Genomic DNA, 57,671 nt, shown 5'->3' on the forward strand with positions numbered 1-57,671 from the left:
TTTGAAATTCTTCAGTTTTTCACTCTTCTTATCTGGACTGGCTAGGCCATTTTTTAAATCCAGATTCCAGCGAATCGCTTGTCCTAATTCAGTACTTCGCGATGCTAAGCGTATGGTCTGAGCTTTGTGTACGATCATGTCCAAGCTATCAGCGTAATCACGATTGAGACGTAAACGTTTAATATGAATCGCCAGCACATCGCCTACATCTGCATCCGCAATATAGAAGGGCCCAGTTTGTGGATTCCCATACAACGCTACCGTCACACCGTGCTCATCGACCCCGCCAGAGTCGACAGTTTTAGTTTGCACCGTGTCGCCCGACCATATCGTTAATACGGGCTGTCGATCGGGTGAAAAGGTGTTGGAGTAGGAAGTCGGTAGGTAGCGAAAGGTGCGGGGAATATTACCGACGCGATCCGGAATTTTGTTGGCGCTAAATGTATGTTGAGCCCGCGCTTGTGGGTGATTGCTATCGGGGAAATCGGCGATGCCGTTCAAACCATCAGCGGTGATTTTTGCACGGTAAGTGTAAGTTGTCTTGTCTGCTGCGGTCGCCGTGAAGGTATAAGTGTCGTTCGTGCGAATACCAACAAAAGGATCACGATCAATATTCCCACTGATCTTACCGTCCTGCTCGTCAAGTTCCAGGCTTTGATAAGCCGTATTGCCCCAGCGATCAAGTTTCATAACGTAGGAGTGGTGCGCTGTCGTCTTCACTTGGGCATGTAAATTCAAGCAGCTCGATGTGCTTGTTACAAGCAGTATGGAAATGGCAGTGGATAGGCGCATAAATCAAATTCCTGTTTTCTATAAAGGCATGAATTGATATCGAATCATGTGGTTTTTTAGATTTGAAGTCGCAGTTCACACTCTGCGCAAAATCAATGATCGAAGCTTAGTCAGAAAGTATGGAGGAAATATGGAGGAATCTACGATGACAATGGGACAGAGATTTCAGATGCTATAAAGAATAATTGGCACTTGAGGAAGATTGATTGCTGCACTTGTAGATAGTGATAGTCCGGACCAATTCTCCGGACTATCGTGCCTATTTATAGCGATATAAAGTTTTTCTCGATTACCACTTCATCTCACCTTTATTAACCTTAGCACCGATATCGAGGGATAGTCCACCCTCGCTCAGTTGCGAATAAGACTGCTTCATAGCGTTGATCAGTGCTGCGCTGTCTTTGCTAGTTGCGAGATTTTTTTCAAACGTCAGCAAGTAATTCTTGGTAAAACTGATCGCACTCGCATCGACAGTCGTGCCTGCGCTCATGTGACCAGGAACAACCAGTTCCGGCTGCAAGGCTGCCATTTCATCTAATTGTGCTACCCACGCTGCGCGTTCGGCGCTGCTTTGCGTATCTGCCGTCCATACATGCATATTGCCGAATACTGCGATATTGCCGACAATAGCCTTAATCGATGGAATCCACGCGTAAGGACGGTGAGCCAATATGCCAGTAGTACCACGAATTTCTATCGTTTGGCCTTCGAGTGCAATGGTGTTACTGGTTAATGCTTTTGGTGTGACTGGCGTGCGTGGTGCATTCACGCCCATTTTTGGTCCCCAGAACGCGACCTTGCCTGCCATCTTCGCACTCAGTTTTTCAAGTACCGCCGGCGTGGTGACGACTTGCGCTTGCGGGAAGAATTCTTTTAAGACTTCGACACCGAAGTAGTAATCAGGATCGGCTTGGCTCACATAGATGATACTCAGTTGCTTGCCACTGTCGAGTACGTTAGCGGCAATACGTAAGGCGTCTGCGCGGGTAAAGCCGGCATCAATCACCATCGCCTCTTTTTCTCCGTAGATGAGGGTGGAATTCACATTGAAGCTGCTACTCCCAGCGTTGAGAATTCTCACTGTCAATGGGGCGGGTTGGGCTGCGTGTGCATTGCTAGATGCGATGACCGATGTGATAGCAAACGTGGCGGCGATTGTGCTGGTAATTGCGTTAGTGCGAATCATACTGAGCTCCTGTGGTCTGATAAAAAGTACGCATCATTGCGTTGGATAGCACTATAGTTGCTAATATCGCGCAGATAAACCGCATAAAATGCGCATAACTATTTCTTAAATCGAGCAAATTATGGATAGATTAACTGCGATGCAAGTATTTGTTGAAGTCGCGACCAGTGGTAGCTTTAGTGCGACGGCAGATAAATTGGACATGTCGCGCGCCATGGTGACGCGTTATGTGGGCGAGATGGAGCGGTGGTTAGCAGCGCGCTTGTTACAACGTACTACGCGTAGTGTGACGCTGACCGATGCAGGCGAAAATTGCTTGCGTCGTTGTCAGCAAATGTTAGCGCTCATGGAAAACGTGGAGGAGGAAACGAGTGAGCACGGCGGTGAATTGCGTGGGCAACTTCGCATCACCTGTAGTGTGTCACTTTGCTATGCGCAATTGGCGGCGGCGATTGTGGATTTTTTGCGCTTGCATCCGCAGCTCAAAATTGATTTGAACGCCAGCGAAGGGGCTTTGAATCTGGTCGAAGCACGAATTGATCTGGCAATACGAATTAGTGCAGCTCCCGATCCCACCTTAATCGGTCGTATTCTGGCGCCTTGTCATTCGGTATTGGTTGCATCGCCTGCCTATTTGGCTGTGCACGGAGTCCCGCAAACACCTGGTGATTTAACCGCACATCGATGTGTCAGTTATGCGAATTTTGGCAAGAGCGTTTGGAAGCTGAGTCGCGACGAAAATGACGCGCAAGTCAGCATAGGCAGTTACTTCAGTGCGAATGAGGCAACCACGCTATTACAAGCGTGTTTGGCAGGCGGTGGTATCGCTTTGCAACCGACTTTCTTGGCCAACCCGTACATACGTGACGGCCGTTTGCAGCAAATTTTGCCTGAATGGCGTCTGCCAGAAATGTCGATTTACGCGCTATATCCCTCGCGCAAACATTTGTCGCCAGCGGTAAGAGCCTTGCTTGATTTCTTGGTAGAGTGGTTTGCTGCCGTTCCTTGGCAAGATTCGGAATCAAAAAACTAAAACACAAAATCATGCTTCAAGGCTTAAAACACCAGTGCCAAGGCTCATATTGAAATCCAAAAGAATTGTCACGTGGATAGGACATGGAGAAACCAAATTGAGCCGCATGCTCTGTGAGCCACTGAAAAGTCGGGGTAAGCTCAAAGCGAATTTCTAAATGTGGATCGTCAATTGATGCAATATCGATCGCTCGTCCCGTGTGGTGCTCACTATAGCCGGGTGGTGCGCAGACTTCGAGTATGGCGTTGACCTCACATCCCTCAGCAAGTTTGTCGCGAATGATGCTTGCCTGTCTTTCGACACTGCGAAAGGCAGAAATCATCACTAGGTCTATGCCGTCTATCGATGCTTGGTGTTTCATGGCATGCCAGGCTTGGGCGGTGGCTGGTGTTAACAAAAACGTGCGACCATCTTGCTGCGTTTCTACCACGATCAAGTCGCTTTCCTCGGCATGCAGCGGTAAGCCACGTCGCTGTATGAGTTCCTCAGCTATTCCTAGTTCTTCTAAAATTATCATGCTCATATTGTCACGCTTATGGAAGTTTTTTCTTGCTCGTAATGACTTCTAACAAGGCCGCAGATTCTGCATCTGGTATGCCGTCAAATGTGTGTTGTCGGTAGCGGCATTGAAAAGCGATTAAGACGTTTTTGCTCTCTTGATCCCAAATGCCAGTTTTGGGTGTTGCATAGCCAATCTCAGCTAGTTTTGTTTGAAACCAAACAACGTCGGGCAAGGCTTGTTGAAAGATCAGTAGTTGAGCTGCTACCGCGTCCGCATTTGGCCACTCGATCAAACCTGCGTCTGCAAGTTGTTTCCAAGGGAAGAGAGGCCCCGGATCTGGCTTGCGTTGGGGCGCTATTTCTCCATGACCCAAGATGTTTTCTGGTTTGATGCCATGCCGCGCCACGATGTCCTTGATGAGGGTAATCACCGTATCAATTTGTTGTTGCGGAAAGGCTTGGTATTGCCGTCCCGTCGGCGTCTCAACATAGCCTAAATTAACGATCTCTATGCCTATCGAACTGGCATTGAGTTGCGCATGTGTTTTCCAACTACTGACGCCCGCGTGGATCGCCATGCGCGATTCATCGACTAATCGGTAGACCGTGTTGGGTTGATCGTTGCCAACCAAATAGTGACTACTAACAGCTTGTTCTGTCAGCACGTGCAAGGAGAGGGCTTGATCTAAAGCGGTGTAGTGCAGTATCAAAAATCGGGCGCGACTCGCCTGACTTTTCGCCGTGATCGAGGTATTGAGTTGATCCATCGTAAAAGGTCGCGTTGTTGAACAAGCACTGAGTAGACCTAAGCTGAGGAATAAGACTAGTAGAGATTTCATGTCGATGGTCGATTCTATGAGTATTTATGTGCGATTGATTTGTTCGGTGCGAACAGCGTTGCGTTCAGGACCTTGTGGGATGCGCGATGCCGCGATACGGGCCGCACTATGATGACCTAGATTCTCGCAGAGTCGGAGGTCGCTGGTATCGTGCAGGTGCTTTTTCATAGTTTCGGCAATGATCGGATGAAGTTCTTGTACGCGCCCGGATAAGGCGATAGGCTTTTGGCCAAACCTGTGACACAAGGCACGCGCCAGACGCGCCAATTCGATACCCGCATTTTCTAAAATGGTGTAAGCAGTTCTATCCATGTCGGCGGTTGTGCCAAGTGCTAAAGCCAATTTACCCACTTCGCCGCGCGATCGTTGATAAATAAATTCACGCGTATGCTTCCACTCCGCGCCACCAATTAGGGCAAACATTGCTGTCGCCATGGGGGATGAGCGCCACGCGCCAGGGTGAAAATCCTCTTCTCGCCAAATGCGCTTGAGTGCCTCGCGGGCGATCCAATACCCGCTGCCAGCATCGTCCAACACATAGCCATGACCGCCTGCACGATGAAAATTGCCTGCCTGATCGATGTAGGCCGCAATCGATCCTGTCCCTGCATAAACAAGGTAACCTTCGCCGGGTTGAAAGGTATCGAGGTAAGCAATTTCAATATCGTTACTGATGTGGATAGCGCTCTCAGGGAGCGCAAATAGTGAACCCAACATCTGCTTTGCTGCAGTCGCATCACCACTATAGCCAGTCAGTCCTGCTTGTAGTGAGAAAATCTGGTGGCGCAGATCCGTCGCACGCTGTAACTGTTGAGCAATTGAAGAAAACAAAGCTTGTAGCGCTGCCTGCCCTGCCAGATTGCCTAGTTGTAAAGCGGTCGCACCATCGACTGCACCTTCCGACAAGATAGTGCCAGCTTGATCTGCTAAGGCCCAACGGGTTTGCGTGCCGCCCATGTCTATCCCTAAACCAGTCGCGCTGATCGCTTGTGGGCGATGCTGACTAGGCAAGGTGCCTGTTGTCGATTCCATAAATACGATAGCTTCCTAGAAAACAATGTCGAAGTTACTTGGTTAGATGAGACACTCAACGAATTCTATCTTGCCTCTATCACCGCCAAAGCGCAATCATCGGGTGAGATGCGTTTAGTCTAAGTGCGAAGAGCTTTGCGTAACAATGAAAAGAAGCGTTAGTGCCATAACCTTAATGTATGGATAGCCGAGGAAAAGTGACTCGCGGTGTCTGCTTTTTTCTGGGAAAATGCTTCCAGCACATCAACAATATCTACCAGAGGTTTAGGTGCGTGGATCAGCAATAGATTTAGCGCGATGCGAGCAGCGCTTGTGATGATTGCGTGCCTTATTTCAGAGAGAGCTTTATGACATCAACACAATCAGAGCTAGGCGGCGAGCAAAGCCCATCCTTGCATTTTCAAAGTCACAATTTCACTTCACCACAAGGTGGGGTGCGGATGTTGATCACTGGCGCAGTGCATGGTAATGAAATTTGTGGCACCGAAGCGATACGGCGCGTGATGGCGCAACTGGAATCTGGAGAGCTTTTACTCCAGCGCGGCAGTGTGACGTTTGTGCCAGTTGCCAATCCACTTGCCTATCAGCGCCAGCAACGTGAAGGTGATCGCAACTTAAACCGGCGCTTACGTCCGACATCGACGCCGCAAGAATTTGAAGATCATGTCGCCAATTGGCTATGCCCCTTAATGCAGCAACATGAAGTCCTGTTGGATTTGCATTCGTTTCGCGGTGAAGGACAGGCTTTTGTTATGGTCGGCCCTGAAAATAATCAAGGTGAAATCGAAGCCTTTAGTTTCTCCGCGCAAGAAGAAAAATTAGCGCAAGCTTTGGGTGTACAGCGTTTTGTTGATGGTTGGTTGACGACGTATGCGAAAGGCGTAGCGAGGCGGCGTGATCAAATCACTGTTGAAGATGGCGATCCGAATTGCGCTATCGATGCCGCATTTGGTATGGGAACCACCGAGTATATGCGCAGCGTTGGCGGCTATGCACTGACCTTAGAATGTGGCCAACATCAAGACCCAAAGTCTAAGGAGTTGGCTTATCAGGCGATCATCAATGCGATGACTTGCTTGCAATTGATCGCTGCGCCGATGAATGAAGGATCGACGAATGAAGCACCTATGAGTCAAGCACTTGGTGACATGGAGACTTTACGAATTTATGAAGTCGTCGATAAACAGCATGATGATGATCGCTTTGTCCGTGCTTGGGCGAGTTTTGATATTCTCAATCAAGGTGACGTTATCGGTGTACGTCACGACGGGACTGAAGTACGAGCCGAGATGGATGCCAGAATTATTTTCCCCGATGCCAATGCCAAAAAAAATGATGAATGGTTTTATCTGGCGAAATCCAGTCAACGCTTGCAGAGGGGATAGTCGGTAGCTGGTGCCTGAGTCATACCTTGATGTTATGGCGACTATGATTATTTTCATTTGTCGGGCATATCCACCGCCTTTATTCTATTTCTGAAGAGCCCTATTAGCTCAAGCAAACCAACGCCACCAATGAGGAAAACCTAGATGTTGTGTGAAGACATAAAAGATCACGCTGAATTTAAATGCCTTGATGACATCGCTGGCATTGTCATCGATCTGCGTTACGTAGGAGATAATAATTTTGTTGGACGCGATCTTTATGGCAGTTTAGATTGTCGTTGGCTGCATAAGGAAGCTGCACAGGGACTGGTCGATGCGGTCGCGATCTTGCGCACCAAACAACCGACTTATCGATTGCTGGTACTCGATGCTTTGCGTCCGCATCGGGTACAGGAAATGTTATGGAAGCATTTAGAGGGAACCTCTTTGCGCTCTTATGTCGCCGATCCTGCGCGCGGTTCGATACATTCTTTTGGCATGGCCTTGGACGTTACTATACTCGATGAACACGGGCAAGAGCTCGATATGGGAACTGCGTTTGATGCATTGGTAGAGAAATCGCACCCCAAGCAGGAACCAGAATTTTTGGCCAATGGCACGCTCACACCTAGTCAATTCGAAAATCGTCAGTTATTGCGCGAGGCCATGTTTGGTGCTGGGTTTCGTGGCATCAATAGTGAATGGTGGCATTTTAATTTTGGTGATCCCGATGTGGTTCGGCAAACTTACTTAAGAATCGATTAATCGTATGTCTACGCTACTCAGCCTGAACGATACCCACAAAAAAAGTGCAGCCATGCTGCTGTTTTCTTTTTTTGCCCTGACTTGTAACGAGCCGACATATGCGATGTCGCCGCCACAAAGGAGTACGCCCATGACGCAAAACACCGATCAAGTTCTACAGCAAACTGTCAATCACCCAAGCCAAGCTCTGGCTAGTCTTTCCGTGATCGCTATCAAGCAGGGCAAAGTGGTGTACGAAAATCAATTTGGTCGTCGTTATATTCATCCTGAGGATGCTTCACAAGACATGCTGGCCAATGATCAGACCTTATACCGCATGGCCTCGGTGTCAAAGATGGTGGCAGCCGTTGGTGCGATGATTTTGGTTGAACAAGGTAAGCTCGATCTGGATGCAGACATTAGTCGCTATCTCGGTTTTCAGATCCGCAATCCTCATTTCCCTACTGCGCCGATTACTACCCGTATGTTGTTGAGCCATACCTCGTCATTGCGCGATGATGCTGGTTACAATTTTCCAATCAACGTCAATTTGAAGAGTTTCTTGGTGCCGGGCGGAGCGCATTACGGCGACGGGTCGCAATGGGATAAGGTCAGTCAGGAATCGTCGCACGCCCCCGGACATTTTTTTCGCTACGTTAATTTGAATTGGGGCATCCTCGGCTCGGTGATGGAAGCCGTGAGTGGTCAACGTTTTGATCATTTCATGCGCGATCAGTTGTTGCGTCCTTTGGGTATGGCCGGTGGCTACAATCCAGAGGAATTGAGTGTGGAAGAACTCGCCAATGTCGCCGTCCTTTATCGCAAGAAAAAAGAACATGACACGGTGTGGAATCCAAGTGGGCCGTGGATCGTTCAAGTCGATGACTATCGCGGCAAAGCACCGCTCAAGCGAGCTGGGATAGACAGCTATGTGTTAGGCGCAAATGCGAGCCTCTTTAGTCCGCAAGGTGGACTTCGCACCAGTGTGCGCGGCTTGGCGCGCTTAATGCAAATGTTGATGAATCAAGGTGAGCTCGATGGCGTGCGTATTTTGCAGCCTGCCAGTGTCGCACAACTATTGCAGGTGCAATGGCGTTACGATGCAGCATGCAAGAACGGCGATAATGATCGCGGCATGTTTTTATCTTGGAGTTTGGGCTTTCAACATTTTACCGACGTTAGCGCGGCACATTATGGTGATCGCTTAGTCAAGCAGACGCCGTCGTTCACTGGTTTTGGACATTTGGGTGAAGCCTATGGTTTGAATTCCGGTTTTATGTTTGACCCTGTCACACGAAACGGCATGATCTTTGCCTTAGGTGGTTTGTCGGCCGATTCCGAAGCTTTGTTTGGTGAATATTCTAGTCTGAGCCCATGGGAAGAACGCATACTCAGTGCCTTGTACGCTGAGATTATCAAAGACTGAGTGACTAGGGTCTTGCGCGGTTGTAAGAACGTAATCTCAGCACCTTGTACGCTGAGATTATCAAAGACTAAATGATTAGGATCTAGCGCCGTTAGTTTTGGCTATGCAGTCAGCGGCGACGTCGCGCAGATTTTGCACAAAGGCCAAAGCCGAGCGCGATAGAGGAATTGACTTCATCGTCAATAAATACAAATCAACTGGCACCACAGGAATGATCGGACGGCATTGCACGCGTTGATGATCAGCGGTGGCTGCGGTGAAGGGATCAATCACAGCCGAGCCCGCCCCGTGTTCGACCATTGTGCGCGCCAATAAATAGGTTTGCACAACGGTATGGGTATTAAACTGCAAGCCCTGTTCAGAGCAAGCGTCCATGACTCGACCCGCCAAATGATCATCCAAATCGAGCGCGATTAGATCTTTTGGCAGTTCTTTAATCGGTAGTGGCGTGTTATCAAGTGAAGCGGCCCATGTTCCTTTGGGCGCAATCGTTGTCATTCGGCCTTGCGTTAAAGATTCTGCGGCAATGCTAGGATGATTCGGATCGTACAAGGAAATCGCAAAATCCACATCACCAAGCAATAAAGCACTGACGATTTCACTTGTGTGTTGCGAGGCTAAAGAACAATGCACTTTGGGGAATTTGCTACGCCATGCTGACAAGGCAGCTGGAATGATTGTCATCGACAAAGTGGGTGTTGATGCCAATCTGACGGCTTCGTCGGGATTGTTTTTTAGATTTGATGCTAGGCGGCGAACCGCTTGTAAATCACGGTTTAATTTATCGACTTCGACAAATAATTTGCGTGCTTCTGGTGTCGGATGTAATTTCCCTTTGATGCGTTCAAATAACTTCAAACCAAGTCGCAATTCACAGTGCTGCAATACTTTGGTTGCTGCCGGTTGAGAAATACTCAGAATCTGCGCAGCACCACTGATCGTACCTGCTTGCATGATGGCGTGAAACACTTCGATATGACGTAAACGCATAGTGAATAAGATGGAAGATGATGCAGTGAAAAAGGAAAAATCATTTTACCGCATGGAAATGTATTGTCACTCTTTCTGTTGTATTGCACGGCGCACGTCGTCGTCATTTGCCAATAATCGCGCCTGCGCTGCAAGCACGCTGGACTGATTTAGAATCGCCACGATGGCGGTTTTGACATGGTACTGGCACTGGGACAAAGTGTCTTTTGCCATTGCCTCATCACAGCCAGTGGCAAACATGGTCAAGTTAATCGTGCGTCGTACTAACTTGGCATTGGTTGGTTTGACATCCACCATCAAGTTGCCATATACCTTATGCAACTGCACCATCAAAGCGCTAGAAAAGCTATTTAAGGTGATCTTTTGCGCGGTGCCCGCTTTGAGTCGCGTGCTGCCAGAAATGATCTCGTTTCCCGTCTCTAATGTGATACCGATATCAGCTTCTAGGGTAATGGGGGCATCGGCATTATTGGCGATGCCTATCGTCAGCGCACCGGCATCGCGCCCAGCCTGCAGCGCACCCAATACATACGGCGTGGCACCAGAGGCGGCTAGTAGGATGATCACATCTTGGATTTGAATATTGAGTGCGCATAAGTCGTCTGCCCCTTGTTGCGCATCATCCTCCGCGCCTTCGACGGCGGTAAACATGGCCGTGTGACCGCCCGCCAGTAAACCAATCGCCCGTTCATTCGGCCATGAAAAAGTGGGCGTGAGTTCAACCCCATCGAGTACGCCCAAACGACCAGATGTGCCAGCACCGACATAGATCAAACGACCACCATCACGAATGCGTGGCAAGGCTTGGGTGACGGCGTTCGCGATTTGTGGTGAGGCTAAACGCACCGCACGCACCGCATCAAATTGATCATCGATTAGCGCGTCAATTAGCTGCTCGGTTGGATATAAATCAAGCTCGCGGTGTTGCGTACTTGGGATTTCGGTTTGCAGTTTCAAAGGGACTCTCCTGTGTAAAACGCGCGCACTTGTGTCTTCACTTCTGCATTCACTTATATATTCACTAAGCAACTCATGCACTGACCATACCTTATCCCTCGCAGATTTGAATAACAAATGAATGCTTGTGCTCACACTATAACTTTTGGGTATGGATGCGCCATCATTGATATCGTTGATGGATGGCGAACGACGCAGTCTACTGGCGGATTTTCGTCTATGATGCTTGTGTCACCTACACGGCGCTGTTGATAGCCTTAGCTTGCTTCGATTGTCCGCCTCAATTTCCATTCATTTTCATCGATGAACTTTTTGTCCTCTCAACAATTCAATTGCAAGCAGACATTCGTCTGGGTTATTGGATGTCTTTCGTTCAAAGATATGATTGATCACTTGTGCGCTGTGGTGCCAACATCGCCTCGATTTTTAGGTCGTATGTTTCTGCTCAAATGCGCGGTTCTGCTTTGCCTGTTAGGAAGTATCGATTCATTGTTTGCGATTCAGCGTGAGGTACGTGGAACGTGGTTGACAACGACAGCTAATACGGCAATTTCCAACCCTGAAAACACAGAAAAAAGTATGCGCCGAATCAAAGAGATCGGGCTAAACACGGTCTATGTGGAAAGCTGGAAAAACGGTTATACGCAGTTTCCGTCAAAGGTATTGCAGCGTACTCTAGGAGTCACTCAACGCGCTCCATCGCGTTCGCAAGATCTAGTCGATGCGCCAGGTAACCTCAGCACGGCCAGTCGTGATCTACTCCAAGAAACACTGATAGCAGCGCATCGCCAAGGCTTAATCTACGTCGCTTGGTTTGAATATGGTTTTATGGCAGCGCATAAGTCCACCATGAATCATCTTTGGATGCAAAAGCCAGCGTGGTTGAGTCGTGATCGCGATGGCAATGAAGTCGCGAGTAACGGATTTGTTTGGCTAAATCCTTTACATCCAGAAGCGCAACAGTTCTTGCTTGATCTCGTGCTCGAAGCGATTGATGCCTATGATCTTGATGGGATTCAACTGGATGACCGTATCGTCTGGCCCGATATTCGTATGGGCTACGATGCTTATACGCTCGCGCTCTATGCGCAAGAGCATTCGGGGCAATCGCCACCAAACAATTATCTTGATCCCGAATGGATGCAGTGGCGAGCCGATAAAGTGACACAATTTGCTCAGCGCTTTGTGCGAGCAGTGCGCGCAAAAAGACCGGGCTTGATTGTTTCCCTTAGTCCCGCTGTGTATCCCTGGTCATGGGAGCATCATCTGTTAGCTTGGCCGCAGTGGAGTGCGTGGTCAGCTTCCACGTTAAAGCCCAAGGCCGATTGGGATGAATTCATTCCACAAGCGTATCGTCTTAGTTATCCTGATTTTGCGAAGACATGGCAGCAACAAATAGACGCAATGCGAGTTTATGGCGATAGTCAAGCAGCGAAACTCGTTGCTGGAATTCGTATCGTCGGGGATGGCAGAGACTCGAGTTGGGAGCAGCTACGACAATCCATAGAATTGACTCGAACAAATAGAAATGCGGGACATGTGCTGTGGTACAGCCGTGGCGTACTCGATCTCTACCCAGAGCAATTGCGCGCGTTTTATCAAGACAGCGGTGCCGCGATTTCACCGCATTTTGCGGCGAGATGGCGACAGCTATCGATTCCACTAGTCAAACAAAGCGCTACAGAAAATTCAGCGAAATTTGAGCGCTGGCAGTCGCCCAAACTGGAAGTAGGGCGCTATCACGTGATAGTCCATGACCAGCACGGGTGGCGCTACCGCGATCAAGTCGTAACGATTTCATCGGCTAACACGGACATGGTCGATGTGCTGGTTCCGTCTGGATGTTCGCGTGTCGAGTTAATCGTGGATCGACGTCAGGAAATGCAAGAATTGCAGCGTTAAGTCGACCCCGTTAAACGGTCAGGATTATTTGCTCGTATTCTTACTCAATCAGCGCCTCAAGTGCCAACAATATGACAAGCCACCAAACGACCCTCGACTTGGCGCAGGGCGGGGGCTTCGGTGTGGCATCGGCTTTGGGCATATGGACAGCGAGGTGAAAACGCGCATCCTGCTGGTGGGTGTAAGGGACTAGGAAGTTCGCCAGTAATGCGTATCCGTTCTTTGCGGTCTTGTGCGCGTATCGCTGGGGTGGCGCTGATCAATACGCGCGTATAAGGATGCAAAGGGTTTTCAAATAGCGCTTGCTTGCTGCCATATTCGACCGCGCTGCCGAGATACATCACCAAGACCTCATCTGCCACATGTTCCACCACACTCAGATTGTGTGAGATGAATACATAACTGGTGTTAAACGAGGCTTGTAAATCCATGAAGAGATTGAGAATTTGCGCTTGAATCGAGACGTCTAATGCCGAGACCGGTTCGTCGGCCACCACCACTGCCGGGTTGAGCATCATGGCGCGCGCGATCGCCACCCGTTGTCGCTGTCCACCAGAAAACATATGCGGATAACGCGAAGCAAATTCTGGACGCAAACCAACTTGTTGTAGCATCGCATCGACACGCTCACGTCGCTCGCTGGCGGTGAGTGCGGTATTGATGCGCAAAGGCTCTTGCAACGTCGCATCGATAGACTTACGCGGATTAAGTGAAGCGTAAGGGTTTTGAAACACCATTTGTAGTTGGCGTCGTAAGGCTGGATTGTTAGCGCCGCCGTTGGTGGCGACATCGACGCCATCAATCAGCAAGCGACCCGCGCTGGGTTTTTCTATCATGGTCAATTGGCGCGCCAAGGTCGATTTGCCACAGCCTGATTCACCTACCACGGCCAAGGTGCTCGCCTTTTTCAAAGTGAAAGAGACGCCGTTAAGTGCTTTTACGGTGCCCTTGTCGCGAAACAATCCTTGACTCACGCTGTAGTGCCGCGTCAATTGCTGTGCTTCTAAAACAGGAGGGGCATTGGTGATTAATTGGTCTTGCATAGAAAGATACTCAGCTTCCATAAAATCAAACGTGCTTCTTTGACGACTGCGTCATGTTTTCTGCTGGTTCTTTATAAAGTGCAGGTGTTACGACATGAATCGTTTGTGAATTTGCTTCATCCAGCATTGGCTGAACATGATGGCATCGCAAGCCCGCAGTTAAGGCAGGTCGTTGGTTCACACATAGTTGGTCAGCTAGTGCGCAACGAGGCGATAATAGGCACCCGGATGGTCGATCATCTCGCCCCGGCACCACACCAGCCAAGGCGTTCAGCCTTTGTGCGCCCTTATTGTGTTCTGGGATCGCCGCCAACAAGGAGCGGGTGTATGGATGTCTGGCTTGCTCCAAACCTTGTACCACTTGCGCGCGCTCCATCACTTGGCCGGCATACATGACATGGATCTCATCCGTCATTTCGGAGACCACGGCTAGATCATGGGTAATGAGAATTAAGCCCATCTGATGCTGCTGATGTAAGCGCAATAAGAGATCCATGATTTGTGCCTGCACCGTTACGTCTAGGGCGGTGGTCGGTTCGTCAGCGATGAGTAATTTTGGTTCGCAACTGAGTGCCATCGCAATCATGACACGTTGATTCATCCCGCCCGACAATTGATGCGGGTAGCAATCGAAGCGACGCACAGGGTCTGGTATTTCGACTAAGCTCAATAGCTCCAAGGCCCGTTCACGCAAGGCTTTTCCGCGTAAACCCAAATGTACTTTCATCCCCTCCATCAATTGAGCACCGATGGTGTACGAGGGATTTAAACTACTCAATGCATCTTGAAAAATCATGGCGATATCTTTGCCAATAATTTTGCGGCGGGCGCTGGCTGATAAACCTAGCAAATCTTGGCCGTTGAAGCTTAAGACATCGGCACTGACGCGCCCTGGCGCATCGATAAGTCCCATAATGGCCATCATGCTGACGGATTTTCCTGAACCAGATTCGCCAACGATGCCTATGCGTTGGCCTTGTGCTACGTTCAAATCAATGCCATCGACGGCGATGTTTGATTGCTTTTTTTCGCCGAATTCTACTCTGAGATTTTTGACAGTTAGTAAGCTCATGGTTTTATCCTAGACGTTTCAATTTAGGATCAAGTGCATCACGCAAACCGTCGCCCATCAGATTGATACTCAATACAGAAATCAAGATACTCAAGCCTGGCATGGTCACCACCCAAGGCGCACGATCAATGTAATCGCGTGCGGCTGCAAGCATAGTTCCCCATTCTGGTGTTGGGGCTTGTACGCCCAAGCCCAGAAAACCGAGTGCAGCGGTTTCGAGTATGGCGGCTGAAAAACTCAGGCTGGCATTCACGATTAAGGGCGGCATGCAATTCGGCAAAACCGTGTTTAACATTAAACGTAGCGTACCTGCACCGGCGACCCGACTGGCAATCACATAGTCCTTATTCACTTCTGCTAAGGCAGCGGCGCGCGTTAAACGGGTGTAAGAGGGCAGGGCACCAATCGAGATCGCGATCATCGTATTAACTAAACCTGGGCCCAACACGGTGATGATGCAAATCGCTAACAGTAAGCCAGGTAAGGCCAATAAAATATCCATTAGGCGGACGATCACTGGACCAGCAAAGCGCGTAAAGAAAGCCGCTAGCAAACCAAGGAAAACACCAGGTATCAGCGAAAAAATCACCGATAGACTTCCTATCATGAGCGACACTCTGGCGCCGTACATGAGGCGCGAAAGTATATCGCGGCCCAATTCATCGGTACCTAGCAAAAATTGCCAACTGCCCCGCGCGTCCCATACCGGCGGAACCAACATGTGATCACGAAACTGCTCAATCGGATCATAAGGTGCTAGCCAAGGCGCAAAGAGTGCGGCGAATGCGATTAACATAAACACGATGGTCGCCGCCAAGGCACCGCGATTTTGACTATATTGTTGAACAAATAGTCGCCACGCAGGCGGTGGTGATTTGAGTATCGCAACTTTGTCTTCGGCAGCGCTGAGATTCATTGTGTTTGCTGAGCTGGCTAAATTATTGAGGTGGTTTTTATTCATGATGATTGTATTGTCATTCTGAGCGCAGTCGTGGGTTGACAACGAGGTAGAGTAAATCGACCATCATGTTGACGAAGATGAAAATACTGGCTGATACTAAAATGGCAGTTTGTACGACGGGATAATCGCGCCTCGCAATTGAATCGATTAACCATTTACCGATTCCAGGCCAAGAAAAAATTGTCTCAGTGAGCACTGCGCCTGCCAATAAACTACCCGTTTGCATGCCGACCACGGTCAATACCGGAATGAGCGCGTTGCGCATTGCATGAATAATGACGATACGACTTGGCGATAACCCTTTGGCGCGCGCGGTACGCACATAGTCTTCGCGTAACACCTCCAACATCGATGAGCGCGTCATGCGGGCGATCACGGCCATGGGTATGGTGCCAAGTACGACAGTGGGTAACAGTAGGTGGCGCAGGGCAGAGCCAAAAGCACCAACTTCATCGGATAACAAGCTATCAATTAGCATAAAACCGGACCGCGGCAAAATGTCATATTCAATCGCAATCCGACCAGAAACCGGCGTCCAACCTAAATCAACAGAAAAAAACATCATCAAGATTAAGCCCCACCAAAACACCGGCATCGAATACCCGACCGTCGCTAAACCCATCACGCCTTGATCAATCAAAGAGCCACGTTTGAGCGCAGCAATCACGCCCAACACAAGACCGAATAAGCAGGCCAAAAGTAGCGCGGATAAGGCTAGTTCCATCGTGGCAGGAAACAGTGCGGCGAATTCTTTTGCCACGGGTTCGCGAGATACCAGCGAGAGACCAAAATCGCCTTGCACGAGTTTTTGTAGATATACCCAGTATTGCTCAGCGAGAGGTAAATCGAGCCCCATACGATGCATCATCTCGGCATGCTGGGCTGGGTCCATTTGACGTTCACCCATCATGACTTCGATAGGGTCACCTGGAACTAAACGAATCAGAAAAAACGCGACCAAGGTAATGCCGATAAAAGTCGGGATGACACTGAGAATTTTTTTAGTGATGAACAGCAGCATGAGCGTATCGACCTGGTTTTATTGAGTTGTACTGAATTTGGGTTACGTAGTGTGGCGCATACTATGGACGTACATACACATTTTCAAAAGACACACTGCCATTGGGCGCCATGATAAAACCTTCCAGTTTCTGTGACATGGGGATATAGACGGTGGAATGTGCCATGGTCATCCACGGGCGCTCATACTTGAAAATCACTTGGGCTTTTTCGTAATATTCGGCACGTCGTTGCGGGTCTGTGGTCGAGCGTCCCGCTTCCACTAGGGCGTCGAATTCCTTATTGCAAAACTTGACGCCAGTCTTGTTTAAAGCACAGGTCAAATTGGTCGCCAAAAAATCATCGGGATCGCCGCTATCACCTGACCATCCGCTCATATATACATCATGTTCGCCCTTGGCAGCGCGCTTGAGATATTCGCCCCATTCGTAAGTTTTGATATGAGCCTTGACCCCAATTTTCGCCCAGTCTTGTTGGATCATCTGCGCCATCAATTGTCCATTGGGATTGGTCGGACGACTCACTGGCAGGGCCCATAGGTCTAGTTCTATATTGTCCTTAAAGCCTGCGCTGGCGAGCAATTGGCGCGCTCTTGCTGGATTGTATTCATTCCGTAATTGCTTGTTGTAACCAGGTATTGAAGGCGGGAAAGCGCTGATCGCTTGCATCGCATCGCCACGTGGAAACAGCACTCGAAACAGGGCATCTCGATCCACCGCAATATCTAAGGCTTCTCGCACCAAGCGATTATTAGTAGGTGCTTTTCTTAAATTAAAGGACAGGTAAGAGATATTTAAAGCTTGAATTTTGGCGACCTTGACGCGTGGGTTGCCGTCTAAAACCGTGATGTCGACATCACGAATTGGCGCCGTGATATTGCATTCGCCCAAGCGCAATTTTTGTACGCGCACATTGGGTTCGCGGCTGATGGAGTAAATTAGTTTTTGGGTGATTTGTGGACCGCGCCAGTAATCTGGATTGGCCTCCATGCGAATCACATCGTCTTTTTTATAGCTTCGAAAACGATAGGGGCCAGTGCCTATCGGATAGTTGTTAATATCTGCAGCGCGTTTATTGAGTAGTAATTGTTGCGCATATTCAGCACTATGGATGCCGGAAAACGCCATCGCAAAATAAGACAAAAAAGCGGCATTGGCTGTCTTTAATTCAAAATCTACGGTGCGCTGATCGATCTTTTTTATCGAACTAATTTGTGCCGCCAAGCCTAAACTTTGCGGATAGATAAAAGAAGCGGGAAAGGCCTTATTAAACACATGCTGTGGGTTGGTCATGCGTTCAAATGTAAACATCACATCATCTGCATTGAGTGTTCTGGTAGGCGTGAAATACGGTGTTTTATGAAAACGCACATTGTCGCGTAGAACAAAACGCAGACTCTTTGCATCACTAGAAAATGTCCACGACTGCGCGAGTTGCGGCACTAACTCAGTGGTGCCACGCTTGAACGTCAAAAGGCCCTGAAATAGTTGATTGGTGACATTGCTGGTGCTGGCACTGTCCCATAAGCCTGGATCAAATCCTTCGGGCGACGCATCGGCGCAATAGATGATGGGCTTATTGGTCGAGAGAGATCCAGCGACTAACGTATTACCAGAAGCATCACCAGTCGCATTGGCAGTAACGCCCATCAAAAAAAATAGAGAAAAAAAAGCCAGCTGTTTGTTCATGACATTCCTGTGGACGTGCGGTTCCTGTCCGCCGATGACGACTTTGTTCTTAGATCATACCAAATTGAACGAGCAATATGCGGAATGTTCAGCCGCAAGGAGAATGACCCCGAAACCCGCTTCAGCGTCATGCTGGATCAAGTCCGGCATGACGCTGAGGATCAAGTGCAGATGCGGACTAGAACTTGTAATTCGCGCTGACTGATAAACGACGTCCAAGTGGGCTAGCGACGCGTGGATCCCAACCAGCACCGCCTGCGAAGTCCACATTGTGAGCAGTAAAGGATGGTGTGCGATTAAACAGGTCGATCAAGACAACATTGATAGACAAGTCTTTGAAGCCCGAATAGCTGGTCGCTACATTGTAGGTCGTGTACGATTTGACATCGGCAACAAAGCCCGCTGGCACTACACCATAAGGGACCTCGTCTTTATAGCCTGCTGTGTAGCGTTGGGAGAACGTGGTACTCCAATCGCCTTCAGAATATGTGACAAAGGCATTGTGTTTCCAACGTACGTACAGATCGCGTGGATACCATTCGCCCACCAGTTCGTTATACGTATCGCTCTTAAAGATACGGGATTTAAAGCTCTTGATGGCAGTACCCTCTATGCCAGCATCCCATTTTCCGCTTCCGAGCTTACCGTTCATCTTCAATGCGAGGTCGATGCCACGCAACTTGTCGCCATCGGCATTCACATAGCCAGCCTGAATGTAATCGATCTCGCCATTCGCATCACGGATCAAATTGTTCGGAAAAGTTTCTGGATGCTTGATGACGGCAGTGCCATCGAGTTCGGTGATGATGCCATCGCGCTTGATATTCCATAAGTCGATTGTCACTGCCATCCAGTCGAGCGGTTGAATCACGGTACCGATTGACCATTGTTTCGACTTCTCTGGATTTAAATTAATATTCCCACCAGATTTTTGATCCGGACGAATTCCGCAATACTGCAAATTACCTGGATTCTTCGGACATAAAACAGGGTCATCCACGTTGCCAGGTAAAGGTGAGATCGAGACGCCAGAATACAATTGGAAGAAACTCGGTGCGCGGAAACCAGAGTTCACAGAGCCACGGAACATCAAGGTTTTTTCAATTGGCTCATATCGGAACGAAATTTTTGGATTGACCGTGCTGCCAAAGTCACTGTATTTGTCACGTCGAACTGCCAGTTGTGCGTCAAAACCTTTAAATACGGGTACTGCCATCTCTGCGTAAATTGCAGTGATGTCGCGCGACACCTTATCGAACGTTGCATCAAATGGTGCGTCACGTACGGGCACCGTGGCAGTTTCACCTGAATTGAATTGATACGATTCACGACGCAAATCAAAACCGGCGGCGGCGCTCACCATACCCGCTGGGAGTGAAAATAATTCGCCAGAGATTTTGCCATCAATTTGCGCCAAGGTCGCTCTACCACCGAACAGGGAAGTGCCGGCTGCTTTTGCACCTTGAATCAGGGCTAATGCCTCAGTAGTTTGCGTCTCGCCTGGCTTCAACCAAGGATTAATTTTGCCTGAGGCTAAAGCCGCATCAAATTCTGCGCGCTTCATATAGCCTTCACCTAAGACAGAATTGGCGTAGCTCTTGGCAGTAGACGCGCCTAAGCTATAGTCCCAACCGCCGATCACGCCGTCGATGCCAGCCAAAATGCGCGATTGCTCTGACACGGTTTGGATGGTGCGACCACCGCACTCCAAACAACGCCAGCGATAGGCGATCGGTTTTGTCTTATCAAAAGTTGGAATGTAGCTTGAGAGATCCTGATAATACGGGCCGCCTACGGGATAGGCATTTTTGGCTGCGATACTGGTCGTGATTTGACTCTGCTCAAACTGCTTAGTCGCGGTAGATCGCGAACCAACCACCTCGAAATACGCCTTGGTATCGTTATTGATCTTTAAAGTGCCGCGTGTCACGAGATTCAGATTGTCCACTGGCTGAATCAACACTGCTTGTCCAGTGTAATCGTAGGCACAGGCGTTCGCGAATTGCGGATTGCCCCATAAAGTGCTCTGGTATTGCGTCATGTCAAAGCCAGAATCACATTTGCCTTGGAAACTCAATAGGTTGGCACGATTATAGGTCTGTGCGCCGGTCGATGGTAATTTGTAGCTAGAGCCAATCGCCGTTCCAGTACCACCTGTTTGGGTCGCAAACGGTGTCCCTGTGGTATCGGGTGATAAGCCTCGTTCAGGCTGAAAACCATTCACGAACGAACGTTGATGTGCATTTAAGATGGCTTGTTTATCGTAGCTCAGCGTTGCCATCAAATTGTAGCCTTGGCTGTCCATGTCGCCCATGCCGCCAACGATAGAAATGCCCTTGGTATTGCCGCCACCACCTTGAGTGACGTTGGTGCGAGCACTGACATTTACGCCATTAAAATTCTTCTTCAAAATGAAGTTGATGACGCCACCGATCGCATCGGTACCGTAAATCGCGGAGGAGCCATCGGTCAAAATTTCGACACGTTCAACAGCCGCTAATGGAATCGAGTTAAGGTTAACCGCATTGCCTTTAGCGCCATGCAAAGACACACGACGACCATTCAGAAGTACCAAGGTGCTACCCGCACCCAGACCGCGCAAGTTGGCGCTGGAGTTACCATTGTTATTGCGATCATTGGAGCCAAGCTGAATACCTGCTTGTGAGGATAAGTTATCTGCCGTGGTGCCATTGGCCGACAAGGTCGCGATTAATTGTTCGACGCTAGTGGTTCCCGAGCGGCTTATTTGCTCTGCGGTGATGACTTGAATCGGCAGTGCGCCTTCTTTTTGTACGGCTTTGATACTTGAGCCGGTGATCTCGACTTTTTGTAATTTTTCAACGGGCAAACTCTGCGCATAGGTGATGCTAGCCGCAAGATTTGAGACACCGATTAAAGCGATACAATGGGCTATGGTTGTTAGTTTCACTACATTCTCCTATTTGATTCATTCAATGAATAATTAGATTTTTTTCAGAAACATGTCTGTTCTGGACTACTCTCACAAATTAGGAGAGCTTGGTGCCGCTTCAGGTAAATCGAGACTTTTCATTAGGTTTTGAATCAATGATGGCTGCACTTTTCGATAGGATTTTGAGCTGCATGTGAAACTCATGGCGGGCCATGGACTACGAAGAAGCTCAAATCCTAATGAAAATGTCACGTCAAAGATCAAACAGCACTTCTGTTGCATCTAACGGAAAATCTCGGTTCAAAATCTGCAACGACAATCGCAGACTCAGAGCAAGAGTAGAGGCTTCTTTGATAGCGTGACAAATGAAAAAACCCATGCGCTCAATAACTAAAAGATATAGTCTGGCCAAAAGCTATTCGTTTGACGTGAAGTGCCATGCAAGATCATGAAGTTAGCGGGCAAAAGCAGGGTGCTTGCGCAATTTCAACTATATTATTTATCAAATTTGGATGCCGGATGTTTGTCGATGGTTGTCAAAAAACGACAGATAAGCAAGCCTATAGGATTGGCCTTGGCTTTTACTTAATGAAGTGCGCGCGCTGACTCTCTTGACCCACTCGATCAACCAAGCTGACGACGACTTCGGTGAGCTTGCCTAGTTGTAAGTCGTCGCTCAGATCGATGCTTAGTGCACTGGGAGCTTGCAACGAGAAAAACCATTCGCGTTTCAAGTTGTTTTCATAGCGCCGCCAGATAGCAATTAAGCGTACTGCTTGGCGATCGTCAAAGGCGACTTCGATGTGCTGCGAATCTGCTGTACGTGTCAATCGCGGTGTCGTGACGGTGCCGGTAAATAGCCATGGCGTTGCAGGAACTAACGCAGGTGTGAGATAGCGTTCTTGTCGAAGTCGCTGGGCGATGTCTTTGCGGTTTTGTAGCAGCGCCACCATACTAAAGTGGATATGTCCGGCACTCGCCTGCGTGCGCGTGATGCTGATTTGATTCAGAATCTCTTCACTTTTCCAAGACTTGTCGCTGTCATCAATTCGGCTGGTGTACAGACCCGGCCAAACGTGGCGTCCTGTGGTATTTTGAAGCTTCCAATAGTCCTGCAAGACTTGGAACGCTTGGGCGGGTTGCTCGATAGGCCAATACAATTGTGGCGCAAGATAATCGAGCCAACCACGTGCTAGCCACAACTCGACATCGGCATACAATTTATCGTATTGACTAAAGCCCGTGATTCCCGGCGGTAAACGATCTGGCCGCCCGATCCCAAATGGACTAATGCCAAATTTCACCCACGATTTTTCTTGACGTAGCTTGTGTGCGATGTTTTCGACCAGATGATTGACATGCTGGCGGCGCCAGTCGGCACGCGAGAGAGCGCCCCCTTCGTTTTGATACCGCAGCCAATTCTCTTCGTCAGGGAAATCGACTTCTTGGCCTGTCGCGTCTTTGATCGGGTAGGGATAAAAATAGTCATCAATGTGAACTCCGTCGATATCATATCGGCGTACTACATCCATGATCACATTGAGGGTTTGCGTCGCGGCGTCAGCATCAGAGGGATCCATCCATAGTAAATCGCCATATTTTTTGACAGCGGATGGTTTTTTGTTGCTGATATGTTGTGGGCTGAGCTTAGCTTTTGAAAGCGCGGTCTTGGCGCGATAGGGATTAAACCAAGCGTGTAATTCCAGACCCCGCTGATGCGCTTGGGTTATCCAAAACTGCAAAGGATCGTACCAGACTTGTGGCGCCCGACCTTGTTCACCGTTTAGATATTCGCTCCAAGGTTCCAGTGTCGAAGGATAAATAGCATCTGCGCTAGGTCGCACTTGCAAGATGATGGCATTGAGTTGAATCGCTTTGGCCTGATCGAGAATCGCGATGATCTCAGCCTGTTGTTGCTCGCTACTTAGACCAGGTCGACTTGGCCAATCGATATTGGATACCGTTGCGACCCATGCCGCGCGGAATTCTCGCGGTGCCGCTGGTGCAGCTGCTAGTGCTGTCGGCACCAAATCTTGAGGCGCGGATGCGGTTTTCGGGTTTGAGGTTTCCTGAGTCTTACTAACGGGAGCTTGCACCGCTGTGGTACAAGCACTGAGTAAGAATAGCATTACAAATAGTAGTAAGAAACCGACGAAGAGGTTGCCAATTTGCTTGACTGTCTTGCTGTTGATACGTGTAAGAACGGACGTCTTTGGAAGGTGAAAATTCATCATTTTCGCAGGTAAAAGAAAAGGGGGGAGACAGACATTACACTTTAATAAACCACGATTTTTTCCACATCAAATAGGCAATCGTCAGCATCAGTAAATTAAACAGTATGGCGAACAACAATGACGCATTGTAAGCAGAAATCGGAAGTGTCGTCAGCGGTGTGAATAAGGTTTTTTGTAAAGATATTACACTGCCATCACTTTGCCCAATCTGAACAAACCCCATCAGCTTGGCCAGCAGACTTGCTAGTGCGAACAGAAATAGCGCATTGAGTCCATACATTGTGAATGGCAAATTGAGTGTGCGCATCCTTTGTTTTAAGGTGAGTGACGTGCTGGCATCGAGCAGGTAGTAAAACACGGTGAAAGCGAGTACTGCCCAACCTGTCATCAAGACGCAGAAAGAGCTGGTCCATAAGCTCTTATTAATCGGCATTAAAAGGTGATCCATCACTTGGCCTAGCGCGATGCAAATACTACCGAACATGATGAGCGCGAAAACCTGCTGGCGTGGCGGTATCGGGCTATTTATCAAACGTCCAGTCAATACACCAAACAGCACACTCGCAGTCGCAGGCAAAGTGCTAAACATGCCTTCCGGATCCCAGGTCTTGGATTTTTTCCAGAGATGTCCCTCCATGAGGGTGCGATCCAACCAAGCACCGAAGTCTCGTCCGGGTTCTAGTATGCCTCGTCCCCAAACGCCCTCGGCGTCAGGCACCGGCACTAGTAACATCACACAAGTATAGACAGTGAGAATGGCGACGATCCACATACATTGCTGACGCCACGAGAAGAAAATAAGGATAGCGCCGGCCAGCATGATGGTTAGCGCGATGCGTTGCAATACGCCAGGAATGCGTAGACTCAAGAGATCAAAGCTAGGGATGAAGTTGAGGCTAAGACCGATTAAGAAAATAATCGCCGCACGGCGTAATAATTTCGAATAGTGTTGGCGTCGATGTTCGGGAGAAAGAGGTTTATTTGCGAGTGATAATTGCAGCGAAACGCCGACGATAAAAAGGAAGAATGGAAAGATACAATCGGTCAGAGTCCAACCTGACCAGGCGGCGTGTGCCAGTGGCGGATAGAGGTGCGCCCAGTCACCAGGATTATTCACTAAGAACATAGCGGCAATCGTCATCCCGCGAAAGGCGTCTAAGGATAGTAGTCGTGGCTTGGCAGCGTGCATTGTCGATTCTCACCAAAATTTGGAAGAAAGAGGACGTTTGCACGCCCTCTTTCTAGATTCACCAGTCTTGGGGATAAGGTGAACAGTAAAACGTCTCAAATGTGGGGAATTGAGGCGCCTATTCTTGACGTAGTACAGTTCAATTGGCATTAGCTGAATAGTCACGGAAGAATGAAGTCTATGTTTTCATCTTTTACGATTTGATGCGATTGATTTTTTGATCATGACGTATAGGTAAAAGTTATGCACTCAACTATCAAGATCGGCATTCTCCAAAAAAATCCATACACTAGCGTTATAGGCAGATGCTAAAAAACCATAGGCGATTGCTCATCCATGCCCTTAGACTACGACTTTGTAGCCTCAACATGGTTTACCCGAACACTTGAGCAAATGAGGGCACTTAGGATGATTACTGTTAGATCGATGCACCGTCAAATTTGCCTTGTATTTATCGGGTGTGGTTTGCCCTTTGTATCTGCACAAGCACAGCAGAGTTTGCCGCAAAGTGTGACCCTAGCCTTGCAGCAGGCAGGCGTACCCACTTCTGCATTGGCGGTGATGGTACAGCCTGTCGATCGTAGCGCACCCAAATTGGCGATACATGAGGACGTCCCTATGAGTCCAGCATCGACCATGAAATTGGTCACTAGCGGAGTGGCCTTGGAAGAGCTGGGGCCGACCTATAAATGGAAGACGCAATTGCTCAGCGACGTCTCATCGAAAATACCATCGAAAATGCCATCAAATAGGGGGGCGAATAAAAATACTTTGCGCGGCCCCTTGTACTTGCGTGGCGGTGGGGCACCTGACTTGAGTTGGGATCGCCTCGGTATGATGTTGAGAACACTTTACGATCAAGGTATTCATCGTATTGAGGGGGATCTGATACTCGATCGTAGCTTTTTTCAACCGAGTCGTTTTGATCTGAACTTGCCCCCATTTGATGAGACACCGGACGCGTACTACAACGTGATTCCGGATGCCTTGCTGGTGAATAGTAATTTGACGAGTTTTGAACTCGACAGTACACAGAAAAAAATGCAAACGCGCTTGTCTTCGCCGATGGCGCGAGTACGACTCAATAACCGCATGACTGTTGGAGACTTTCCTTGCGCGCAGTGGGAAGAACGTTGGATTCCGCCTACCATCAAAACCGATCGCCGACATCGCACCACAATCACCTTAAGCGGCGAATTTCCGCGCGATTGCAAGATCACAAATAGTCTCAATATCCTTGATCGCAACTTGTATATCGAGAGCCTGGTGCGCCAACTCTGGACCGAAATGGGCGGGCAATGGAAAGGGCAGGCTATCGATGGCCTTGTGCCTCCGACCGCCACCGTCTTGGTCGAAAAATCCTCGGATAGCTTGGCGGACAATCTTAGAATCATCAATAAACGCTCTGACAATGCCATGACGCGCTTATTGTATTTAAGCTTAGGTACCGAGTTGAGCGCTGGGGTGAGTACGAAGGTCACAGGTGTGACTAGCTTCGATGCGGCAGAGGAGCGCGTACGTCAATGGATGCGTCAGCAAGGGATTGATGACCAAGGTTTTGTGATCGAGAATGGCTCTGGTTTGTCTCGCAGCGAACGTATCTCTGCCAAACAAATGAGTTCATTTTTACTGCATCTAAGTCAAAGCAATTGGTTTCCTGAATTTAGCGCTAGCCTGCCGATTGTGGCGGTGGATGGCACTATGCGTAAGCGCTTAGTCGGGACAGTGGCTGCGGCGCGCGCCCGTATTAAGACCGGAACCTTGCGCGATACCGTGGCGGTGGCTGGTTATGTACGCGATCAACAAAATCGGCATTGGGTTGTCGTCGGTATGATTAATCACGAGTACGCAGCAAAAGCGCGACCTGCACTCGATGCTTTGATTGCGTGGGTGGCATCGGGTGTCGAGAGTGAAGCAGTGCAAGCTCAAGCAGCAGCGGAACCTTTGAGTCGCCAATAGTCAGTTAGCGCACCTCTACAATAGGCGTAGCGGAATTAACTAGAGAAAGAAGTGTTCTAGCGAAAGGCAAAGCCCGTCATATCAATGGCGGGTGTTTCCCCACAAATCACACTGCGCAATAAGCTCGCACTGCCGCAGGCCAAAGTCCAGCCGAGTGCGCCGTGACCGACATTTAAATACACATTGGCAATAGGCGATCTACCCACGATAGGAACACCGGTAGGCGTCGCTGGACGCAAGCCCGCCCATGGCGATAATTGCTGTGCATCGTTTAAGTTTCCGCTCTCGGGAAATAGAGTGTGAGTCGCCTTGATCAGTTCGGTAATCGCTTTTGGCTCGATGCGTAAATCGTGACCAACCAACTCGACCCGACCCGCCACGCGCAGACGATCACCAAGGCGTGCATAGACAATTTTTTGGGACAGATCGGTGATGGAAATATGTGGCGCTGATGCGCTATTCGTATCGTGAATCGGCACAGTAATGCTATAGCCCTTTAATGGGTATACCGGGAGTCGAAAGCCGAGCATGCTCGCAAAGTGCGCGCTTTCTATCCCCATGGCGACGACAAAATGATCTGCGGTATGACGCGTTGTTGTAGAGTTTGTTGCAGCCTCCGTTTGGCGTATGTTGATATGACTTATCTTACCGCCGACGAGGTGTGCCGACTCGACACGTGTGTTGGAAAAAAACTGAAAGCGCGGTGATTGCGCCATGACAGACAACAAGTGTTGGCAAAAACTTGCACAGTCTCCGACTTCTTCTGCCGGTGTGTAGACACCAGCGAGCCAGCGGTCTTGAGCGTGTGCTAAAGCGGGCTCCAATTCCATACATTGGGCGATGCCTAAGATCGACTGCTGACAACCATATTGCGCTTGAAACGCAATCTGAGCCTCCGCCGCGTCGATGGATGCTTGGTCGCTCAGCATTACTAATTTGCCAGAGGTTTGATGTTGAAAGTCAAACCCATGTTGTGAGCGAATTTGCTCGATTTGTATTTGACTGAGTTGCGCCAAGCTGAGCAGTTGACGGCTACTGATATTGGCTCTCTGATGATTGCATGCCATTAAGAATTGCCATAACCATTGCCACAAAGCTGGATCAAGCTGCGGTTTAAGGCGCAGTGGCGAATGCTGACTGAATAGATACTCAGGCCACTTTCTCCAAATCGATGCATCGGCCAATGGGGAAACATAGGAATAGCTGAGCTGCGCGCCATTGCCCAAGCTAGTCATTTGCGCGACTTGAGCCTGTTCTTCGATCAGACTAACTTCATGTCCGGCCATTAATAATTCATAAGCCGTAGTAACGCCGATAACACCGGCTCCGAGAACGCAACTATGCATACGATTCGTGTTGTAATTAGAAGAGAAGATTCAAAATAATGATCAGATAAGGTCGCTTTGCTCGGCCTTACTCATTCACACTTGCGCTCATTGTCGCTAGCTTCCACTGTGCTTTTAGCGGCTCCAACGGCGCTTCACTGACCACCACTTTCGCACCTAAGGAAATGGCATCGTAAAGTTTGACAATGTCGACAGAGCGCATACGGATACAACCAAAACTAGCTGCTGTCCCCAATAGACTTTCTTGTGGCGTGCCATGAATGTAGATAAAGCGCGGATAGGCATTGCGATTGCGTTCTTCTAGTCCACGTAACCACAAAACTCGAGTGACGATGGGGTCTCGTCCAGGCGCCTCTACCGGTACCACTTCGCCAGTCGCTACACGGTCTTTTAGGACACTACCGAGCGCCAAATTGTCACCAAATTTTTCAGCGATTTCCATCGTGCCGGCCGGCGTCATATAGCTGTCAGGCACATCGCCGATTCCTTTTTTTGCGGTGGAAATGAGAAAGGTTTCGCGTTCTTGACCATTTTCAATGAACAGCATTTTTTGCTCGGGCACAGATACGAGTAGCACTTGCTGCTGTGCTTTCGCATTGGTTTCGGATTTGGTCATTGAGGTGCATGCGGATAAGCTAGTTAATAGCAATGTAAAGCTGATCAATGCCATCAGCAAGCGAGAAAAAGTCCATCCCATAACTCCACCATATCAAGTACGTGAAATGCTAGGATAGACCGTCGAAACGCTTCTTACTAATGAGACTTTGCTAGGCGCGCATTACCGCAAGTTATGGCTGAGGGCTAGAGGGAGATCTAGTGTGGATAACGCGTGCCAAATCCGTGCATAAAGAATGCAGCGATTATGAAGGCTTAGGCGCCACTGACTTTTTTTCCAAAATCCGATTCTATCTTTAAAAAAGCGGTCAATATCAAGCCGGGCACTGTACAGAGACAAGCCCACATAAAGAAACTTCCATAGCCAAGATATTGGGATAAATCACCACTAAAAGCGCCCGGTATCATCATGCCTGCAGCCATGAAGCCGGTGCAAAGCGCATAGTGCGAGGTTTTTTTCGGACCGTCGGCAATCATCATCATGATCATTAAAAATGCGGTAAAGCCAAAGCCATATCCAAATTGCTCTATCGCCAGTGCGGTCGCGATGACCGTTAAATTTTCAGGTTGTACCAGCGCTAAGAAGACAAATGCTAGATTGGGCAAATGCATGGTCAATACCATAGGCCAAAGCATGCGCTTTAAGCCATGGCGCGAAATCAACCAACCGCCGAGCAAACCGCCTATCGTCAAGAAAGCGATTCCAATGATGCTATACACTACGCCAAACTCTTGATTGCTGAGACCTAAGCCGCCCTTGGCGCGCGGGTCTAGCATAAACAAGCTCACTACCTTTAAAGCCTGTCCTTCGCCGAGACGAAATAAGAGAATGAAAAGGATCGCAAAGATAATCTCCTTCTTTTGAAAGAATTCGCGAAAAGTCGCGGCAAATTCAGCGAGAACCTGTTGAGTAGTCAGCTTGCGCTCTGACGCTGCGAGGCTGCTTTGATCGCTCGTAGGACGCGGCAATATCGCAGCATGGTACAGCGTTAATGCGATAAAAATAGCAGCTACTACCATCAACACAATGGACCACGACTGAGCTATGTCTTGATTGTGCTGTGTCAATCGTCCAACAAAGATCACCGGTATGCCACCACCGACAATGTTTGCGATACGAAAAAATAAACTACGGACGCCGACGAAAGCGGCTTGCTCTGAGCTGTTGAGTGCCAACATGTAAAAACCATCTGCTGCAATATCATGGCTGGCGGAGGCAAATGCAATGAACCAAAACACCAGCAGGCTAATCGCGAAAAAATACGGCGTATGCAAACTTAAGGCGAGTGCGGTCAGTCCTGCACCGATTACCATTTGCAAGGCGATAATCCAAGTACGCTTGGTCTTGATAATGTCGATTAGAGGTGACCAAAGTGGTTTTATCACCCAAGGCAAGTAAAGTAAGCTAGTGTAAAAAGTAATGTCGCTATTCGAAATGCCTAAATTTTTGTACAAGACACTAGACAGTTGTTGCGCAATGACAAACGGGATAGCGCCAAGGAATGCCAAGCTCGGTATCCACCAAAGTCCGTTCTTTTGTGTCAAATTTGCTGTCATGAGAGTCCGTTCGAACGACGAGAGTGAAGGTCAACGAATTGAGTTAAATTGAGTTAGCTTCGCAAGTGTCATAGGTGGCATCGAACTACGCCAATCACTTGTTGTGCTAACGGTATGCGTTAGGCTTATACACTAGCATAGATAGCGGCGATGTAATCTCGACAGTTGTTGGGGCGATCACTTCCCAACAACGACAGGGCTGCGCAGTTTGCACCGATTTTTATTTCTGATTCTAGGGCTTAATAACACTTAAATTGGGAGTGCGAATGCGGAAAAACGGGCACAGGGCTAGGCTATCGCTGAAGGAAAGCATCTTTGAAAAGATGCTTCGTTGCGTCAGCGAGCAGCATACTGCTCGAAACCCTGACTTCACCGTCAAGGCGCACCGCAGTGAATCTTAAACTGCGGCACTGCAAGCGACTTGCAACAACGCCATGTGCCCGCGAGTTTATCCAATTCGCCCATTCCCGAAGGGTTCAAACCAAAACACCGGATGGACAGCGAGAGGTTTATTTCTGCTCTTGTCGAGACACCAGCCTCAGCGGCGAACTACGCCTTGCCATCCACCTTTTGGCTTGAACGCATCTCCCGATTTAATTGTTAACAGGCCCTAGACAGAAATGGTAGCAAGTCAGGCACGGCTTGGTTCTTAATTGAACTGTTTAAAATCCGGCTTACGTTTTCGGAAAAATGCCATCATCGCTTCGCGCGCTTCTGGCTGTGACAACATTGCACCGAAGTGGGCATTTTCTTCGCTCATCTTGTCGCGGATTGCTTTCGGCTGATTTGCTTTCATCAAACTCCCGGTCAAGTGTATGGACTTTACTCCTTGGGCTGCCATCTTAGCGCTGTGTTGCTCTAACAGTGAATCGAATCACCTTAACTCATGCCCAAATGTCAGCGAGGGCTGACGTTAATTCTGTAGAGTTAATTTGCAGAGAATAGCATTGATGCAGCTATGCCCTTGGCAAGTTCGCTTCTATCGCGGCTATCATTTCGGCCAAATTTGCGCGTTTAGAAATGCCAGGGCGGCCCCCAACAATACCGTCTAACGCTTGTACTTCACTTGGTGACACCATCGCAGTGAGATAGACAAACGGAATGGTGGCGGTGTGTACATCCGCGGCAAGTGCTGCAAGGACGGCACCTCCATCCATTTCAGGCATATCGATATCACATAGAATTAAGTCAGGCAATTCAGCCTTAGCGATTACGTGCGCGACCTGAGGTTCTGCACAAAGAATTAATTGATAATGGTTACCCAGCATACGCTGCAGATAATTGAGAACCATTTCATCATCATCAATGGCGAGAATACGAATAGTGGACATAGCTCATGTTTCCTGTAGTTTTGAGACGAAGATCAGGCGATATCGCCATCTTCGCCGAGATGTTCTTCAATGATGGGAACTTCTCTCAGATGTTTTTTCAACTCTTGTGCTTGAATATGCTTTCTCTCAAGCGTTTCAGTTTCGGTTTCGATTAGTTTACATTGTTGGGCAGCCCACGAAAAGCCATACAACGAAAAACTTCCTGACAGCTTATGCGCTATGCTGCGCACCTTTTCGCTATTGCTGTCGATGATGGCCTTTTCTAAATCGGTAACGAGCGTAAAGCGTGAACTTAAATATATTTCGATATCGACGATGAGATTGGGATGAATTTGAACTTGATCCCAATCCGAAGTTTGTTGTTCGATCGTGGGTGTAATTGCCATTAAATTCAGTAATTCTTCTACTGAAGCCGGTTTGCTAAGACAATGGTCAAAGCCTAGGTTTAAGAAACGCCTATGGCTCTCGATCCCGTCATCAGAGGAGAATGCGACAATGAAACTCGGTTGTTGCTGTCGTGCCTGTTGTAAGTTGCGGATCGCACCCAGCGCATCGATACCATTCATAACAGGCATTTCTATATCCATCAGAATGAGATCGGGTCGTTGTTGCAGGCAAGCATACCAGCCAAATTTCCCATTCAACGCAGTTTGCACGCCAACCCCAAATCGCGCTAACTGATGGTGAATGACCTTGGCATTGTAGATGTCGTCATCGACCATTAATACACACGGTTGTCCGTCACGTTGAACTTTGATGATTGCTTGGTCAGGTTCTGCCGAAACGATTCCTTGATCGTAACTGGGGGTAATCAAAGTTCCGCGATACGCTGGTAAACTTAAGGTCAATGTTGTTCCCTCAGTTTCGGATGTTCGCATCGCTAAATCACCATTTTGCACCCTCGCTAATAGGCTGGAGGAATAGGTGCCAAGTCCAGTGCCGCCTTCTTTACCTAAGGTTGCATACTTTTCAAAGAAATTAGCCCGCAAAGTTTCTGGTACTGTTGTGTCGTTGTGGATGCTGAGTTTTACCATCTCGCTTTGTTCGATAAGCAGAGAAACCACCGATTGATCGCTAGCAGCTTCAATCGCATTTTTGACTAAATTCGCGACACAAGAATAGCAAAGTGAAGTATCTGCCCAAACCCATGTCGCTTGTTCGCGCTCAATAAATTGAAATTTGAGATGTTTTGCAGTTGCATGGACACGTAAATCGTCGATCACCGTATTGATGATGGCAGTGAGATTGGTGGCCTCGGCATGAAGTTGGTATTGACCTTTTTCCATTCGATAGAGATCAAGCGATAAGTTCACCATATTCAAGGCTCGCCGTGCTGCCCCTTCAATCATTTGCAATAACTCTTCACTGCCTTCGGCATTTTGTCTCAGCAAGGCTGGTGCGGCAGCAATACTGGCGAGCGGGGTCTTGAGATCATGGCGCGCAATACGCTCTGCATCTTCACGGGCCAAAATCGCTTGTCTGAGGTCGGCATTCTTTTGATCGAGTTCAATGGCACGGGCGGCCAATTCAGCCCGTAAACGTTCAGAGCACATCATCAAGAAAGCCGTTGTACCGATGACTGGGAGAATCGAAGTGCTAATAGGGGTCAGGACATTGATGAAATGTTCATTCGATAATATAGTCTGTGCGTCGCGTAAATACATGGCGTAATACACAGCGCGAAAACCCATGAAACAGATCAACACTAAGAAGATGCCAGCAAGACAGATTCGACCTATCGCTCCGCGCGACTGTCTATGCTTGACTAGGCTATAGCTAGAAGCAGCCATAGCAGTGTTCCAAACTAACGCCGCAATACAAACTCGGACCCATAATAAGGGGGCGACGACAGTGAACCATGTTAAAGCAAAGGCACCGATTGCTGCGGGCAAAAAAATCCAAGGCGTATCGGGCAGATGGTCAAAACGACGTATCGAGCGCCAGTAGAGGGTAAATCCGAGAAAAATTGACGTATTTCCGACGGGAAGCAACAGCCAAACAGAGTCTGGGCTCTGTGCAGCTAAAAGTAAAACACCACCCGCCGCAAGTAAAGTACCGATGCGCCAATCGGTGGCTGCAGGACGAATCTGTCGCGACAAGCCACGATGCATGAGCCCTAGAATAGCGCCGTTGAGCAGGGCGAAGGCAGTGGTAAGTATGAGTGCGGTACGAGGATCCATATTTGACAAATTTCACGTCAGTTCAACATGAGGTGAAGATCGGGGAAATCGTCAAGACTGTCAAGTCGTTAGGGGTATTTTGGATGATGATTGATGTGGAGATGGCGGTTTCGACGTATTTATACGAAATTGATCGACGTGCAAGTCTTAGAATCTTGCATTCGATCAGAGCCATTTCTCCACTAAGGATTTGATCAATTTCCCCATAAGTTAACTAGTTCTTTGTTAGCGTGAGGGGAAATTCCATTTAGTTGAATTGTTTAAAGTCCGGCTTACGCTTTTGGAAAAATGCCATCATTGCTTCGCGGGCCTCGGGTTGTGACAACATTGCACCGAAGTGAGCATTTTCTTCATTCATCTTGTCACGGATCGCTTGTGGCTGATTTGCTTTCATTAAGCTCTTCGTCAGACGTATGGATTTCGCTGGCAGAGCAGCGATTTTAGCGGCTTGTTTTTCTGCATAGGGTAGCAACTCTTCGAGCGGCAACACCTTATTAATAAAGCCCATTTCAAATGCTTCTTGCGCCAAGAATGCTTCGCCAAGTAATAATTTTTCTGCAGCGCGCTGATAGCCAACGATTTGCTGAAATACCATGCTTGATGCATATTCCGGGCAAAGGCCGAGTGGTGTGAACGGCATGGAGAACTTGGCATTGTCAGCCGCATAAATCATATCGCAATGCATCAAAAGGGTGGTGCCGATTCCAACGGCATTTCCAGCCACAGCAGCGATCATCGGCTTTTGTGCATCGTTTAAAGCATGCATGAATTGATACACCGGTGGCATTTCTTCAGAAGCTAAACTACCAGCATGTTTCATGAAGTCTTCCAGATCATTCCCCGCAGTGAAAACCTCTGGTTTGCCCGTTATTAAGATCACGTTGACGTTTTTATCGTCGTTGGAGGCATTAATTGCATCCGCCATCGCTTGATACATACCGAAAGTAATCGCGTTTTTCTTTTCTGGACGGTTGAAATTGATGGTCAAAATACCGTCGTTGATGTGGGTCAGAATTTCCATGATGTCTCTTGAATTAGTTAGGTTGTGCGGATGGCCGATGTTTGTTTTGTTGGATCAACCATTGTAAAGCTTGTTGCCACAAGCTGTGTCGAAACTCCGCTCTAAAAAAGCCGAAGTGACCGATCCGTTTTGCTTGGATATCCTGCGGCTGAATATAACGACGTTCGATCGGTGCATGGCTGAAATAGTCATGTAGGCCATCGATGTTTCTGCGCCCCATCATTTCATCATCGGTAAAGCTCATGCTGAGAATCGGCGCGGTAAATTGTCGATGATAGGTGAGCATCGCCGAGCCATTTTCATCGACGAAATAGCGCTTGTCTTTGCACCAGCGAGACCATTGATAAATAACACCTTTAGGAAGGTTGCCCACTTTACGTAATTTCTTGCCTGGGAAATAACCGCAAACACTTGTGTACAAAGGAACCAGAAAATACCAGAGTAGCCATACCATCCGTTTCGTTGGAGGCGCGTTATGACGCCAGTAACCAGTGCCCGAACCGACGGTCAACATACCATCGATAAGATGATTGTCAGGCAACAGACCTGCAAGCTGTCCACCGAGTGAATGACCGATGACGAGTAACGGAACATCGCTGCGCCAAGCCCGCGCAGCCAAGAGTGCAGAGTTGTAATCTAGCTCGGCCCAATCACTGATATCAGCATCAAAACCACGCAAAGAATTGGCAAACTGCGGCGGCACAGATTCACCCATGCCGCGATAGTCAAAACTCAACACAGCAAAGCCATGTTCACACAAGAACTCAGCAAACGGCGCGTAAAACTGCTGCTTAACACCCATCGCTGCAGGCATCAATACAACGGCCCGCACAGCACCTGATGGCGAGTATTTTCGTCCAACCAGACGCGTGCCATCTTTAGCAATAACTACAGCGGTTTCAATCGTACTCATAGCGACTCCGTAAAAAAACCGCACAGTGTTAGGTGTGCGGTTTAGTTTCTTGCAAAGTATTCGATAGTAAAGCTTTGTTTGCCGCAGAAATTCCAGCTCAGGGATGCAGCGCAAGGCGCGAGGCGCAGCAATATGTCGATATTGCGAGTACCTTATTTGCAACCTCGACGCCGCGATACGCCCTGAGGTGGGATTTATGCGGTAAACAAATTACATGCGCTCAAATATCCCTGCCGCGCCCATACCCGTCCCCACACACATCGTCACCATACCGTACTTCAACTTATTACGTTGCAAAGCATGGATAGTCGTGGCGGAGCGAATCGCACCTGTTGCGCCCAGTGGGTGACCCAAGGCAATCGCGCCGCCCATAGGATTCACTTTGGCTGGGTCGAGACCAAGGTCTTGTACCACTGCCAAAGATTGTGCTGCAAACGCTTCATTCAATTCGAACCAGTCGATTTGATCTTGTGTAATGCCCGCTGCTTTACAAGCCGCTGGAATCGCTTCTTTAGGACCAATACCCATGATTTCTGGTGGAACGCCGCGTACTGCGAAGGAGGCGAAACGTGCCAATGGCGTCAGGTTGAATTGCTTCAAGATTTTTTCGCTAACCAAAATCAAAGCACCTGCGCCGTCGGAAGTTTGTGAGCTATTACCTGCAGTCACAGAACCTTTTGCCGCAAATACTGCTTTGAGTTTTGCTAGACCTTCGAGCGATGTATCTGGACGTGCACCTTCGTCGCGACTCACGGTACGTGTTTTGAGTTCGATTTCGCCTGTGAGCAAATTCGGTACACGGTCGATGATTTCGAAGGGTGTCGTTTCAGCGTCGAAGTAACCAGCTGCTTGCGCCGCCAATGCACGTTGATGGGATTGCAGTGCGAAAGCATCTTGTGCTTCACGGCTGACTTTCCATTGTGCTGCGACTTTTTCTGCTGTTAAACCCATGCCGTAAGCGATACCGGCGTTTTCATCTTTCAAGATCGCCATGTTCATCGATGGATTGCTACCCATCATAGGAACCATGGACATGGATTCCACACCTGCTGCGATCATCACATCGGCTTGGCCAACGCGAATACGATCTGCTGCCATAGCGACTGCTGTGATACCAGAAGCGCAGTAACGATTGATCGTCACACCGCCGATCGTATTTGGCATGCCAGCCAAAAGCACGCCCATACGAGCGATATTTAAGCCTTGCGCGCCTTCTGGGAAAGAACAACCAACGATGGCGTCTTCGATCAGTTTAGGGTCAAGATTTGGCACTTGCGCCAAAGCGGATTTCAATACCCCGACCAGCAAGTCATCTGGACGTGTGTTGCGGAACATACCACGGCCCGATTTACCGATAGGGGAACGAGTTGCCGCGACGATGTAAGCGTCTTGTAATTGAGTAGTCATTGTCGTGTCCTCGATTAGTTACGTACTGGTTTGCCGGTTTGCATCATGCCCATGATGCGCTCTTGCGTTTTTGGATGATTTAATAATTCCATAAACGCTTTGCGTTCCATGTCGAGCAACCATTGTTCGCTGACCATGCTGCCGTTGTCGATGTCGCCACCGGAAACGACTTCCGCAATCATTTTGCCGAGCTTAAAGTCATGCGCAGAGATGAAACCACCGTCACGCATATTGATCATTTGTGCGCCGATGGTCGCGATACCATGACGGCCAGTGACTGGTACCAGCTTGCGCATAGGTGGACGATAGCCAGCGTCAAACATCGCGCGTGCTTCGACTTTAGCAACATGCAATAATTCATACGCATTGAAAACGATGACGTCGTTTTGATCGAGGTAACCCATCTTCTGTGCTTCTAAGGCTGACTTAGATACATTCGCAGTTGCTGCATTCGTGAAGTAGTTCTTCAAGAATTGCAGGAGGTCTGTACCTTTTGCATCTTTGGCTGCGCGTACTGCGGCTTCTTTCAGACCGCCACCGCCTGGAACCAGACCTACGCCAACCTCAACTAAACCGATATACGATTCCAAAGCTGCTACACGTTTTGATGCGTGCATCATCAGTTCGCAACCGCCACCGAGTGCTAAACCAGCAACCGCAGCGACCACAGGAACATTCGCATATTTCAATGCTTGGTGCGCATTTTGCAATTGAGAGATTGCTGGCTCGATGGCTTTCACACCACCAGACATAAACAATGGCAACATTGCTTGCAAATCTGCACCGGCAGAGAAAGCACCGCCTTCAGCTGCATCAGCGTGCCAGATCACCAAACCTTTGAAATTTTTCTCAGCTTCTGCCAAGGCTTTTTCCATACCAGCGACAACGCCTGGGCCGATCACATGCATCTTCGTTTTGAAGGACAGGATCAAGACATCATCATTCTGATGCCAGATACGGACAGATTCATCTTCAAAGAATGTCACGCCTGCGGTAGCGCCAGTTGCGGCGCCTTCACCCATTACTGGTGCACGGAATGCTTGACGATCGTAGACTGCCAAACCTGAACGTGGTGCGAAGGTGTTGCGGCTGATAGACCAAGAACCTGCGGAGCTATGTACGCCAGCGTTGTCAGCGACCGGGCCTTCAAATACCCAAGCTGGCAAAGGTGTTGCGCACAACGCCTTACCTGCATCGATGTCTTCCTTGACCCAAGTGGCAACTTGCTGCCAACCGGATGCTTGCCATGTTTCGAATGGACCGACATTCCAGCCAAAGCCCCAACGCATAGCGAAGTCGATATCGCGTGCATTGTCAGCAATCGTCGCGCCATGAATCGCGATGTAGTGGAAAGCGTCGCGGAAAATAGACCACAAGAACTGTGCTTGCTTGTTAGTCGATTCACGCAAGGATTTCATCTTCTTGACAGGATCTTTTTCCTTCAAGATGCGGCCAACCAAGTCGTCAGCCTTAGCGCCACCAGCAACATAAGTGCCGCTAGCGAAATCTAAACGCTGAATATCTTTACCAACTTTCTTGTAGAAGCCTGCACCTGATTTGGAGCCGAGTGTGCCTGCTGCCACCAATTTTGCCAACACTTCTGGTGTTTTATAAACAGCGAAGAATGGATCATCTTGCAAGTTGTCTTGCATAGTTTTGATCACGTGCGCCATGGTGTCGAGACCAACCACGTCTGCAGTACGGAAAGTACCAGAAGAAGCGCGACCGAGTTTTTTACCAGTCAAATCATCGACCACGTCAACGCTCAGGCCGAATTGTTCTGCTTGATAGATGGTTGCCAACATGCCGAAAATACCAACGCGATTCGCGATGAAGTTCGGTGTGTCTTTAGCGTGAACCACGCCTTTACCCAAAGTCGTCGTCAAGAATCCTTCGAGTTGATCGAGAATATCAGAACGTGTTGCTGCAGTTGGGATCAATTCGACCAAGTGCATATAGCGTGGTGGGTTGAAGAAATGAACGCCGCAGAAACGCTCTTTCAAGCCAGCGTCGAAACCTTCAGACAAAGCAGTGATCGACAAACCGGATGTGTTAGAAGCGAAGATCGCATTTGGCGCGATATGTGGCGCTACTTTCTTGTACAGATCATGTTTCCAATCCATACGCTCTGCAATCGCTTCGATAATTAAATCGCAGCCAGCCAAGACATCGAGGTTGTCTTCGTAGTTAGCGACTTCGATCAATGCTGCATCGTCTTTGTCACCGAGTGGCGCTGGGTTGAGTTTTTTCAGATTCTCAATCGCTTTGAGAACGATGCCGTTTTTCGGACCTTCTTTAGCTGGCAGGTCGAATAAAACGACAGGAACTTTGGCATTGATACAGTGCGCAGCAATTTGCGCTCCCATCACACCTGCGCCGAGCACGGCGACTTTTTTGACGATGAAATTAGGCATTGGATTACCTTTACATTAAATTCAAACTTGGTTGGGGGTATTGCAAAACAATTGATCTACACTTTTTATTCCCCCTCTCCCGCAAGCGGGAGAGGGGTTAGGGGGGGGAGTTCAGCATACTCAACAATTATTACTAGCTGATTGCTCATTCAATTCGAGAAAAAATAAGCTTCATCTTTCTCAAGCACCCTCACCCCAACCCTCTCCCGCTTGCGGGAGAGGGGGAACTGAAAAACTATTTAGAATAAATCGGCTTCTAAGGACAATAAATTCGCAGAACCAGAACGTGCCTGACGGATGCACATTGCTGTTTCTGGGTATAAGCGTGCGAAGTAGAAACGGATCGTTGCCAATTTCGCTTTGTAGAAGGTGTCGTCAGAATCTTGTTTTGCCAAAGCGATTTTCGCCATTTGTGCAAAGAAGTAGCTGTAGACCAGATGACCAGCAACGCGCAGATACGGAACCGCAGCAGCGCCAACTTCATCAGGATTTTGGAACGCCTTCATACCGATTTCCATCGTCAGTTTGGTGACTTTGTCGCCGAGCTCTGCCAACGGTGTGACGAACTCAGACATTGCTTCATCGGTACCATTTTCTTCAACGAAAGCTTGTACTTTTGCACCGAATTTACGGAGTTTTGCGCCGTTGTCTTGCAAAATTTTACGACCCAATAAATCCAGTGATTGCACCGTATTCGTACCTTCGTAGATCATGTTGATACGGGCATCGCGTACATATTGTTCCATACCCCATTCAGCGATGTAACCGTGACCGCCGAATACTTGCAAGCATTCAGAAGTGGCTGTCCATGCGTTGTCGGTGATGAAGGCTTTAATGATCGGTGTCAATAAAGCGACTTCGTCCGCGCATTCTTTACGTACTTCTTCGTCCGGGTGATTCAGTTCTTTGTCGAGTTGTAATGCAACGTAAGAACAGAAAGCACGTCCACCTTCGGCCCAAGCTTTTGCTGTCAACAACATGCGACGTACGTCAGCGTGAACGATAATTGGATCCGCTGGTTTGTCCGGTGCTTTAACGCCTGACAAGCTACGCATTTGAATACGGTCTTTAGCGTAGATCAAGGCATTTTGATAAGCGACTTCAGTCAAGCCCAAACCTTGCATACCGACGCCTAAACGTGCCGCGTTCATGAACACGAACATCGCGTTCAAGCCTTTGTGTGGTGCGCCGATCAGCGTGCCGACTGCGCCATCCAAATTCATCTGGCAAGTGGAATTGCCATGGATACCCATTTTTTCTTCGATCGCGCCGCAGAAAATAGGATTACGTGCACCGATGCTACCATCAGCATTCGGCATGAATTTAGGTACGAGGAAGAGGGAAATACCTTTAGAACCTTCAGGTGCATCTGGCAAGCGTGCTAACACCAAGTGAATGATGTTTTCTGCGCAGTCATGTTCACCCGCGGAGATAAAGATTTTCGCACCAGTGATTTTGTAAGTGCCGTCGCCTTGTGGTTCTGCTTTAGAACGCAGCATGCCGAGATCAGTACCGCAGTGTGGCTCAGTCAAACACATGGTGCCTGTCCATTCGCCAGAAGTCAGCTTTGGTAAGTACTGTGCTTTTTGTTCAGGTGTGCCATGCTCATGCAAACATTCGTAGGCGCCGTGTGACAAACCTGGGTACATAGTCCAAGCCTGATTACCGGAGTTCATCATTTCGTACATGGAATTGTTCATCACCAGTGGCAAACCTTGACCACCGTATTCTGGGTCGCAAGAGAGTGCAGGCCAGCCCGCTTCCACGTATTGCTGATAGGCTTCTTTAAAACCTTTTGGTGTAGTCACGCTGTGCGTGGTTTTGTCATGGTGACAGCCTTCGCGATCACCGGAGTGATTGATAGGGAAAATCACTTCGGAACAAAACTTGCCACCTTCTTCCATGACTTGATTGATAATGTCCGCATCAATTTCAGCGTACTTTGGCAATTCTTTCAGTGCCGCTTCTACCCCCAACAATTCGTGTAAAACGAACTGCATATCGCGTAACGGAGCGATGTATTGACCCATGATTTATCTCCTCTGGACTAAATAAGTTTTAAATAAGTTCTAAATAAGCTTTGAAAATTTAAGTACTGAAAATCTATCTTGCCTTATGCCGCCGATTTGAGTGGTGCATAAGATTGAATCATTCGTTCAAAACCTGTTTCAGCACGATTAACACTGCCAGATTTTTTTAAAAACCGTGCGTCGTGGTGTAAAGCTAAAATCAATCCATACATTTCATAAACGATTTGTTCTGGATCAACCTCTCTCTGCAAATGTTGGAATTCTTGCGCCTGCATAGTGGCACGTAACAGTGCACCTTGCCATGCATTGACCATTCCCACTAACTCATCCCGTATTGGGCCTTGGCGGTCATCGTATTCGGTTGCACCGCTGATATAAATACAGCCAGAAGCAATTTCTCGTGTCACGCGTTGCACCCACAGTGCAAACATCGAGCGCAAACGAGGTAGGCCACGAGCTTCTTTCATACTAGGATAAAAAACTTCTTGTTCAAATAAATGGTGGTACAGCTGAAGTACTGCAATCTGTAAATCTTCGCGCGAACCGAAATGTGCAAAGACGCCTGATTTACTCATATTCATTTGTTCAGCCAGCAGGCCTATCGTGAGTCCTTCCAAGCCATGACGACTGGCCGACTCTAAGGCCGTTTCAAGTATCGCTGCGCGGGTAAGTTCACCCTTACGCATAAACTTCGATGTGATATTCATGAATACAAATATTTTTCCGGTTGTCGCTGGTCGCTGCTGATTGAAGTTGCTTGCGGGTGGTTCGATTCAAAACACGCCTCAGGCAGTCTTTCGGTCATGAATCAGATCACAATAAAACGGTACTCAATAAAATAATCGAACGACCGTACTATTCAACATGCGACTTCAAAAGTCAATCGGAAAAAAGTCATTAGAATGGAATACCTATAAGACTGTGCAAGATCGCAACGCCTTGTGAATACAGGTATTACACATATAAAAATGCCATCATCCTGTCGTCACAGAAATGATGGCATTGTGCGAATTGCGAATTTGCTTAAATCCCTGTCGTTAAAACTCTTCCCACGAGTCAGTCTTTTCCTTGGCGGGCGCAGAATCGGCTTTTTCAGCTTTCAAACGTGCGGTTGACATCAAGGGCCTTCTTGCAGGGATTTTAGCGACACTTTTGACGGTGGTTCTTCGTGTCGCGGTCGGTATGTGAGTGCTGCTAACTTGGTCGATTTTAAAGACACTGACTACGTGGACTAAGTTGGCAGCCTGTTCTTGTAGAGTGGCAGAGGCAGCCGCTGCCTCTTCAACCAGCGCGGTATTTTGTTGGGTGACACTATCCATTTGCATGATGGCTTGATTGATCTGATCAATTCCACTACTTTGCTCTTGCCCGGCAGCGGTAATTTCGCTAATGATATCGCTGACACGCCTGACGCTTTGCACGACTTCTTGCATGGTGGTGCCAGCACTGTCGACCAGACGCGTCCCTTGGCCCACTTTTTCTACAGAATCATTGATTAGCTCTTTGATTTCTTTCGCTGCGCTCGCCGAGCGTTGTGCTAAGTTACGTACCTCTGACGCAACTACAGCAAAACCACGTCCCTGCTCTCCAGCACGGGCAGCTTCAACTGCTGCATTTAAAGCCAAAATATTGGTTTGAAACGCAATTCCATCAATAACACTAATAATATCGACAATTTTTTTCGATGATTCATTAATGGATGTCATCGTCGAAACCACTTCTGAAACGACACTGCCTCCTCGTTCAGCGATAGACGTCGCTGTTTGCGAGAGGACGTTAGCTTGTTTTGCATTTTCGCTATTGTGCTTGACAGTCGCGGTAATCTCTTCCATTGATGATGCAGTCTCTTCGAGTGAACTAGCTTGTTCTTCCGTGCGACTGGATAGGTCTAGATTGCCACTCGCGATTTCAGTGGCAGCACCATTAATTTGTTCAGAACCCGCCCGCACTTCAGAAACCACGGTCAATAAACTAGTATTCATTTCTCCTAAAGCACGGATTAATTGACCTGTCTCGCAGGCACTTTCTGGTTCGACTTTGCGTGTCAGATCACCTGCAGCGATTGATTGAGCCAAGCCGACTGCGTTTTTGAGTGGTGTAGAAACAATTTTCGCCAACCAAATCGCCATGAAAAATCCAATAGCAATACTGATTAACATGGCAAGGATGATCATCTTGCGAGCGCTTTGGAATAAAGTATAGCTATTGCCCGCTGCGGCCTGTCCAGCAACAATTTGGGCATCAACAATTTTGTCCAGCATGCCGCGCATTTTTTTGTTGCTATTTGAAGATTCTGTGCGGAGGAGGTGAACCGCCTCCTGTGTTTTGGACTCTTTCGCCAGATTAGCGATCTTGCCGGAAATAAGTGTGTAGTCGTTGAACGCGCTAAGCAACTCGTCGAGCGCTTTCTTATCTTCGGGGGTATCGGCGTTTTTCACAAAAGCGGTATGATTTTTGCGAAACGCTTCGATTGCTTCGCCGGTGCGTTCTTGATATTTCTTAACTTCTTCGGCATTTTCTGCGGTGGCGAGTTGTGCCTCTTGTGACCGCATCCGGGAAACGCTTTCTTTCATGCCCATACCACTAATTGAACTGGGCATCAAATCATTCCCGATTTCATCCGTGGCATGATTAAGGCTGGTTAACTGAATGATGGAGAATATACCGAGAAAACAGGTGAGCAAAAGTACTGCGATGAATCCAAGAATAAGTTTCGTGGCAATTCTAAGGTCGTAAAATGCTTGCATTTGAATCCCCCTTGAAGTAGCACTTTTATGTGCCAACCAAATTTGATCGCTAGTTAGAAGAAAGAATATTGCAGAAGATTAATATACGCTGAATTCAAATTGAATAATTGAAAAAATTTGTAAATTTAGATATTGAGTTGCGTAAATGTTTAAAATTCTTGATTCACGCGAGAGTTTGTCGATTTTGCAGATTTTCGCATCGAGTTAATCGATCAGAATATGGCTGAGTTGCCTTCTTTGACGTTTGGTCGGGCGCTGCTGTAGTTGTGCCGCAGGTTCAGTCTGGAATCGCCGCAACTCGCTCTTTTGTTGCCGTTTTGCGATACTTTCAGCCGTTTCGGCATACATGGATTGTGCAATCGTCGCGGAACCACGAATTTCGATAATTTTTACTACTTCAATTTGCCAGAGTTGCTCCGCATGGTGAATTTCTAGCAAGTCTCCAATTTTGACTGCGTGGGCTGGCTTTACTCTGAGCTCATTTTGTAAGACACGTCCAAGTTCAACCGCATTGCTGGCCAAGCTACGTGTTTTGAAAAATCGCGCAGCCCAAAGCCACTTGTCGATTCGGGTGCTGTGTAGAGAATTTGTTTGCATGGCGTGGAAGTGCGAATTAATAGTTAACGATATTGACCTAGTGTCGCAATACGCATTATTGTGCGATAAAAAAGATAAGCCAGCCTATGCTTGACGCGGCGATACAACGATTGGTGAGTCATGCAATGTGGATCAATTTGCACAGCGTCTTGTAAGCCTTGTTGTAAATGCTGCTTTAGATTTTCAGCAAAATTTTTGTCGATGATGACAATATTCGCCTCATGATTTACAAATAGACTTAGGCCATCAAAATTGCTTGAACCGACGGTGGCCCAGTCATGATCAATCACTGCGACTTTGGCGTGTAATTTAGTCTTACGGTATTCAAAAATCTTAACACCACTGGCTAACAGCTTAGAATAATAGGATTGCGCAACCGCATCTTGCCAGTCGAATTCGCCTACACCTAATAAAAGGCTGACATCAACACCACGTTGCGCCGCCTTGATCAATCCATTCCGAATTTTGCGTCCTGGAGCAAAGTAGGGATTCGCCAAAATCGCCGTGTGACGTGCCGAACCGAGTGCTTTTAAATAGGCTTTTTGTATCGTGCTCCGATTGCGTAAATTATCGCGAATCACCAGTGCGGCCTGGCTCAAGTGATGCACCGTGGTGCTGATAGGTTTGCGCAAATTGACTGCCAGTTTAAGCCTCTGCAGCAATTGTAGTTTACCCATTTTCAGCCACTGGGCAATAATTTCTGCATGAATACTCTGTACTAAGCTACCGCGCACTTGTACCGAAAAGTCCCAACGCGGAAAAGGAAGCACCTTGTTTCGCCCATCGTCTGACAGACAATCATCAATGATATTGATGCCGCCTATGAATGCAATTTCTTGGTCGATTGCCGCCAGTTTACGATGGGTGCGCGCCAGTCCGCGTCTAAACCAAGGATTGAACAGCCGGCATTGCACACCCGCTTGTTGGAATAAAGTCTGTAATGGTTGGGTATGATTGCCGCCACCGACCCAATCAATGATTAATTGCACGCAGACACCGCGTTGTGCCGCAGCGCATAAGGCATCAGAAATTTTCTGTGCACTTGGATCAGTGGCATAAATATAGGTCTCTAATAATATTTCATGTTGGGCATGATGTATTGCCTCAATTAGTGCTGCAAAAAACTGCTCGCCTGTGTGCAGTAACTGCAATTGATTGCCATCATAAAACGCCAGCCTAGACATGATGTATCTGCAAATGATTGAGTTTGAGGTCAACACAGATGGGGACGTGATCGGACAATTGCGACCAGGGCTTACCGCTTAGTACATGAGCATGTTCAACATGAAAACCCCGTAAATACACGCGATCTAAGCTCAGCCACGGCAGCCCGGCGGGGAAGGTGCGAGCATGCGTTGATGGGGATTGAAACAGGGACTTCATTGATGTCATTGCTGTGCGTTTGATGGCGACTTCTGTATGATTCTGGTGCGCGACATCAAAGGCCTCAATCACGCCAAGTTCTTTATACAAAGTGTGACTTAGACGTTGGCTCCAGTCGTTGAAATCGCCGGCAATGATGACCGGCTGATTTTTATCGACCTGTTCATGCACCTGCGTAATTAAGGCCTGAATCTGACGTCGGCGGCTGGCAGCAAATAATCCCAGATGAATGACAAAACAATGTGCCAATACGTCGCCTAATTGCACGCGTACATGCAAAATTCCTCGCTGCTCGTAAGCATGATCTGAGACATCGTGATTGGTGGAGTGCAGAATCGGTAAGCGGCTGAGTAAGGCATTGCCATGATGCCCGTGTTCGTACACGGCGTTCATACCATAGGCTGAAGTGTGCGAATCCCCCGCTAAGAATTCGTGCTGCCCCTGTTCTGGCCAGTCACTGTGTTTTTTTGCATGATGGTCATGTTGTCCCTGAACCTCTTGCAAAAATATCAGATCGGCATCCAGCAATTTAATCGCTGCTTTGAGATCATGAATGCGTGTGGTGCGACCAAATGCACTGACACCTTTGTGAATATTGTAGGTGGCAATCCGAAGTTTCATTTGCTCGCCTTTGTTAGTGCATATCGAAAATGAGTGCTAATTGAGTGCTAGTTGAGAATAGATCCGCATTATTCTCAGTGTTTTGCAAGGCCGTGCCTGTGTGGTAGTTGCAATATTGCCTCAGCATTCGATGCTGAGAAACACAAATCAGCCGCTTCCTGCAGAGGTAACCACTGATAGCGCAAATGCTCGCGTGGAGCTAGTGTAACCGAAGTTGTACGCGGCACACAAAGGCCGAAGACGTATTCCGTATTTTGCGTGATTCCGGGTGCGTAACGATGACGCCAGGTTGGGTAAATTTCATACACATTCGATAACTGCCAATCACTTAAGGTATGCGCCTGTGTGTCTATCCCAGTCTCTTCCAGCACCTCGCGCTGGGCGGTCCATTCCAGTGCTTCATCTAGGCTATCTTTGGAACCAGTCACCGATTGCCAAAAGCCAGGCTTATCTGCGCGTTCAAGCAAAAGGACTTCCAGTTCTGGAGTAAAAATGACGACTAAAACAGATTCTGGGATTTTGTATGTGCTGCTCATAATTTATTGATAGCACAGGGTCGAGTGCGTTTGGCTGAATGTGTTATCAGTATGCCATAAATTTATTACGTAAAAAAAGTAAGCGGCTCTACTATTGTTTGCAAAACGTGACATGCCAATAAAAAACGGCAGAACAAAGTCTGCCGTTTGATTTTTGTCGCGACATATTCGGTTGGAAACCGGTGCGATTTGACGTGCGCTTAAACGACTTTAGGCTCCGCCGCACGCAAACGAATATGCAATTCTTTCAATTGCTTTTCATCGACTTCAGACGGTGCTTGCGTCAGCAAACATTGTGCACGTTGCGTTTTCGGGAACGCAATGACGTCACGGATTGATTCTGCACCGGTCATCATCGTCACGATACGATCCAAGCCGAACGCCAAACCACCGTGTGGAGGCGCGCCGTATTGCAAGGCGTCGAGCAAGAAACCGAATTTCAACTGTGCTTCGTCGTCATTGATCTTCAAAGCACGGAATACTTTGCTTTGGACATCAGCGCGGTGAATACGCACAGAACCACCACCGAGTTCCCAACCATTCAAGACCATATCGTAGGCTTTAGCGATACATTTACCCGGATCTGTTTCCATCAAATCTTCATGACCATCTTTTGGTGCGGTGAATGGATGATGCGTTGCAGTCCAACGATCATTTTCTTCATCGTGTTCGAACATCGGGAAGTCGATCACCCACAATGGACGCCATGCATCTTCAAACAGACCATTGTTTTTACCAAATTCGCTATGGCCGATTTTTACGCGCAAGGCACCAATCGCATCGTTCACGACTTTCGCTTTATCCGCACCGAAGAAAATCAAATCGCCGTCATTTGCACCAGTCAATTCCAAGATTTTTGCCAAGGCTGCATCGTGCAAGTTTTTCACGATAGGGGCTTGCAAACCATCGCGACCAGCGGCTTTGTCGTTGACTTTGATGTAAGCCAAACCTTTAGCGCCGTAGATGCGCACGAATTGATCGTAAGCGTCGATTTCAGAACGAGGCATGCTGCCGCCACCTGGTACTAACATACCGACAACGCGACCATTGTGCATGTTGGCTGCGTTGGAGAAGACTTTGAAGTCGACGTCTTTCATGACCTCGGTCAAATCGGTGAATTGCAATTTAACGCGCATGTCTGGCTTGTCGGAACCATACAGGCCCATGGCATCAGCGAAGTCCATGACTGGGAATGGATTTGGCAAATCGATGTCCAGTGTTTTCTTGAATACGCCACGGATCATGCCTTCAAACATATCGCGAATTTCTTGTTCGTTCATGAACGAAGTTTCGCAATCGATCTGGGTGAATTCTGGTTGGCGATCGGCACGCAAATCTTCATCGCGGAAGCACTTGGTGATTTGGTAGTAGCGATCAAAGTTTGCCACCATCAACAATTGTTTGAACAATTGTGGCGATTGCGGCAAGGCGAAGAAATTGCCGGCATTCACACGAGATGGTACCAAATAGTCACGTGCACCTTCAGGTGTGGATTTGGTCAACATCGGTGTTTCGATATCGATGAAGCCGTTTTCATCGAGGAATTTACGAACTTCCATCGCGACTTTATAACGCAAGCGCAAATTGTTTTGCATTTGTGGACGACGCAAGTCCAAAACGCGGTGCGTTAAACGTGTTGTTTCTGACAGATTGTCATCATCCAATTGGAACGGTGGCGTGACGGACGGATTCAGAATTTCTAAGTCGTGGCACAAGACTTCGATCTTGCCAGACTTCAAATTATTGTTGATCGTGCCATCTGGACGATTGCGTACGATACCGGTGATGCGTAAGCAAAATTCATTACGGACTGTTTCTGCGTTTTTAAAGACTTCAGCGCGATCAGGATCACATACCACTTGCACCAGACCTTCACGGTCACGTAAATCGATAAAAATCACCCCACCGTGATCACGACGGCGATGCACCCAGCCGCACAGGCTGACGGTTTGGCCGAGTAATGCTTCAGTAGTAAGGCCGCAGTAGTTGGTACGCATGGACATAATTTCTTACCTGTTTTCTTTGAAAAGTTAATAGCGATGACGTTAATTCGTTAATACTGATTCTTTGATTCTAATTCGTTGATCATGAGGCTTGCTCAGCACACAAGTTTGGCTCGATGCCCGAGTTTAATTGCACGACTTATTTTGCGCCGCCTGTTCAGCCAATTCTGGTGCTACGACACCCATAGAAACTACATATTTGAGCGCCGTATCAACACTCATATCAAGTTCAATCGCATCCTTTTTGGGGATAATCAGAAAATACCCAGATGTTGGGTTGGGAGTAGTTGGTACGTAGACGCTGATGAAGTCGCCGTCGAGATGTTTGGCAACGGCACCACCAGGTTTTCCGGTTAAAAAAGCAATAGTCCAAGAGCCTTCGCGAGGATATTGAATTAACAGGGCTTTGCTAAAAGCATTCCCAGTGGATGAAAATAGGGTGTCAGAAACTTGTTTGACACTGGAGTAGATGGAACTGACAATCGGAATATGCGTTAGCAATTTTTCCCATAAGCCGACGACATATTTACCAATGAAATTTTTCGTCAATAATCCCGTGACAAAAATAATCAATACTGTCAGCACTGCGCCAAGCCCAGGAATCTTAAAACCAATCAGTGCTTCTGGACGCCATTGTGTCGGCAATAATAACAAGGACTGATCCATGGTACTGATGACCGCATGTAGCACCCACGCAGTGATCGCAAGGGGGACAAGTATCAATAAGCCAGTAATAAAGTATTTACGCATAGATCTAAAATGATTTCGCTTCGATTTAATTAGGCTGCTTTGCTGTCGCCGCTAACAACGTCAGTTTTAGTACTGACGCTAGAACTGTTTGTGTTACTTGTACTTGCGACCGGATTCGTTTCCGTACTTGCAGTCGTACCTGCCGTCGCCTCATTAGTGGCGGATGCAGCTTTTTGTTCGTCGCTTTTGGCGGTGACGCCAGCCGCGCCAGCGCTTCCCGAATTTCCACCTCGAAAATCTGTGACGTACCAGCCAGAACCTTTTAATTGAAAGCCAGCAGCAGTGACTTGTTTCTTGAATGCTGGCTGCTGGCATTCTGGGCAAATCGTGAGCGGATCTTCCGACATTTTTTGCAAGACATCTTTAGCAAAGCCGCATTCTTCGCAGCGATAAGCATAGATAGGCATTTTTATCCTTGAGAAAACTTGTAAAACCCTGAATTATAACGGTTTATCCCCGATTTTTACAAAAATCGCTGAGCCAGATAGCCGCAGATCAGCGATTTTGCAGGTGTATTTTCTTATATTGTCTGTTGACGTTTAATTTGTGGCAACAAAGATCCTGCAAACATGCCCGCCAGACTCATTAAGATACCGACGAGTTGTGGAGGCCAAAAGTCTTCTGGTGCATTGACTTCAAATAAGATCCAGGAACTCAAGCCTAAAATAATTGACAATAATGCACCCTGTTGTGTTGCTGGTTTCCAGTACAAGCCAAACGCTAATGGCACGAAGGCAGCAACCAAGGTCACTTTGTAAGCGTTTTCGACCATTTTGTAGATACTCGCTTCCGTGTTCATGGCGAACAAGGTAACTATTGCAGTGAAAATCAACACTACAACCCGCATCATGAATAAGAATTGCTTATCCGATTGATTGGGGAAGAAGGGCTTCAAAATGTTTTCGGAGAAAGTGACAGACGGAGCAAGCAAGGTGGCGCTGGCGCAGCTCTTGATCGCTGACAACAATGCACCAAAGAACATAACTTGTGCAAATAAAGGCATCTTAGTCATGATCAGCGTCGGTAAGATCATTTGCGGATCGGTGCCGATTAATTTGGAAACCATGTCAGGATCAATTAACGTCGCGGAATAGGCCAAGAACATCGGAATGAAGGCGAATAAGAAATACAAACTACCACCTAGTACCGCTGAATTGGCTGCAGCATTTTCAGACTTGGCCGAAGCAACACGTTGAAATACGTCTTGCTGCGGGATCGAACCTAGCATCATGGTGATCCAAGCTGCAAAGAACCATAAAACTTCGCGCGTGGTTGGTGCCGGCCAAAATTCCATTTTGCCAGCATTGACGGCATGGCTGATGACAGCACCCGTACCGCCAACCATATTTGAGACTTCCCAGCCCATATACATCATGCCGATCATAATAATGATCATTTGTAAGAAATCCGTGATCGCAACTGACCACATGCCGCCCATCAAGGTGTAGATTAAGACACTACCCGCACCGATGATCATGCCAGTGTTCATGTCAATAGTGCCACCAGAAACGACACTAAATACCAAACCCAGCGCTTTGATTTGTGCAGCTACCCAACCGAGGTAAGACACCACAATACAAAGTGAGACTAAGACTTCTACCGTCCGTCCGTATTTTGCTTTGTAATAATCACCAATAGTCAATAAATTCATTTTGTACAGCGGTCGGGCGAAAAATAAGCCGACAAAAATCAGACATAGCGATGAGCCAAAAGGATCAGCGACGACGCCTTTCAATCCTTCTTTTACAAATGTTGAGGAAATCCCCAGAACTGTCTCTGAACCAAACCACGTCGCAAATACCGTGGCGGTGACTATATACATAGGCAGCGAGCGGCCTGCGACAGCAAAGTCTTTCGAGTTATTCACAAAGCGTGCGGCGTACAATCCAAGGCCAACAGAGATCACCCAATAAAGTACGACTAGCCAAAACAGAGTATTCATGGAGGTAATGAAGATAGAAAGAACAGGTAGATAAAATAAAAAATGCCCACAAAGAATTTGCGGGCATTATAAGGCAAATATAACTCAACTTAGGCTATGTGCTGCGATATCGGTCTTTCAGTGTTGGTTATCCATCGCCTCAAGTAGTCGGTCCGTCGTTTGAGTATGCGAAAGTTCTTCATGATTGCTTCGGGATAACTCTGATCAATGATGACTAGCGACAATTACTCAGTTAGCGAGGACAATAATTTGTCATAAGATTTGTTGAATTTTTTCTTTCAAGTCTTCCTTGCTAACGGGCTTGGCAATATTTCCTAAGAAATTTTGTCGCGAGAGCTGTGCGACTAGTGATGCTGAGTGTAGAACCCGTGAACCTTGACCTGACATGAGAATAACACCACCGGTGAATTTTCTCTCACCCATGGCACTCATGAATTCAAAGCCATCAATATCGGGCATTTGAATATCACACAACAGTACATCGGGTTTGATCAGTGCGCGATCAAAAGCGGCCAATCCTTTCTGTCCACCATTTGCGGCGGTGATTTTAGTGACACCTAACTCTTTGAGTAAATCTGAGACAAAATCAACCTGAAATTCGTCATCGTCAACGATAAGGATATTCAGATCTTGGTAACTCTTATTCATAGCCATTATCCTTCAAGTTAGCATTTCAAAATGCACATGTTGCTTGGGTTGCAAATACTTTTAATTGTGCCAATTCTATTGGCTGATGCTGTTCCACGGGCGAAATGACAAATGAAGCGTCACCATGAATGAAAATGCATTGTGCCAGATTTCTGCGACTTTTCAGAAGCTACGTTGCAGGTGGAGGCTGTGTCTTGGCAAAATCGAACAGCCTGCAAATAACTTTCATGAAATTCCTTTCGTATTTTTTCTTTCCCAATTTATTTTCCAATCGATAAATTGTTCAGCAGGCATAGGTTGTGCCACGAAATACCCTTGAATTTCATCACATCCTGATTCGGTAATGAGATCCCAGTCTTGTTGTGTTTCGACTCCCTCTGCGACTAAATTCAGATCAAAAATCTTCCCTAGTTGTATGCTGGAATTAAGGATTGCGTTGGATGCTTCATCGTGTGCCGCGCCATTGACAAACGCTCGATCAATTTTCAGCTCAGTAAAGGGTAGCTGCTTGAGGTTTTCCATGGTAGAAAATCCTGTACCAAAATCATCAATGGATAAACCGAAGCCCTTTAATCTTAGTCGCGTCAAAATCTCTAGACTGAAAGTGAGATTTTCCATCAAGCGGGTTTCGGTCAATTCCAGTATGAACTGAGATGGCCTGATGCCTACGGCTTGTAAGATTGATTCAAATTGTTCAGGTAAGTCGAGCTGATTCAAATTATCCATTGACACATTAACGGCTAATTTTAACTGATGTCCTTGGCTGTACCATTTGCGTAATTGGGCAGCACTTTTCTCTAGAATGGTCTTACTCATTTCATCGATCATGCCGTGCTTTTCCATCGTGGAGACAAATGCTTCTGGACCCAGTAAGCCACGACTCGGATGCTTCCAGCGTGCCAGACATTCCGCACCTACGACTCGACCATTTCTGATAGATACTTTTGGTTGATAGAATATTTCCAATGCGTCATCTGTCATTCCGGTTTGTAAGTCTTGCAAGCTCAATGCGGAAATTTTGTGTTTGTCCACTTTTCCAGTTGGGGAAACGGTCTGTCTATTCAGTACAATATAAAGCTCGTCTTCTGACGCCGGTTTTTGCAACGATCCGAGTAGATTCAAGCCGTACGCTTTTACCAAATTTTCCGCCGCTTTCATGACGCTCTTATCGACGTCAGTCAATAATATGATGCCACCTTGATAGGTATTTTCTGCCGTGATGCGCAAAAAGCTGATGCCATCCATACCGGGTAGTGTCAGATCACAAATAAGGATATCTGGTTCATAGGTACGCAATACAGCCAAACCTTGGAGACCTTCCGTGCAGGCTGAGATTTGGGATACGCCAAGCTTGCGTAAAGTGCTGCAGACTACTTCTAAATCTGCTGGGTCGTCTTCCAATACCAAGACATGCAAATTTGATTTAATTCCCAGCCTTTCTTTTTGCTCAGTCGCGAGTGTTGCAGTCCCTTCTGGTTGCCTGCCATCTGTGGTGGGTAGATTTTGGGGCTCGGGTGAGGGATGCAAGTAAGCGTCAACTTCCGTTGCTATCTGTTGAAATATTGTATGCAATTGCTCAATGATAGGATCGGCTTGTTCAAGTGTTCCTTGCTCCTTTAAGCTCTCAAGCTCATGGCAAAGTTCACCAAACTGCATTGCGCCCACAGTTCGGGCGCTCGATTTTAGTCGATGACCAAGGCCGCTCAGCCCAGTCAAGTCTCTAGCATGTCTTGCGTCTCGTATTTCAACCAGTCCTGACTTCGCTGAATCGACAAATTTTTTCGCAAATTTACCGATTTTCTCGGGGGAATTGCCAACGAGATTCGCTAATACATTCAGATCAATTGCGCGATATACCTCGGTCTCCAACGTCTGTTGGGTATTCTCCGCTCTTTGTTCTTCGGGGGCTTCTGAAGCCTCGGCGATGGACTGTCCTAGCCAACGAACGACTGTGGAAAATAGTAGATCTGGTGTGAAAGGTTTGGCGATGAAATCATTCATGCCAGCCGATAGGCATAATATGCGATCCTGGTTCATTGCATTGGCAGTGATAGCAATAATCGGGATATTGGCGAACCGGGGTATCGCACGTATATGGCGGGTGGCTTCCAGTCCGTCCATTACCGGCATTTGAATATCCATCAGGACGCAATCGATTTTCACTTGCGTTGCCGCGAGTATATCTAAAGCCTGTTGACCATGTTCAGCCAAAATAACTTTACAGCCAGCCGCTTCCAATAGCTCGTTACCCACTTGTTGATTGAATTCATTATCATCTACTAACAAAATATAGATTTCCTTTGTCTGTGCCAGTTTGCTTAAGCTGTTGAGCCCTTGCTTATGCTCTTTGATTTTTTCAATTTGCAAAGGCGGCCCTTTGATTTGCTCTAACAGCGCGGTAAACCAAAAGGTGCTGCCGTGACCGAGTTGACTTTGAACGCCCACTTCGCCGCCCATCAAATTGGCGAGTTCTTTACTAATGGTCAGACCTAGTCCTGTACCTCCATATTTACGGGTTGTTGAACTATCGGCCTGTTCAAATGAACTAAATATTTTGTTTTGCTGTTCTTCGCTAAGGCCTATGCCGGAGTCGGCCACTTCAAATTTGATCAACCAGCCACTGGGCGTATCCTTTTGTTTGCTAATACGAATTTCTATTTGACCTTGTTCCGTAAATTTGACGGCGTTGTTGGTGTAGTTGATGAGTATTTGGCTTAATCGATGCGGATCGCCATGCATTTGTCTTGGTACGTCATCACTAATCGCTATGTGCAATCTTAGTTGCCTGCCAGCTGCTTTGGTATTGACTATCACGGTCAATTTTGTCATCAATTCATTGAGACTAAAATCGATGGCATCCAGATGCATCTTGCCTGCTTCAATTTTGGAGAAATCCAGAATGTCGTCAACGATGTGTAATAAGTGCTGGCCAGAAAGGTGAATTTTTTCCAAATAGTCGCGTTGTTTTGGATCAGTCACGCCGCTGAGAGCGAGATAGGTCATACCTAATACGCCATTCATTGGTGTACGAATTTCATGACTCATGTTCGCAATGAAATTGCTCTTCGCCTGATTGGCAGCTTCAGCAAGTTGTTGCGCGATCGCGAGTTCTTTGGTGCGACTGTCGACTAATTCTTCTAGGTGATCCCGATGCCGTTCCAATTCCTCGCTGAGCTTTTTCTTTTCGTTGATGTCTTCTTGGGTGGAAACAAAATGAGAGATGCTACCGTCGGCCTGACGCAGTGGTGAAATCGTTGCATATTCGATAGAAATCGAACCGTCTTTGCGGCGGTTAATTAATTCGCCTTTCCACGTGTTTCCGGCACGTATGGTTTTCCAGAGTTGTGTAAATGTCTCATTGGGCGTTTGTCCTGAATTAAGAATATTCGGATAGTGTCCTATCACATCTTGTTTGCTAAATCCTGATTTATGAACAAAGGTGTCGTTCACATATTCGATTTTTCCGATGACATCGGTGATGATGATCGCTTCAGTACTTTGCTCAACGGCCTGTGAGAGTTGGTTTAGTTGCGCTTCCGCCAACAGACGTTGCGTAATATCTTGAATTTGGGTGACAAAGTTGACTGGATTCCCAGCGGCATCTCTTACCAATGAGGTGTTTACCTGCAGCCAGACCAAGGTTCCATCTCTGTGAAAGTAACGTTTATGAACTTCGTAGCGCTCAATGTCGCCATTGAGTAATTGCAAAATGTGTTGCTTATCCAAATTGACGTCATCTGGGTGGGTGAATTTTCTTGCTTCCTGATTTAATAGTTCGACATCGTCGTACCCAAACATCTTGCATAAAACTCGGTTCACTCGTAAGAACTTTCCTTCAATATCAATTAAAGCCATGCCAATCGGTGAGCTGCCAAAAGCTTGCTCCATCAAGGCATGATTTAGTCGGCGTTCTTCTTCCGCTTGCTTACGTTCAGTAATATCTTGTACGGTGCCAGTTTGGCGAATGATTTTTCCACGTGCATCTTTTTGCTTGCGTCCTGTTTTTGCCCATATTGTGCGCAAACTGCCATCAGGAAGAAATATTCTGTATTCAAAGGGATCGTATTCTTCTCGATCTTCAAAAGCTTCTTTGCAAGTGGCGATCACTGTCGCCTGATCATCGGGATACACGGTGTGTTTGACCATCTCAAATAAGTCACCGTCGAACTCTGCAGGATCGCGTTGCCAAATCCGCTTCATTTCGTCCGACCAGGTGATTTTGTTGGTACTTGCTTCCCAGATCCAGTGGCCGACGTGGGTGGAGTATTCCGCTTCCAATAAGTCGTGTTCACTCTGCCGTAAGGCTTCTAGCGTATTTTTTCTTTCTGTAATATCGCGAGAGATGCCGATGAAATGTGTGAGCTGGCCCAGCTCGTCAACTGCTGGCGTAATCGTCAACTCGTTCCAGAAAATGCTTTGATCTTTCCGGTAATTAAGTATTTCACCGAAGAAGGGCGAGCTGGTATTTAGTGCTTCTTTGATCGCAGCAATCGTCGCAGGATTTGTCAAAGGGCCTTGCAGTATGCGGCAAGTTTTTCCAAAGATGTCTTGTATGCTGTAGCCAGTTTGCCGAGTGAATGCGTCATTAACGGAGACAATTTTGTAGTCAGGTGTGGCGACAATCACGCCTTGAGAAATTGCTTTTAGCGCCAGGTCGCTGATTTGTAACTTAGTTTCAGCTTGGTGCTTATAGAGCGTCATCTGTATGACGGTGCGTAATTCCTGGTCTGAAAATGGCTTAGTAATATAGGTAAATGGGTTGGAATGGTGGGCCTGATCTAATGCCT

The 57,671-nt window shown here is 47.7% G+C and carries 43 protein-coding genes and 1 pseudogene (2 of these 44 running past the window's edge); 6 read left to right on the forward strand and 38 right to left on the reverse strand.

What is annotated here, in order from left to right; all coding sequences use genetic code 11:
* Together ACO0KW_RS14210 and ACO0KW_RS14215 are read right to left on the reverse strand one after the other, a co-directional pair.
* Nucleotides 1-792 carry the 5' portion of an acetamidase/formamidase family protein gene (locus ACO0KW_RS14210; protein WP_423053898.1) on the reverse strand. 534 nt of this gene lie to the left of the window's left edge, so only the first 792 of its 1,326 coding nucleotides appear in the window; its start codon is at nt 790-792; its stop codon lies beyond the left edge, outside the window.
* A 289-nt stretch (nt 793-1,081) separates the two neighbouring features.
* Nucleotides 1,082-1,978, reverse strand: a complete 897-nt coding sequence (locus ACO0KW_RS14215) for an MBL fold metallo-hydrolase (protein ID WP_423053899.1) — start codon at nt 1,976-1,978, stop codon at nt 1,082-1,084.
* Nucleotides 1,979-2,099: 121 nt separating this feature from the next.
* On the opposite strand from ACO0KW_RS14215, the gene ACO0KW_RS14220 reads away from it, so the two are divergent.
* A complete protein-coding gene (locus ACO0KW_RS14220) occupies nt 2,100-3,011 on the forward strand; it encodes a LysR family transcriptional regulator (RefSeq protein WP_423053900.1) in 912 nt (303 codons plus the stop codon).
* Nucleotides 3,012-3,027: 16 nt separating this feature from the next.
* Here the strand turns inward: ACO0KW_RS14220 and ACO0KW_RS14225 are convergent, their stop codons facing one another.
* From ACO0KW_RS14225 to ACO0KW_RS14235, 3 genes are read right to left on the reverse strand one after another with little or no spacing between them, the layout of a single operon-like run.
* The gene (locus ACO0KW_RS14225; protein ID WP_423053902.1) at nt 3,028-3,534 is read right to left on the reverse strand and encodes a M15 family metallopeptidase; all 507 of its coding nucleotides are present in this window, start codon (nt 3,532-3,534) and stop codon (nt 3,028-3,030) included.
* A 10-nt stretch (nt 3,535-3,544) separates the two neighbouring features.
* Nucleotides 3,545-4,351 (reverse strand): N-acetylmuramoyl-L-alanine amidase, encoded by an 807-nt coding sequence (locus tag ACO0KW_RS14230; protein WP_423053903.1) that lies wholly within the window; start codon nt 4,349-4,351, stop codon nt 3,545-3,547.
* A 24-nt stretch (nt 4,352-4,375) separates the two neighbouring features.
* Nucleotides 4,376-5,383, reverse strand: a complete 1,008-nt coding sequence (locus ACO0KW_RS14235) for an N-acetylglucosamine kinase (protein ID WP_423053904.1) — start codon at nt 5,381-5,383, stop codon at nt 4,376-4,378.
* A 347-nt stretch (nt 5,384-5,730) separates the two neighbouring features.
* On the opposite strand from ACO0KW_RS14235, the gene ACO0KW_RS14240 reads away from it, so the two are divergent.
* The 3 genes from ACO0KW_RS14240 to ACO0KW_RS14250 all read left to right on the forward strand — a co-directional run bounded on the left by ACO0KW_RS14240 (nt 5,731) and on the right by ACO0KW_RS14250 (nt 8,917).
* A complete protein-coding gene (locus tag ACO0KW_RS14240; protein ID WP_423053905.1) occupies nt 5,731-6,768 on the forward strand; it encodes a succinylglutamate desuccinylase in 1,038 nt (345 codons plus the stop codon).
* A 144-nt stretch (nt 6,769-6,912) separates the two neighbouring features.
* Nucleotides 6,913-7,512: a M15 family metallopeptidase gene (locus ACO0KW_RS14245; RefSeq protein ID WP_423053906.1), complete on the forward strand. Its 600-nt coding sequence runs from the start codon at nt 6,913-6,915 to the stop codon at nt 7,510-7,512.
* Between the two features lie 4 nt (nt 7,513-7,516).
* Nucleotides 7,517-8,917, forward strand: a complete 1,401-nt coding sequence (locus ACO0KW_RS14250) for a serine hydrolase domain-containing protein (RefSeq protein WP_423053907.1) — start codon at nt 7,517-7,519, stop codon at nt 8,915-8,917.
* A gap of 75 nt (nt 8,918-8,992) precedes the next feature.
* On the opposite strand, the gene ACO0KW_RS14255 is transcribed toward ACO0KW_RS14250, so the two are convergent.
* Complete coding sequence (locus ACO0KW_RS14255) at nt 8,993-9,907, reverse strand: LysR family transcriptional regulator (RefSeq protein WP_423053908.1); 915 nt, start codon at nt 9,905-9,907, stop codon at nt 8,993-8,995.
* Nucleotides 9,908-9,973: 66 nt separating this feature from the next.
* The gene (locus tag ACO0KW_RS14260; protein WP_423053910.1) at nt 9,974-10,864 is read right to left on the reverse strand and encodes an N-acetylmuramic acid 6-phosphate etherase; all 891 of its coding nucleotides are present in this window, start codon (nt 10,862-10,864) and stop codon (nt 9,974-9,976) included.
* A 435-nt stretch (nt 10,865-11,299) separates the two neighbouring features.
* On the opposite strand from ACO0KW_RS14260, the gene ACO0KW_RS14265 reads away from it, so the two are divergent.
* Nucleotides 11,300-12,766: a glycoside hydrolase family 10 protein gene (locus ACO0KW_RS14265; protein WP_423053912.1), complete on the forward strand. Its 1,467-nt coding sequence runs from the start codon at nt 11,300-11,302 to the stop codon at nt 12,764-12,766.
* Nucleotides 12,767-12,822: 56 nt separating this feature from the next.
* Here the strand turns inward: ACO0KW_RS14265 and ACO0KW_RS14270 are convergent, their stop codons facing one another.
* The 8 genes from ACO0KW_RS14270 to ACO0KW_RS14305 form a co-directional block, all read right to left on the reverse strand.
* Nucleotides 12,823-13,809, reverse strand: coding sequence for a peptide ABC transporter ATP-binding protein (locus tag ACO0KW_RS14270; protein ID WP_423053913.1), 987 nt, complete (start codon nt 13,807-13,809; stop codon nt 12,823-12,825).
* 25 nt (nt 13,810-13,834) lie between these two features.
* Entirely contained in the window at nt 13,835-14,881 is a 1,047-nt protein-coding gene (locus ACO0KW_RS14275) for an ABC transporter ATP-binding protein (protein WP_423053914.1), read from the reverse strand.
* Nucleotides 14,882-14,885: 4 nt separating this feature from the next.
* Nucleotides 14,886-15,797 (reverse strand): ABC transporter permease subunit, encoded by a 912-nt coding sequence (locus ACO0KW_RS14280; RefSeq protein WP_423053915.1) that lies wholly within the window; start codon nt 15,795-15,797, stop codon nt 14,886-14,888.
* Nucleotides 15,798-15,855: 58 nt separating this feature from the next.
* On the reverse strand, nt 15,856-16,863 hold the full coding sequence (locus tag ACO0KW_RS14285) for an ABC transporter permease (RefSeq protein ID WP_423053916.1): 1,008 nt from the start codon (nt 16,861-16,863) through the stop codon (nt 15,856-15,858).
* Nucleotides 16,864-16,924: 61 nt separating this feature from the next.
* Nucleotides 16,925-18,550 (reverse strand): ABC transporter substrate-binding protein, encoded by a 1,626-nt coding sequence (locus ACO0KW_RS14290; protein WP_423053917.1) that lies wholly within the window; start codon nt 18,548-18,550, stop codon nt 16,925-16,927.
* Between the two features lie 178 nt (nt 18,551-18,728).
* Nucleotides 18,729-21,479 (reverse strand): TonB-dependent receptor domain-containing protein, encoded by a 2,751-nt coding sequence (locus ACO0KW_RS14295; protein WP_423053918.1) that lies wholly within the window; start codon nt 21,477-21,479, stop codon nt 18,729-18,731.
* A gap of 563 nt (nt 21,480-22,042) precedes the next feature.
* Nucleotides 22,043-23,590: a glycoside hydrolase family 10 protein gene (locus tag ACO0KW_RS14300; protein WP_423053919.1), complete on the reverse strand. Its 1,548-nt coding sequence runs from the start codon at nt 23,588-23,590 to the stop codon at nt 22,043-22,045.
* Nucleotides 23,591-23,729: 139 nt separating this feature from the next.
* Nucleotides 23,730-24,884, reverse strand: a complete 1,155-nt coding sequence (locus ACO0KW_RS14305) for an acyltransferase family protein (RefSeq protein WP_423053920.1) — start codon at nt 24,882-24,884, stop codon at nt 23,730-23,732.
* 408 nt (nt 24,885-25,292) lie between these two features.
* Between ACO0KW_RS14305 and dacB the strand changes: the two genes are divergently transcribed.
* Nucleotides 25,293-26,843 (forward strand): D-alanyl-D-alanine carboxypeptidase/D-alanyl-D-alanine endopeptidase, encoded by a 1,551-nt coding sequence (gene dacB / locus ACO0KW_RS14310; protein ID WP_423053922.1) that lies wholly within the window; start codon nt 25,293-25,295, stop codon nt 26,841-26,843.
* Nucleotides 26,844-26,899: 56 nt separating this feature from the next.
* On the opposite strand, the gene ACO0KW_RS14315 is transcribed toward dacB, so the two are convergent.
* The 23 genes and pseudogenes from ACO0KW_RS14315 to ACO0KW_RS14425 all read right to left on the reverse strand — a co-directional run.
* Nucleotides 26,900-28,189 (reverse strand): D-amino acid dehydrogenase, encoded by a 1,290-nt coding sequence (locus ACO0KW_RS14315; RefSeq protein WP_423053923.1) that lies wholly within the window; start codon nt 28,187-28,189, stop codon nt 26,900-26,902.
* A 67-nt stretch (nt 28,190-28,256) separates the two neighbouring features.
* Complete coding sequence (locus ACO0KW_RS14320; protein WP_423053924.1) at nt 28,257-28,886, reverse strand: L,D-transpeptidase family protein; 630 nt, start codon at nt 28,884-28,886, stop codon at nt 28,257-28,259.
* Between the two features lie 173 nt (nt 28,887-29,059).
* Nucleotides 29,060-30,361, reverse strand: a complete 1,302-nt coding sequence (locus tag ACO0KW_RS14325; RefSeq protein ID WP_423053925.1) for an MFS transporter — start codon at nt 30,359-30,361, stop codon at nt 29,060-29,062.
* A 649-nt stretch (nt 30,362-31,010) separates the two neighbouring features.
* Nucleotides 31,011-31,121, reverse strand: a pseudogene (locus ACO0KW_RS14330) (enoyl-CoA hydratase); the annotation flags it as partial.
* 196 nt (nt 31,122-31,317) lie between these two features.
* Nucleotides 31,318-31,692, reverse strand: a complete 375-nt coding sequence (locus tag ACO0KW_RS14335) for a response regulator (RefSeq protein WP_423053926.1) — start codon at nt 31,690-31,692, stop codon at nt 31,318-31,320.
* 32 nt (nt 31,693-31,724) lie between these two features.
* Complete coding sequence (locus ACO0KW_RS14340) at nt 31,725-33,872, reverse strand: hybrid sensor histidine kinase/response regulator (protein WP_423053928.1); 2,148 nt, start codon at nt 33,870-33,872, stop codon at nt 31,725-31,727.
* Nucleotides 33,873-34,119: 247 nt separating this feature from the next.
* Nucleotides 34,120-34,893: an enoyl-CoA hydratase gene (locus tag ACO0KW_RS14345; RefSeq protein WP_423053930.1), complete on the reverse strand. Its 774-nt coding sequence runs from the start codon at nt 34,891-34,893 to the stop codon at nt 34,120-34,122.
* Nucleotides 34,894-34,906: 13 nt separating this feature from the next.
* Nucleotides 34,907-35,806, reverse strand: a complete 900-nt coding sequence (locus ACO0KW_RS14350; protein WP_423053931.1) for an alpha/beta fold hydrolase — start codon at nt 35,804-35,806, stop codon at nt 34,907-34,909.
* Nucleotides 35,807-36,016: 210 nt separating this feature from the next.
* Nucleotides 36,017-37,213 (reverse strand): acetyl-CoA C-acyltransferase, encoded by a 1,197-nt coding sequence (locus tag ACO0KW_RS14355; protein ID WP_423053932.1) that lies wholly within the window; start codon nt 37,211-37,213, stop codon nt 36,017-36,019.
* A gap of 14 nt (nt 37,214-37,227) precedes the next feature.
* Nucleotides 37,228-39,627 (reverse strand): 3-hydroxyacyl-CoA dehydrogenase NAD-binding domain-containing protein, encoded by a 2,400-nt coding sequence (locus ACO0KW_RS14360; RefSeq protein ID WP_423053933.1) that lies wholly within the window; start codon nt 39,625-39,627, stop codon nt 37,228-37,230.
* A 239-nt stretch (nt 39,628-39,866) separates the two neighbouring features.
* Nucleotides 39,867-41,657 (reverse strand): acyl-CoA dehydrogenase C-terminal domain-containing protein, encoded by a 1,791-nt coding sequence (locus tag ACO0KW_RS14365; protein ID WP_423053935.1) that lies wholly within the window; start codon nt 41,655-41,657, stop codon nt 39,867-39,869.
* A gap of 83 nt (nt 41,658-41,740) precedes the next feature.
* Nucleotides 41,741-42,343, reverse strand: coding sequence for a TetR/AcrR family transcriptional regulator (locus ACO0KW_RS14370; RefSeq protein ID WP_423054670.1), 603 nt, complete (start codon nt 42,341-42,343; stop codon nt 41,741-41,743).
* Nucleotides 42,344-42,694: 351 nt separating this feature from the next.
* A complete protein-coding gene (locus ACO0KW_RS14375) occupies nt 42,695-44,404 on the reverse strand; it encodes a methyl-accepting chemotaxis protein (RefSeq protein ID WP_423053936.1) in 1,710 nt (569 codons plus the stop codon).
* A 204-nt stretch (nt 44,405-44,608) separates the two neighbouring features.
* Complete coding sequence (locus tag ACO0KW_RS14380; protein WP_423053937.1) at nt 44,609-45,001, reverse strand: RNA-binding S4 domain-containing protein; 393 nt, start codon at nt 44,999-45,001, stop codon at nt 44,609-44,611.
* A 23-nt stretch (nt 45,002-45,024) separates the two neighbouring features.
* Entirely contained in the window at nt 45,025-46,185 is a 1,161-nt protein-coding gene (gene clsB, locus ACO0KW_RS14385; RefSeq protein ID WP_423053938.1) for a cardiolipin synthase ClsB, read from the reverse strand.
* Nucleotides 46,178-47,005 carry an endonuclease/exonuclease/phosphatase family protein gene (locus ACO0KW_RS14390; RefSeq protein WP_423053939.1) on the reverse strand — a complete coding sequence of 276 codons (828 nt, stop codon included), beginning with the start codon at nt 47,003-47,005 and terminating at the stop codon, nt 46,178-46,180. The genes clsB and ACO0KW_RS14390 overlap by 8 nt, the downstream gene beginning before the upstream one ends.
* A gap of 74 nt (nt 47,006-47,079) precedes the next feature.
* On the reverse strand, nt 47,080-47,541 hold the full coding sequence (gene nudB / locus ACO0KW_RS14395; protein WP_423053940.1) for a dihydroneopterin triphosphate diphosphatase: 462 nt from the start codon (nt 47,539-47,541) through the stop codon (nt 47,080-47,082).
* A gap of 200 nt (nt 47,542-47,741) precedes the next feature.
* On the reverse strand, nt 47,742-49,544 hold the full coding sequence (gene aspS, locus ACO0KW_RS14400; protein WP_423053941.1) for an aspartate--tRNA ligase: 1,803 nt from the start codon (nt 49,542-49,544) through the stop codon (nt 47,742-47,744).
* Between the two features lie 126 nt (nt 49,545-49,670).
* On the reverse strand, nt 49,671-50,294 hold the full coding sequence (locus ACO0KW_RS14405; protein ID WP_423053943.1) for a DUF502 domain-containing protein: 624 nt from the start codon (nt 50,292-50,294) through the stop codon (nt 49,671-49,673).
* Between the two features lie 29 nt (nt 50,295-50,323).
* A complete protein-coding gene (locus ACO0KW_RS14410) occupies nt 50,324-50,701 on the reverse strand; it encodes an FmdB family zinc ribbon protein (RefSeq protein ID WP_423053944.1) in 378 nt (125 codons plus the stop codon).
* A 113-nt stretch (nt 50,702-50,814) separates the two neighbouring features.
* Nucleotides 50,815-52,236: a sodium:solute symporter family protein gene (locus tag ACO0KW_RS14415; RefSeq protein WP_423053945.1), complete on the reverse strand. Its 1,422-nt coding sequence runs from the start codon at nt 52,234-52,236 to the stop codon at nt 50,815-50,817.
* 252 nt (nt 52,237-52,488) lie between these two features.
* On the reverse strand, nt 52,489-52,884 hold the full coding sequence (locus ACO0KW_RS14420) for a response regulator (protein WP_423053946.1): 396 nt from the start codon (nt 52,882-52,884) through the stop codon (nt 52,489-52,491).
* A gap of 225 nt (nt 52,885-53,109) precedes the next feature.
* Nucleotides 53,110-57,671, reverse strand: the 3' portion of a protein-coding gene (locus ACO0KW_RS14425; RefSeq protein WP_423053948.1) for an EAL domain-containing protein. 277 nt of this gene lie beyond the right edge of the window; the window shows 4,562 of its 4,839 coding nt (coding positions 278-4,839); the start codon falls outside the window, past its right edge; the stop codon is at nt 53,110-53,112.

It is taken from the genome of Undibacterium sp. Ji22W, assembly GCF_049340305.1.
Taxonomy (GTDB): domain Bacteria; phylum Pseudomonadota; class Gammaproteobacteria; order Burkholderiales; family Burkholderiaceae_D; genus Undibacterium.

Bases quoted from the DNA above. Each gene is read 5' to 3' on its own strand.
- ACO0KW_RS14215 (WP_423053899.1), bottom strand. From the start codon at position 1,978: ATGATTCGCACTAACGCAATTACCAGCACAATCGCCGCCACGTTTGCT.
- ACO0KW_RS14220 (WP_423053900.1), top strand. From the start codon at position 2,100: ATGGATAGATTAACTGCGATGCAAGTATTTGTTGAAGTCGCGACCAGT.
- ACO0KW_RS14225 (WP_423053902.1), bottom strand. From the start codon at position 3,534: ATGAGCATGATAATTTTAGAAGAACTAGGAATAGCTGAGGAACTCATA.
- ACO0KW_RS14230 (WP_423053903.1), bottom strand. From the start codon at position 4,351: ATGAAATCTCTACTAGTCTTATTCCTCAGCTTAGGTCTACTCAGTGCT.
- ACO0KW_RS14235 (WP_423053904.1), bottom strand. From the start codon at position 5,383: ATGGAATCGACAACAGGCACCTTGCCTAGTCAGCATCGCCCACAAGCG.
- ACO0KW_RS14240 (WP_423053905.1), top strand. From the start codon at position 5,731: ATGACATCAACACAATCAGAGCTAGGCGGCGAGCAAAGCCCATCCTTG.
- ACO0KW_RS14245 (WP_423053906.1), top strand. From the start codon at position 6,913: ATGTTGTGTGAAGACATAAAAGATCACGCTGAATTTAAATGCCTTGAT.
- ACO0KW_RS14250 (WP_423053907.1), top strand. From the start codon at position 7,517: ATGTCTACGCTACTCAGCCTGAACGATACCCACAAAAAAAGTGCAGCC.
- ACO0KW_RS14255 (WP_423053908.1), bottom strand. From the start codon at position 9,907: ATGCGTTTACGTCATATCGAAGTGTTTCACGCCATCATGCAAGCAGGT.
- ACO0KW_RS14265 (WP_423053912.1), top strand. From the start codon at position 11,300: ATGTTTCTGCTCAAATGCGCGGTTCTGCTTTGCCTGTTAGGAAGTATC.
- ACO0KW_RS14270 (WP_423053913.1), bottom strand. From the start codon at position 13,809: ATGCAAGACCAATTAATCACCAATGCCCCTCCTGTTTTAGAAGCACAG.
- ACO0KW_RS14275 (WP_423053914.1), bottom strand. From the start codon at position 14,881: ATGAGCTTACTAACTGTCAAAAATCTCAGAGTAGAATTCGGCGAAAAA.
- ACO0KW_RS14280 (WP_423053915.1), bottom strand. From the start codon at position 15,797: ATGAATCTCAGCGCTGCCGAAGACAAAGTTGCGATACTCAAATCACCA.
- ACO0KW_RS14285 (WP_423053916.1), bottom strand. From the start codon at position 16,863: ATGCTGCTGTTCATCACTAAAAAAATTCTCAGTGTCATCCCGACTTTT.
- ACO0KW_RS14290 (WP_423053917.1), bottom strand. From the start codon at position 18,550: ATGAACAAACAGCTGGCTTTTTTTTCTCTATTTTTTTTGATGGGCGTT.
- ACO0KW_RS14300 (WP_423053919.1), bottom strand. From the start codon at position 23,590: ATGCTATTCTTACTCAGTGCTTGTACCACAGCGGTGCAAGCTCCCGTT.
- ACO0KW_RS14305 (WP_423053920.1), bottom strand. From the start codon at position 24,884: ATGCACGCTGCCAAGCCACGACTACTATCCTTAGACGCCTTTCGCGGG.
- dacB (WP_423053922.1), top strand. From the start codon at position 25,293: ATGATTACTGTTAGATCGATGCACCGTCAAATTTGCCTTGTATTTATC.
- ACO0KW_RS14315 (WP_423053923.1), bottom strand. From the start codon at position 28,189: ATGCATAGTTGCGTTCTCGGAGCCGGTGTTATCGGCGTTACTACGGCT.
- ACO0KW_RS14320 (WP_423053924.1), bottom strand. From the start codon at position 28,886: ATGGGATGGACTTTTTCTCGCTTGCTGATGGCATTGATCAGCTTTACA.
- ACO0KW_RS14325 (WP_423053925.1), bottom strand. From the start codon at position 30,361: ATGACAGCAAATTTGACACAAAAGAACGGACTTTGGTGGATACCGAGC.
- ACO0KW_RS14335 (WP_423053926.1), bottom strand. From the start codon at position 31,692: ATGTCCACTATTCGTATTCTCGCCATTGATGATGATGAAATGGTTCTC.
- ACO0KW_RS14340 (WP_423053928.1), bottom strand. From the start codon at position 33,872: ATGGATCCTCGTACCGCACTCATACTTACCACTGCCTTCGCCCTGCTC.
- ACO0KW_RS14345 (WP_423053930.1), bottom strand. From the start codon at position 34,893: ATGGAAATTCTGACCCACATCAACGACGGTATTTTGACCATCAATTTC.
- ACO0KW_RS14350 (WP_423053931.1), bottom strand. From the start codon at position 35,806: ATGAGTACGATTGAAACCGCTGTAGTTATTGCTAAAGATGGCACGCGT.
- ACO0KW_RS14355 (WP_423053932.1), bottom strand. From the start codon at position 37,213: ATGACTACTCAATTACAAGACGCTTACATCGTCGCGGCAACTCGTTCC.
- ACO0KW_RS14360 (WP_423053933.1), bottom strand. From the start codon at position 39,627: ATGCCTAATTTCATCGTCAAAAAAGTCGCCGTGCTCGGCGCAGGTGTG.
- ACO0KW_RS14365 (WP_423053935.1), bottom strand. From the start codon at position 41,657: ATGGGTCAATACATCGCTCCGTTACGCGATATGCAGTTCGTTTTACAC.
- ACO0KW_RS14370 (WP_423054670.1), bottom strand. From the start codon at position 42,343: ATGCGTAAGGGTGAACTTACCCGCGCAGCGATACTTGAAACGGCCTTA.
- ACO0KW_RS14375 (WP_423053936.1), bottom strand. From the start codon at position 44,404: ATGCAAGCATTTTACGACCTTAGAATTGCCACGAAACTTATTCTTGGA.
- ACO0KW_RS14380 (WP_423053937.1), bottom strand. From the start codon at position 45,001: ATGCAAACAAATTCTCTACACAGCACCCGAATCGACAAGTGGCTTTGG.
- clsB (WP_423053938.1), bottom strand. From the start codon at position 46,185: ATGTCTAGGCTGGCGTTTTATGATGGCAATCAATTGCAGTTACTGCAC.
- ACO0KW_RS14390 (WP_423053939.1), bottom strand. From the start codon at position 47,005: ATGAAACTTCGGATTGCCACCTACAATATTCACAAAGGTGTCAGTGCA.
- nudB (WP_423053940.1), bottom strand. From the start codon at position 47,541: ATGAGCAGCACATACAAAATCCCAGAATCTGTTTTAGTCGTCATTTTT.
- aspS (WP_423053941.1), bottom strand. From the start codon at position 49,544: ATGTCCATGCGTACCAACTACTGCGGCCTTACTACTGAAGCATTACTC.
- ACO0KW_RS14405 (WP_423053943.1), bottom strand. From the start codon at position 50,294: ATGCGTAAATACTTTATTACTGGCTTATTGATACTTGTCCCCCTTGCG.
- ACO0KW_RS14410 (WP_423053944.1), bottom strand. From the start codon at position 50,701: ATGCCTATCTATGCTTATCGCTGCGAAGAATGCGGCTTTGCTAAAGAT.
- ACO0KW_RS14415 (WP_423053945.1), bottom strand. From the start codon at position 52,236: ATGAATACTCTGTTTTGGCTAGTCGTACTTTATTGGGTGATCTCTGTT.
- ACO0KW_RS14420 (WP_423053946.1), bottom strand. From the start codon at position 52,884: ATGAATAAGAGTTACCAAGATCTGAATATCCTTATCGTTGACGATGAC.